The sequence below is a fragment of the Hymenobacter psoromatis genome (assembly GCA_001596155.1).
In the GTDB taxonomy this organism is placed as follows: Bacteria; Bacteroidota; Bacteroidia; order Cytophagales; family Hymenobacteraceae; genus Hymenobacter.
In genome coordinates, this window is sequence record CP014771.1 from 749,727 (window position 1) to 807,397 (window position 57,671).

44 protein-coding genes and 1 CRISPR repeat array (1 of these 45 only partly in view) are annotated in these 57,671 nt (G+C 60.4%); of the genes, 17 read left to right on the top strand and 27 right to left on the bottom strand.

Annotation, left to right across the window (positions count from 1 at the left end):
- Positions 1-26: 26 nt before the first annotated feature.
- Entirely contained in the window at positions 27-434 is a 408-nt protein-coding gene (locus tag A0257_03275; protein ID AMR26208.1) for a CoA-binding protein, read from the bottom strand.
- 26 nt (positions 435-460) lie between these two features.
- Positions 461-2,038, bottom strand: coding sequence for an FAD-binding protein (locus A0257_03280; GenBank protein ID AMR26209.1), 1,578 nt, complete (start codon positions 2,036-2,038; stop codon positions 461-463).
- 351 nt (positions 2,039-2,389) lie between these two features.
- On the opposite strand from A0257_03280, the gene A0257_03285 reads away from it, so the two are divergent.
- The 7 genes from A0257_03285 to A0257_03315 all read left to right on the top strand — a co-directional run bounded on the left by A0257_03285 (position 2,390) and on the right by A0257_03315 (position 13,884).
- A complete protein-coding gene (locus A0257_03285; protein ID AMR26210.1) occupies positions 2,390-3,835 on the top strand; it encodes a hypothetical protein in 1,446 nt (481 codons plus the stop codon).
- A gap of 2,071 nt (positions 3,836-5,906) precedes the next feature.
- The gene (locus tag A0257_03290; protein AMR26211.1) at positions 5,907-7,193 is read left to right on the top strand and encodes a hypothetical protein; all 1,287 of its coding nucleotides are present in this window, start codon (positions 5,907-5,909) and stop codon (positions 7,191-7,193) included.
- Between the two features lie 35 nt (positions 7,194-7,228).
- Positions 7,229-7,708, top strand: coding sequence for a GCN5 family acetyltransferase (locus tag A0257_03295; protein AMR26212.1), 480 nt, complete (start codon positions 7,229-7,231; stop codon positions 7,706-7,708).
- Positions 7,709-8,178: 470 nt separating this feature from the next.
- Complete coding sequence (locus tag A0257_03300; protein AMR29609.1) at positions 8,179-8,643, top strand: hypothetical protein; 465 nt, start codon at positions 8,179-8,181, stop codon at positions 8,641-8,643.
- 72 nt (positions 8,644-8,715) lie between these two features.
- Positions 8,716-9,438: a phosphoglyceromutase gene (gene gpmA, locus A0257_03305; protein ID AMR26213.1), complete on the top strand. Its 723-nt coding sequence runs from the start codon at positions 8,716-8,718 to the stop codon at positions 9,436-9,438.
- A 50-nt stretch (positions 9,439-9,488) separates the two neighbouring features.
- Entirely contained in the window at positions 9,489-13,127 is a 3,639-nt protein-coding gene (locus A0257_03310; GenBank protein ID AMR26214.1) for a hypothetical protein, read from the top strand.
- 235 nt (positions 13,128-13,362) lie between these two features.
- Positions 13,363-13,884: a hypothetical protein gene (locus A0257_03315; GenBank protein ID AMR26215.1), complete on the top strand. Its 522-nt coding sequence runs from the start codon at positions 13,363-13,365 to the stop codon at positions 13,882-13,884.
- Positions 13,885-13,904: 20 nt separating this feature from the next.
- Here A0257_03315 and A0257_03320 read toward each other — a convergent pair whose 3' ends face one another.
- Positions 13,905-14,516 carry a hypothetical protein gene (locus A0257_03320; protein ID AMR26216.1) on the bottom strand — a complete coding sequence of 204 codons (612 nt, stop codon included), beginning with the start codon at positions 14,514-14,516 and terminating at the stop codon, positions 13,905-13,907.
- Between the two features lie 175 nt (positions 14,517-14,691).
- Here A0257_03320 and A0257_03325 point away from each other — a divergent pair, with 175 nt between their 5' ends.
- The gene (locus A0257_03325; GenBank protein AMR26217.1) at positions 14,692-17,250 is read left to right on the top strand and encodes an excinuclease ABC subunit A; all 2,559 of its coding nucleotides are present in this window, start codon (positions 14,692-14,694) and stop codon (positions 17,248-17,250) included.
- A gap of 135 nt (positions 17,251-17,385) precedes the next feature.
- Here the strand turns inward: A0257_03325 and A0257_03330 are convergent, their stop codons facing one another.
- The 10 genes from A0257_03330 to A0257_03375 form a co-directional block, all read right to left on the bottom strand.
- Entirely contained in the window at positions 17,386-17,676 is a 291-nt protein-coding gene (locus tag A0257_03330) for a hypothetical protein (GenBank protein ID AMR26218.1), read from the bottom strand.
- Between the two features lie 165 nt (positions 17,677-17,841).
- Positions 17,842-18,237 (bottom strand): hypothetical protein, encoded by a 396-nt coding sequence (locus A0257_03335; GenBank protein ID AMR26219.1) that lies wholly within the window; start codon positions 18,235-18,237, stop codon positions 17,842-17,844.
- Between the two features lie 10 nt (positions 18,238-18,247).
- Positions 18,248-19,084 carry a hypothetical protein gene (locus tag A0257_03340; protein ID AMR26220.1) on the bottom strand — a complete coding sequence of 279 codons (837 nt, stop codon included), beginning with the start codon at positions 19,082-19,084 and terminating at the stop codon, positions 18,248-18,250.
- Positions 19,085-19,284: 200 nt separating this feature from the next.
- Entirely contained in the window at positions 19,285-20,076 is a 792-nt protein-coding gene (locus tag A0257_03345) for a hypothetical protein (GenBank protein AMR26221.1), read from the bottom strand.
- Positions 20,077-20,152: 76 nt separating this feature from the next.
- The gene (locus A0257_03350; protein ID AMR26222.1) at positions 20,153-20,893 is read right to left on the bottom strand and encodes a hypothetical protein; all 741 of its coding nucleotides are present in this window, start codon (positions 20,891-20,893) and stop codon (positions 20,153-20,155) included.
- 108 nt (positions 20,894-21,001) lie between these two features.
- Complete coding sequence (locus tag A0257_03355) at positions 21,002-22,012, bottom strand: hypothetical protein (GenBank protein ID AMR26223.1); 1,011 nt, start codon at positions 22,010-22,012, stop codon at positions 21,002-21,004.
- A 52-nt stretch (positions 22,013-22,064) separates the two neighbouring features.
- Positions 22,065-22,703, bottom strand: coding sequence for a hypothetical protein (locus A0257_03360; protein ID AMR26224.1), 639 nt, complete (start codon positions 22,701-22,703; stop codon positions 22,065-22,067).
- Positions 22,704-22,858: 155 nt separating this feature from the next.
- Positions 22,859-23,332 carry a hypothetical protein gene (locus A0257_03365; protein AMR26225.1) on the bottom strand — a complete coding sequence of 158 codons (474 nt, stop codon included), beginning with the start codon at positions 23,330-23,332 and terminating at the stop codon, positions 22,859-22,861.
- Positions 23,311-24,144: a hypothetical protein gene (locus tag A0257_03370; GenBank protein ID AMR26226.1), complete on the bottom strand. Its 834-nt coding sequence runs from the start codon at positions 24,142-24,144 to the stop codon at positions 23,311-23,313. Before A0257_03370 ends, A0257_03365 begins: the two co-directional genes overlap by 22 nt.
- A gap of 243 nt (positions 24,145-24,387) precedes the next feature.
- On the bottom strand, positions 24,388-26,697 hold the full coding sequence (locus A0257_03375; GenBank protein ID AMR26227.1) for a hypothetical protein: 2,310 nt from the start codon (positions 26,695-26,697) through the stop codon (positions 24,388-24,390).
- A 143-nt stretch (positions 26,698-26,840) separates the two neighbouring features.
- On the opposite strand from A0257_03375, the gene A0257_03380 reads away from it, so the two are divergent.
- On the top strand, positions 26,841-27,089 hold the full coding sequence (locus tag A0257_03380) for a hypothetical protein (GenBank protein ID AMR26228.1): 249 nt from the start codon (positions 26,841-26,843) through the stop codon (positions 27,087-27,089).
- 244 nt (positions 27,090-27,333) lie between these two features.
- On the opposite strand, the gene A0257_03385 is transcribed toward A0257_03380, so the two are convergent.
- Positions 27,334-27,666, bottom strand: a complete 333-nt coding sequence (locus A0257_03385; GenBank protein AMR26229.1) for a hypothetical protein — start codon at positions 27,664-27,666, stop codon at positions 27,334-27,336.
- A gap of 386 nt (positions 27,667-28,052) precedes the next feature.
- On the opposite strand from A0257_03385, the gene A0257_03390 reads away from it, so the two are divergent.
- The 3 genes from A0257_03390 to A0257_03400 all read left to right on the top strand — a co-directional run bounded on the left by A0257_03390 (position 28,053) and on the right by A0257_03400 (position 29,972).
- On the top strand, positions 28,053-28,505 hold the full coding sequence (locus A0257_03390; GenBank protein ID AMR26230.1) for a hypothetical protein: 453 nt from the start codon (positions 28,053-28,055) through the stop codon (positions 28,503-28,505).
- Between the two features lie 66 nt (positions 28,506-28,571).
- A complete protein-coding gene (locus A0257_03395) occupies positions 28,572-29,366 on the top strand; it encodes a thymidylate synthase (GenBank protein AMR26231.1) in 795 nt (264 codons plus the stop codon).
- A 111-nt stretch (positions 29,367-29,477) separates the two neighbouring features.
- Positions 29,478-29,972 (top strand): hypothetical protein, encoded by a 495-nt coding sequence (locus A0257_03400; protein ID AMR26232.1) that lies wholly within the window; start codon positions 29,478-29,480, stop codon positions 29,970-29,972.
- 554 nt (positions 29,973-30,526) lie between these two features.
- On the opposite strand, the gene A0257_03405 is transcribed toward A0257_03400, so the two are convergent.
- Together A0257_03405 and A0257_03410 are read right to left on the bottom strand one after the other, a co-directional pair.
- The gene (locus A0257_03405) at positions 30,527-30,718 is read right to left on the bottom strand and encodes a hypothetical protein (protein ID AMR26233.1); all 192 of its coding nucleotides are present in this window, start codon (positions 30,716-30,718) and stop codon (positions 30,527-30,529) included.
- A complete protein-coding gene (locus A0257_03410) occupies positions 30,691-31,494 on the bottom strand; it encodes a hypothetical protein (GenBank protein ID AMR26234.1) in 804 nt (267 codons plus the stop codon). The genes A0257_03405 and A0257_03410 overlap by 28 nt, the downstream gene beginning before the upstream one ends.
- A 353-nt stretch (positions 31,495-31,847) precedes the next feature.
- Between A0257_03410 and A0257_03415 the strand changes: the two genes are divergently transcribed.
- From A0257_03415 to A0257_03425, 3 genes are all read left to right on the top strand, one after another.
- Positions 31,848-32,396 (top strand): AraC family transcriptional regulator, encoded by a 549-nt coding sequence (locus A0257_03415; GenBank protein AMR26235.1) that lies wholly within the window; start codon positions 31,848-31,850, stop codon positions 32,394-32,396.
- A gap of 105 nt (positions 32,397-32,501) precedes the next feature.
- On the top strand, positions 32,502-35,114 hold the full coding sequence (locus A0257_03420; GenBank protein AMR26236.1) for a hypothetical protein: 2,613 nt from the start codon (positions 32,502-32,504) through the stop codon (positions 35,112-35,114).
- Between the two features lie 93 nt (positions 35,115-35,207).
- Positions 35,208-35,432, top strand: a complete 225-nt coding sequence (locus tag A0257_03425; GenBank protein ID AMR26237.1) for a hypothetical protein — start codon at positions 35,208-35,210, stop codon at positions 35,430-35,432.
- 128 nt (positions 35,433-35,560) lie between these two features.
- Here the strand turns inward: A0257_03425 and A0257_03430 are convergent, their stop codons facing one another.
- Positions 35,561-36,697, bottom strand: coding sequence for a DNA processing protein DprA (locus A0257_03430; GenBank protein ID AMR26238.1), 1,137 nt, complete (start codon positions 36,695-36,697; stop codon positions 35,561-35,563).
- Between the two features lie 143 nt (positions 36,698-36,840).
- The gene (locus A0257_03435; GenBank protein ID AMR26239.1) at positions 36,841-37,197 is read right to left on the bottom strand and encodes a MerR family transcriptional regulator; all 357 of its coding nucleotides are present in this window, start codon (positions 37,195-37,197) and stop codon (positions 36,841-36,843) included.
- A 206-nt stretch (positions 37,198-37,403) separates the two neighbouring features.
- On the opposite strand from A0257_03435, the gene A0257_03440 reads away from it, so the two are divergent.
- Complete coding sequence (locus A0257_03440; protein ID AMR26240.1) at positions 37,404-40,085, top strand: alanine--tRNA ligase; 2,682 nt, start codon at positions 37,404-37,406, stop codon at positions 40,083-40,085.
- 57 nt (positions 40,086-40,142) lie between these two features.
- Positions 40,143-48,845: direct repeats of the CRISPR family, unit length 29 nt; unit sequence ATTTCAATTCCACCTGGTCCGATTGAAGC.
- 202 nt (positions 48,846-49,047) lie between these two features.
- On the opposite strand, the gene A0257_03445 is transcribed toward A0257_03440, so the two are convergent.
- The 8 genes from A0257_03445 to A0257_03480 form a co-directional block, all read right to left on the bottom strand.
- Complete coding sequence (locus A0257_03445; protein AMR26241.1) at positions 49,048-49,311, bottom strand: CRISPR-associated endonuclease Cas2; 264 nt, start codon at positions 49,309-49,311, stop codon at positions 49,048-49,050.
- 26 nt (positions 49,312-49,337) lie between these two features.
- Entirely contained in the window at positions 49,338-50,348 is a 1,011-nt protein-coding gene (locus tag A0257_03450; GenBank protein AMR26242.1) for a subtype I-B CRISPR-associated endonuclease Cas1, read from the bottom strand.
- Between the two features lie 83 nt (positions 50,349-50,431).
- Positions 50,432-50,935, bottom strand: a complete 504-nt coding sequence (locus A0257_03455; GenBank protein ID AMR26243.1) for a CRISPR-associated protein Cas4 — start codon at positions 50,933-50,935, stop codon at positions 50,432-50,434.
- Positions 50,936-51,000: 65 nt separating this feature from the next.
- The gene (locus tag A0257_03460) at positions 51,001-52,086 is read right to left on the bottom strand and encodes a CRISPR-associated protein Cas7 (protein AMR26244.1); all 1,086 of its coding nucleotides are present in this window, start codon (positions 52,084-52,086) and stop codon (positions 51,001-51,003) included.
- 9 nt (positions 52,087-52,095) lie between these two features.
- Positions 52,096-53,481, bottom strand: coding sequence for a hypothetical protein (locus A0257_03465; protein AMR26245.1), 1,386 nt, complete (start codon positions 53,479-53,481; stop codon positions 52,096-52,098).
- 2 nt (positions 53,482-53,483) lie between these two features.
- The gene (locus A0257_03470; GenBank protein AMR26246.1) at positions 53,484-55,664 is read right to left on the bottom strand and encodes a hypothetical protein; all 2,181 of its coding nucleotides are present in this window, start codon (positions 55,662-55,664) and stop codon (positions 53,484-53,486) included.
- Positions 55,664-56,242: a hypothetical protein gene (locus tag A0257_03475; protein ID AMR29610.1), complete on the bottom strand. Its 579-nt coding sequence runs from the start codon at positions 56,240-56,242 to the stop codon at positions 55,664-55,666. Before A0257_03475 ends, A0257_03470 begins: the two co-directional genes overlap by 1 nt.
- A 60-nt stretch (positions 56,243-56,302) precedes the next feature.
- Positions 56,303-56,665: a hypothetical protein gene (locus tag A0257_03480; GenBank protein ID AMR26247.1), complete on the bottom strand. Its 363-nt coding sequence runs from the start codon at positions 56,663-56,665 to the stop codon at positions 56,303-56,305.
- A 187-nt stretch (positions 56,666-56,852) separates the two neighbouring features.
- Between A0257_03480 and A0257_03485 the strand changes: the two genes are divergently transcribed.
- Positions 56,853-57,035, top strand: coding sequence for a hypothetical protein (locus A0257_03485; GenBank protein AMR26248.1), 183 nt, complete (start codon positions 56,853-56,855; stop codon positions 57,033-57,035).
- A 50-nt stretch (positions 57,036-57,085) separates the two neighbouring features.
- Here the strand turns inward: A0257_03485 and A0257_03490 are convergent, their stop codons facing one another.
- Positions 57,086-57,671 carry the 3' portion of a hypothetical protein gene (locus A0257_03490; protein ID AMR26249.1) on the bottom strand. 83 nt of this gene lie beyond the right edge of the window, so only the last 586 of its 669 coding nucleotides appear in the window; its start codon lies beyond the right edge, outside the window — the gene reads right to left on this strand; the stop codon is at positions 57,086-57,088.

Below are 57,671 nucleotides of genomic sequence, written 5' to 3' on the forward strand. Positions count from 1 at the left end.
CCGGGTAGCACCACGGTTTTCACCGCCTACTTCTCATACTGCCCCACGCTCAGCATCACTAGCGTGCAGGCTTCCTCGGTCATAATGCCTTGGGCCTGGGCCTTTTGCTCCAGCTCGGGGTTTTCGGTACCGGGGTTGAAGATGATGCGGCGCGGCTTGAGGCTCAGGATATACTCGTACCAGTTGGGCTGGTTTTGCGGGCCTACGTAGAGCGTCACGGTGTCAATATCCGCTTCCTGGGGCCGGTCGGTGTGGATGGCCTGGCCGGCCACCCGGCCTTTGCGGATGCCCACGGGCACTACTTCGTGGCCGTGGTTTTTGAGCGAATGCACGGCTTTGTAAGCGTAGCGGTCGGGGTTGTCGGTGGCTCCTAGAACGAGGGTTTTCATGAGGAATGAGTTTAAAAGAACGTCATGCTGAGCTTGTTGAAGCATGACAACGATTTTAAGCTAAATGAAGTTTAGCGCCCCACGGACACGGCCAACGCTTCCGCCACGCGCTCGCCGTCCATCGCCGCGCTCACGATGCCGCCCGCGTAGCCCGCGCCCTCGCCGCACGGAAACAGGCCCGCCACTACCGGGTGGCGCAGGGTATCGCTGTCGCGCGGGATGCGCACCGGGGAAGAGGTGCGGCTTTCCACACCCACGATTTGGGCAGCGTTGGTGGCAAAATCGGGGATTTTGCGGCCGAAGGCGCGGAAGCCCTGCCGCAGCCGCTCGCTGAGGGCGGGGCCGAGCACGGCGTCCATCTCCACGCTCACCAGGCCGGGCTGATAGCTGGTTTCGAGGAGGGTAGAGGACGATTTCTTTTGGAGAAAATCGCCCAGAAGCTGGGCCGGGGCCGCCTGCGTGCCGCCCGCCAGCCGGCAGGCCGCCTGCTCTATTTCCTGCTGAAAATGCAGGCCGGCGAGCGCGCCGTAGCGGGCCACGTCCAAGTCGGCCAGCTCCACGGCGGCCACGATGCCCGAGTTGGCGAAGCGCGAGTCGCGGCGGCTGGGGCTCATGCCGTTTACCACCACCTCGCCGGGCGCGGTGGCCGCCGGCACAATGAAGCCGCCGGGGCACATGCAAAACGAAAACACGCCGCGCTGGGCGTCGCGCACCTTGGTTTGCTCCACCAGCGCGTAGCTGGCGGCGGGCAGCAGGCCGCGCTCGGGCCGGCCATACTGCGCCGCGTCGATGAGCGCCTGCGGGTGCTCGACGCGCACGCCCAGCGCGAAGGGCTTGGCCTCAATCCCTACCCCCCTCTTATGGAGCAGCTCGTAGATGTCACGTGCCGAGTGGCCGGTGGCCAGCACGGTGGCCTCGGCCTCCAGGGCCTCGCCGGTGTGCGTAACCACGCCGCGCAAGTGGTTGTTATCCAGAATAAAATCTTCGACCCGCGTCTCAAACCGCACCTCGCCGCCGGCCTCGATAATGGCATCGCGCAGGCTCTGCACCACGGCGGGCAGCTTGTTGGTGCCGATGTGGGGGTGGGCATCAACCAGAATATCGGGGGTAGCGCCGTGCTGCACCAGCCGCCGCAGGATGCGGCCCACGTCGCCGCGCTTGGTGGCGCGGGTGTAGAGCTTGCCATCGGAGTAGGTGCCCGCGCCGCCCTCGCCAAAGCAGTAGTTGGAGTCGGGGTTCACCACGTGCTCCTTAGTAAGGGCGGCCAGGTCGCGGCGGCGGGTGCGCACGTCCTTGCCGCGCTCCAGCACAATCGGTTTGATGCCCAGCTCGATGCAGCGCAGCGCCGCAAACAGCCCCGCCGGCCCCGCGCCCACAATCAGCACCCGCCGCCGCGCCTGGCGCACATCAGGGTACTCAAACCACGGCCCCAGCAGCTCGCGGGCCGGGGCAGGCGTGGCGCGGTCATACACGTCGGCCCGCAGCCGAATGAGCGGCCGGTGGCCCCGCGCATCGAGCGAGCGCTTGCGGATGTGCACGAAGTCGGCTTCGCCGGGACGCAGGCCGGCGGCGGCCAGAATGGCCGCGTAGCGGGCCAGCTCGTCGTAGGCCACCTCGGGGGGTAGGGCCAGGTCTAGTTCTTGTTTCATAAGGCAGGCGAACGGGAGTTAGCCGTTAAGCCCGGCAAAATTACGATGGGGGGCGGGATGGGTGGGTTTTGAGTGGCGTTGGGCAGTTGTAGCTTATACTTGTGAGTATCATGCTAACGGTAGCATGATTGGCGGTATCACTAGCTTAATTAATATTTATTATTTAGGCAATAACATTCCGCTTAGCCTTAGAAAGCGTCCCTTTCATGGCATAATCTCAAGCATCGATTCCCGTTGCTCTTCGCGATGAATATACATGCGTTTAGTCTAGCTGCGTGGCTGGCCTGCTGGCGCGGCGGGCGGTTATATTTGAAGCTGGAGGCACCCTGGCTTTTGCTCTAACTACCTGCTATGCTGACAAAACAACCCCACGCACCTATTACCGCGCGGGCTTGGCGGCAGCGGGCCGCTCTGCTGGCGGCCGGGCTGAGCCTGGGGCCAGCCGCTTTTAGCCAAGCGCCCGCGTTTGCGCCGGTAGTGAACTATGATGCCGGCACAAACAGCGCGCCTAGCAGTATTGTGGTGGCCGATGTAAATGGCGATGGCAAGCCGGACTTTCTCACGGCCAACTATTATAGCAGCACCGTGTGCGTGCAGCTCGGCACGGGCACGGGCAGCTTCAGCAGCATGGCCGTTTACAGTACGGGGGCGGGTAGCTTCCCCTGCAGTGTGGCGGTGGCCGATGTGAATGGCGATGGCAAACCTGATGTGCTTACGGCCAATTCGGAGACTAATACGGTGGCGGTGCTGCTGGGCACGGGTACGGGTAGCTTCGGAAACCGGATTACCTATAGTACCGGGGCAAACAGCTCGCCTAACAGTATTGTGGCGGCCGATGTGAACGGTGACGGCCAGCCCGACCTGCTTACGGCCAATCTTTACAGTAGCACGGTGGGGGTGCTGTTGAGCACGGGAGCCGGGAGCTTTGGCGCGGTGACTACTTACAGTACCGGGGCGCTCAGTTATCCGCTTAGTATCGCGGTGGCTGATGTGAATGGGGATGGCCAGCTTGACCTGCTCACCGCCAACACCTTGCTTAATGCAGTGGGGGTATTATTGGGTACTGGCACGGGTAGTTTTGGCGCAGTAGCCGCTTATGACGCTGGCCCAAATAGCGGGCCATTCAGCATCGTGGTGGCCGATGTGAACGGCGATGGCCGGCCGGACCTACTCACGGCCAATCATGCCAGCGATACGGTGGGGGTACTATTGGGCACGGGTACGGGTAGTTTCGGGGCGGTAACTACCTACAGTACGGGCGCAAATACCCAGCCCTACAGCATTGCGGTGGCTGACGTGAACGGTGATGGCAAGCTCGACGTGCTCATGGCTAGCGGGGGCAACCCTACGGCCGGGGTACTGCTGGGCACGGGCACAGGCAGCTTTGGGGCTGCCCTTGCTTACAGTGCAGGGCCGGCCAGCTACCCGCATGGCATTGCGGTGGCCGATGTGAATGGCGATGGCAAGCCCGATATATTCACGGCCAACTCGGGCAGCAACACGGTTGGTGTGCTGCTCAGTGCCACCATGCTGGCCACCCGTGCCGCGCTGCCCGGCACCAGCGCCAGCCTCTACCCCAATCCCGCCCGCACCCGCGCCACCCTCAGCGCCGCCGGCCTGCCCCTTAACACGCACCTGCTCGAAGCTACCCTATACAACGCTCTGGGCCAACCCGTGCGGCATCTGGCGCTCCTGCTGCCAGCGGCGCAACGCGGGCCGAGGTGCCCACAGACGGCCTGCCCACCGGGGTATATCTACTGCGCCTCGGTGCCCTCGATGCCCAGGGCACAGCACTAGGGCCGCTGCCCACTCAGCGCCTGTGCGTAGAATAAGAAAAAGCAAAAGTTTCGGGGTACTGTATTCATCCGGTTTGACCCGCCTGCAAAAAGGGGGTAGTGTTTTGGGCTGAATTACTACCCTCCACTTTTGCAGACCGATGCTTTTACCCGGCTTGGCCTGCCTGCAAAAGTGGGGTGCTAACTGCGCCCGGCGAAGGGTCGGCACGAGTTACGTTGCGCTAAGCTTGCGCCAGGTTCGGCAGAGAAACGCCTACCAGAACGTCAGGCTGACGAAGGAAGCATCCTGGCCGCTTCGTTGAGGAGTTCAACCAAGCAGCTAATCTTTGCGGTGGACTTTCTTTTGGGAAGAAACTGCCGCAGGATTACGCCCAAACCCCCGCTACTTTTGGCGCATGCCCGCCTCCCCCCTGCGCTCCATCATTTCCGGCTCCATTGGCAACCTCGTGGAGTGATACGACTGGTACGCTTATTCCACGTTTGCACTGTATTTCGCGCCGGTATTTTTCCCCAAAGCCAGCCCCACGGCGCAGCTGCTGAACACGGCCGCTATCTTCGCGGTGGGCTTTTTGATGCGGCCCCGTTGCTAATTAGTTTGCTATAAAGCACGTCATTCTCATCTGGCGTCCGCTTGTCGAAGCATCTCTACCACGAGAGTAATCTCAACGCTTAGTGTTAGTTACGCAGTAGAGATGATTCGATAAGCGGACGCCAGATGAGCATGACCGTCTGTTTTAACCTAAATAGGACTTACGCAAAATGGTTAACAGCTAGCCCCGCTGGGGCTGAAAAAACAACTCTTTACGTAAGTCCTACTAAATTATTTATTAACGGGTACTTATCACGCCAAAATCAACTGCTGACAATTAAAATCAAACGATAATGAGGAAATTAAAATTGCAAATGCAAGTGTCCTTAGACGGCTACGTGGCAGGGCCAAATGGCGAGCTGGACTTCATGACCTGGAATCCAGATGACAAACTCTTAGAGTTTATGAATTCTCTTATTGATTCGTCAGACACTCTTTTACTTTTCAAGTACGCTAGTTAAAGCTATGTCCTTTAGGGCAAGACTTTAGTTGCTACTCACTTTTGCCGGTCTTGTTCAGGCAAGGCTGTTTAATTTTTGATTGTCAGTTAGTTATTGCTATTTGCTCAATGACCGACGCCAGCGTTTAGCCAGCAGAATTTTATTCTAAAGCGACCCACTTTCAGTGGCTTCTTTCAGTCGGCTTTAGCCGAAACCGCCGAATTCCATTCGCTTTCAAACCTATGGACTTACAGTCCATAGTCGTTTAGTTGGCAGAAAAATGGCGGATGGCTTTGTAAAGCATTGGGAGGCCGCAGCTAATAACAATCCTAACGCTCCGTTTGCGAAAAAAATAGTGGCTATTCCAAAAATTGTTTTTACTAAGACACTTGACAAATCACCTTGGGATAACACCACGTTGGCAAAAGGAAATCTCGTAGAAGAAATTGTCAGCTTAAAACGACAAAACGGCAAAGATATTCTCGTTTTTGGCGGTGCAGATTTTGTTTCATCCTTAATAAAAGAAAATCTTATCGACGAATATCATCTTATTATAAATCCGACAGCAATCGGTAATGGTATGACTATTTTTAAATCACTTGGCAGAATGCAGAAATTTTCTCCTATAGAATCAAAACTTTATGCTGGTGGCAAAACTGTGTTGAGTTATAAGCTGAATAATGACTGACAGAACAACACACCAATCGATAGCACTTCGGGCGAATAGAAAGACTGCCGCTAACAGTGGGTTTTGCGCTAGTGAGGCCTGATGTGGCAAGCTTAAGCAATTACTAAAGCAACCGATTCGCAGAGCCAGCGCGAGTTTAGCGGCAGCGTAACTCGTGCCAATGGAGCAGATGAGGCACAGCCTCATCTGCCGCAACGCGGCAAGCAACGGCTGCTGGTTTTTGAGTTGGCGGCCCCGCTTCAAGTGCCGCCAAGGCGGCAGGGGAGGCTTGGCCTCCACGGGAGGGGTAGGCGCGAGTTACGCTGCGCCGCCCTCGCGCCCGGTTCGGCGGCCACCCGTCAGCTACTTTTGGCACATGCCCGCTGCTCCTGCTTCTCCGCTAAAATCCATTATTTCCGGCTCCATTGGCAACCTCGTGGAGTGGTATGACTGGTACGCTTATTCCGCCTTTGCGCTCTACTTCGCCCCCGTTTTCTTCCCCAAGGCCAGCCCCACGGCGCAGCTGCTGAACACGGCCGCCATCTTCGCGGTGGGCTTTTTGATGCGGCCCATTGGTGCTTGGTTTTTAGGGATTTACGCCGATAAGCGCGGGCGGCGGGCGGCGCTGCTGCTCTCGGTGCGCCTAATGGCAGGCGGCTCACTGCTCATTGCCGGCGCGCCGGGCTACGCCACTATTGGGTTGGGCGCGCCGGCTTTGCTGCTGCTGGCGCGGCTGCTGCAAGGCATCAGCGTGGGCGGCGAGTACGGCACCTCGGCCACGTACCTGAGCGAGATGGCGGGCGAGGGGCACCGGGGCTTCTGGTCAAGCTTTCAGTACCTTACGCTCATGGGCGGGCAGCTGCTGGCGCTAGTGGTGCAGCTCACGTTGCAGCAGCTGATGACCCCGGCCGAGCTCACGGCCTGGGGCTGGCGCATCCCGTTCGTCATTGGGGCCGGGGCGGCGCTGGGGGCCTTGTTTCTGCGCACCCACATGAGCGAAACGGCCGCCTTTGAGCACGAGAAAGCTGCCGAAGCCAGCAGCGGCCGGCCGGCCCGGCTCTCGGCCATTCAGCAACTGCGCGCCTACCCCCGCGAAACGCTCACGGTAGTGGGCCTCACGCTGGGCGGCACGCTGGCTTTCTACACCTTCACCACCTACGCCCAGAAATTTCTGGTGAATACCAGCGGCTTCACCAAGGAGCAGGCTACGCTGATTTCGTTTGGCGCAATGGCCGTGGCGCTGCTGTTTCAGCCGCTGCTGGGGGCCGTGTCCGACGTGGTGGGGCGGCGGCCGGTGCTGCTGTTTTTCGGCATTGGGGCCACGCTGGGCACGGTGCCGCTGCTGCGCGCCTTGGCCCACACCAGCAGCGAGTGGGGCGCGTTTGGGCTGCTGGTGGCGGCGCTGTTCGTGGTGAGCGGTTACACCAGCATTTCGGCCATCGTGAAGGCCGAGCTGTTTCCGACCCACATCCGGGCGCTGGGGGTAGGGCTGCCGTTTGCGCTCACGGCGGCCATTTTTGGCGGCACGGCCGAATACCTGGCGCTCCTGGCCAAAGAGCAGGGGGTAGCCGAATGGTTCTACTGGTACGTGTCGGGCTGCGCGTTTATCTCGCTGCTCGTGTACTGGCGCATGGGCGAAACCAAGGCGCGCGGAAATATGTGAGCCAGAATCTCTTGCTTTAATTCTTATCCAATGCAATGCAGAACAGCCAACTAAAACTCAGGCGAACCGAAAAAGCCGACCTGACTAGTTTCTTTCAATTCCAGCTGGATAAGGAAGCAAATTATTTAGCTGCCTTCACCCCAAAAGGCCCTCTCAACCAGGAGGCTTACGTCGAAAAATTCACGCGGTTTTTACGAGACCCGACCATAACTATGCAAACTATTCTGGTCGGTGAAATTATCGTGGGGAGCATTGCCAAATTCGAAATGGAAGGAGACGCTGAAATTACCTATTGGCTGGACAGAAGTTTTTGGAACCGGGGAATTGCGACAACTGCCCTCAAAAGCTTTCTGATTATGGAAAAAACTAGGCCGGTTTTTGGGCGCGTTGCCTTTGATAATGTAGGGTCGCAGAAGGTATTGGAAAAGTGTGGCTTTGTAAAAATTGGTACGGACAAGGGCTTTGCCAATGCCCGGCAGGCAGAAATAACGGAGTTTATTTATAAATTGACTTAATAAATACTAAACGACTATGGACTGTAAGTCCATAGGTTTGAAAGCGAATGGAATTCGGCGGTTTCGGCTAAAGCCGACTGAAAGAAGCCACTGAAAGTGGGTCGCTTTAGAATGAAATTCTGCTGGCTAAACGCTGGCGTCGGTCATTGAGCAAATAGCAGTAACTAACTGACAATCAAAAATTAAACAGCCTTGCCTGAACAAGACCGGCAAAAGTGAGTAGCAACTAAAGTCTTGCCCTAAAGGGCATAGCTTTAACTAGCGTACCTGAAAAGTAAAATACCAGATTGTTGGGCGACTCTGGCCGGCCGTTATGCACCGAGCTGGTTGCCGGGCTGAACTTATTGCCTGCCTAGCGGCTTACCCACGCACACCTAAAACTCTTCTCTCCCATGCGTTTCCTACCCCTCGCCGCGCTCGCCGGCGCTGCCCTGCTCACCTACGCCGCCCCGGCTCAGGCCCAGGACAAAATGCCCGAAGACAAATCGAAGCGCCCCAGCCCGCCGGCCGTGGCAAAAGCCGACGTGCGCGGCACCGAGGTCACTATTGACTACAGCCAGCCCTCGCTGAAGGGCCGCGCGGCGTTTGGCGAAAAGTCGCCGCTGGCCCCCAATGGCGAGGTGTGGCGCACCGGGGCCAACGAGGCCACCACCTTCACGGTGAGTAAGGCCGTGAAAATCAACGGCCAGCCGCTGGCGGCCGGCACCTACGCGCTGTTCACCATTCCCGGTCCCAACGAGTGGACGGTTATCTTCAACAAGACGGCCAAGCAGTGGGGCGCGTTCAAGTACCAGGACAAGGAGGATGCGCTGCGCGTGAAAGTGAAGTCCAAAACCGTGGCCGCGCCCGTCGAGCAGTTCACCATCACGGCCGATAAGAGCGGCAAGGTGGCCATGCTGTGGGGCAAGACGGAAGCCGATTTCCTGGTGAAGTAAGTGCTGGTAGCATCCGCTTGAGCGTGTGCGTCTTAACATTAACCCGGACACGCTAAAGCGGATGCTACTTCCATGTTAAAACTTGTGCTTTTACGCCACGGCCAGAGCGTGTGGAACCTCGAAAATCGCTTCACCGGCTGGACCGACGTGGACCTCACCGACGAGGGCAGGCAGCAGGCGGCCCACGCCGGCCAGCTCCTGCGGCAGCATGGCTACACGTTTGACATGGGCTTTACGTCGGTGCTCAAGCGGGCCATTAAAACGCTGGATATCACCCTTGAAAATATGGATGAGCTGTGGATTCCGGTGCAAAAGTCGTGGCGGTTGAACGAGCGTTTCTACGGGGCCTTGCAGGGCCTCAACAAGGCCGAAACCGCCGCCAAGTACGGTGAGGAGCAGGTGCAGCAGTGGCGCCGTTCGCCCCATGCCCACCCGCCCGCCGTGCAGCCCGAAGACCCGCGCTTTCCGGGCCACGACCCGCGCTACCGGCACCTAACCTACCGCGAGCTGCCCCAGACCGAAAACCTGAGCGAGACGCTGACGCGGGTACTGCCCTTCTGGACCGAGAAAATAATGCCCGCCCTGCGCCGCCAGCAGCAGGTGATAATTGCCGCCCACGGCAACAGCCTGCGCGCCCTGGTGCAGTACATCGACCACTTATCGGACGAGGAGGTGACTCAGCTGGACATCCCGACCGGCGTGCCGCTGGTGTATGAGCTGGACGAAAATTTCAACCGCATCCGGCATTATTATTTGCAGGACGATGGGACCACGCCCGGCCCCGCTGCCAAATAGCTATTTTTGTGGGGTAGGCTTACCTTTAAGTATAGTCCCTACCCCCCGTCTTGTCTGATTCGCCCCACGCCCGCCTCGCCGCTTTAGCCGACCCCACCGCCGCGCCCGCCGACGGGCTGCCGCGCCTGCGCAAGCTGCTCGAAAGCCTGCTGCGGGCCGACTACAAGCGCCGCAAAGCGCCGTTTGGCAACCTGTTTCAGGCCATCGGCGGCGCTTGCTACGCCCTGGAGCTGGACTCCGGCCTGCGCGCCCGCCTGCAGGACCTGCGCGTGGCGGCCAACCTGGTGCTGCACGAAAGCTACCCTGGCACCGCCGCCGAGGTAGCCGCCGGCTTCGCGGCCGTGGCCGAATTGTTGGAGGCCCTCACCGGCGAGCCCTACGCCGGCCCTACCCCCCCCGCCGCGCCCGAAGCGGCCCGCCTTGCCGGCCCTACCCCCCCCGTCCGGCCCGATGCTGCCGAGGGATTTGCCGCCGACCCGCGCGCCGTGTGGCGGGTGCAGGTAGTGCACGCCGACCTGGCCAGCGGCGCGATTACCGTCGAAATGAGCACGCCCGCCGACGGCCGGCCGGCCGGGCCATTTCAGCTGGTGCTGCCCGAAGCCTACGAAACCCTGCTGCTGCCGGCCGCCGCGCTGCACCCGGCCCTCAACCTCATCGGTCCGGCGCGGCTGCCCGATGGCCGCGTGCGCCCGCGCCGCGTGGTGCTGGAGCCCGACTATCTCATCAGCGTAACCACGCTGGCCGAGTGCGCGCAGCGCGACGGCACCTTTGGCGAGCTGGCCCTGCTGAAATCGTTTTTGCCCGATGAAACCTCGCGCTCGCTGGTGGTCGGCAACCTGGTCAACCGCCTGCTCGATGAGGAAGTGAGCCACGCGGCCAACCAGGTTCCTGGTTCCTTGTTTCCAGTGCCTGGTTTGAATGACGGCCAGGAACCAGGGACCAGGGACCAGGAACCAGGGACTAAAGAAGCACCAAGCACCAAGCACCAAGTACCAAGCACTGACTTCGACCTGGAGCACTTTCTCACCAAAAAGCTTTTTCGGGCCGAGCCGCTGACGCTGAGCACGTTGCCCGAGTTTCAGACCCGCACCGGCGTGCCTGAGCTGCTGAACGACCTGCGCCGGCACCACCGCACGCTGCGGCAGGCGCAGCGGCAGGGCTTCGTGGCGGGTTCGCGCAGCGGCTACCAGCAGCAGCCCCTGCGCCTGGCCGATTGCTTTCTCGAACCCACTTTTCTGTCGGCCACCTACGGCCTGCAAGGTCGCCTCGACCTGCTGCACGAAAGCCCCACCGGCTACGACCTGGTGGAGCTGAAAAGCTCGGTGAAAGTGCCCGTGGCCGAGCCCTGGACCAATCACGCCGCCCAGGCCCAGCTCTACCGTTTATTGTTGGAATCGGTGTTCGGGGCCGATGGCGAAACGGCCGGCCGAGGCCGCACGAGCATTTTATATTCTAATGCGGCTGAGGACCAACCGGCCGTGCGCCCGGTGCTGCAAAACCTGGCCCTCGTGGACCAGTTGTTGGCCGCCCGCAACCAGCTTGTGGGCCTCGAATTGCAATTGGCCCGCGCCACCGGCCCCGGCCAGACGGCTGCCCTGCTGGCCCCCGTGCTGCGCCCCAACCTGGCCGCCGTGCCAAGTTTCAACCGCGAAAAAGCCGAAAAAACCGCCAACGTGTGGAGCGCCGCTGACCGCACCGAGCGCGCCTATTGCCTGGAGCTGACCCGCTTCGCGGCCCGCGAAATGCGCCTGGCTTTGCTCGGCGAAGAGGGCCGACCCGGCGACGCCGGCGGCCAGGCCGGCCTTTGGCTATTGCCGCAGGCCCGCAAGCACCAGAATTTCAGCCTGCTCGATGAGCTGGAATTAATCGAAGACCACAGCAACGCCCCCGACGATGCCCGCGCCGGCCTGGGTCCGCACCTCATCTTCCAGCGCCCGGTGGGGGGTAGGGAAGTGAATTTTCGGGCCGGCGACACGCTCATTCTGTATCCGAGGCGGGTAGGGGCGGGGCTTGCCCCCGCCCAGGCGTCAGAACCAGCGGGGCCGGACGACCCCCACGCAGCAACAACGACGGGCGGGGACAAGCCCCGCCCCTACAGCTTATCCGTCCTCGATGCGCAGGTCGTCAAGGTGACCCTCGCCGAGGACCTGGCCGCCGACGGGCGGGTAGTGCTGGCCGTGCGCAACCGCCGGCTGGCCCCGCGCTACTTGCTCGGCCACTCGCACTGGGCCCTGGAGCCCGACACGTATGACACCTTTCGGCGCGAGTGGGCGGGGCTGACCAGCTTCCTGAGCCTGCCGCCGGCGCGCCGCCGCCAATTGCTGGCCCGCACTGCGCCGCGCCCGCCCGAGGGCTGGGACGCCGCCCGCCCTACCCCCGCCACGGCGGCCGAAGCGGTGGTGGCCCGCGCCCTGGCCGCGCCCGACTGGTTCGTGCTCTGCGGCCCGCCCGGCACCGGCAAAACCCGCTCGGTGCTGCGCGAGCTGGCTATTCGGCTTGTGGCGGAGGATAAAAACACGCTGCTGGCTGCCTATACCAACCGCGCGGTGGACGAAATCTGCGAGCAATTAATAGATGCCGGCTTGCCGTTTATTCGCATCGGCTCGCGGCTGGGCACCTCGCCGGCTTACCGGCCGTATTTGCTGGATAACATGATTCGCGACCTGCCCACCCGCCAGATGGTGCGGGCGCGGCTTACCAATACGCCGCTCTACGTGGGCACCATCAGCAGCCTGCTGGGCCGGCCCGAGCTATTTCAATTGAAGAATTTTGACGTAGCCGTGGTGGACGAGGCCAGCCAGGTGCTCGAAGGCCCGATGCTGGCTTTATTGGCCAAGGCCAAGAAATTTATCCTCATCGGCGACCACCGCCAGCTGCCGGCCGTGGTGACCCAGGAGGCCGAAACCAGCGCCGTGGCGCCCGCCGTGGCCGAGCTGCTGCGCGAGCAATTGGGCCTCACCAACCTGCGCAACTCGTATTTCGAGCGCCTGTTTCGGCGCGCCGAGGCGCAGTGGCCCTATGCCCACGGCACGCTCGCCAACCAGTACCGCGCCCACGCCGAGCTGGCCGCGCTCGTCAACGATGACTTCTACGGCGGCCAATTGCGCAGCCCCATGCCCTGGCAGCACGCTAGCCTCAACCCCAACGCCTGGGCCCCGGCCGTTGATGCCTTTGGGGAAGCGCTGCGCCGCCAGCGGCTCGTGTTCGTGCCCACCCGCCGCCAGCCCGACGATTTTTCGCAAAAGGAATCGAGCCAGGAAGCCGAGCTGGCCGCCCGCGCCGCGCTGCAAGTGGCGCAGGGCTACGGCGCTGCTTTCGACCCGGATATGACGCTGGGCATCATTGCCAGCTACCGCAACCAGGCGGCCCGCATCCGCGCTAGACTGGCCCAGCTGGCCCAGGAACACGATTTGCCGCAACTGGCCCAGGTTAGCGTCGATACCGTGGAGCGCTACCAGGGCTCGCAGCGCGAGGTGATTATCGTGAGCTTCTGCTGCCACCACGAGCACCAGTTGGAGCTGATGGTATCGCCCGACGAAACCGGCCAGGTGGACCGCAAGCTCAACGTGGCCGTGACGCGGGCGCGGCAGCAGCTGATTTTGCTAGGCAATGAGTTGGTGTTGCAGCGGGCCCCGCACCACGCGGCGCTGCTGGAGCGCGTGCGCGCGGGCGGCGGCTGGGTAGCGTAGTGAGCCGCCGCGCCTGTTCAGTAACTGCTGTTACGCCCCGTTGCGTAACAGCAGTTCAGTAATTGAAGCTGTTTAGAAAGGGCAGCCCGCCGCGAACGCCTACTCCCTAAACAGCTTCATTATCTTGCTGCCCGGTGCTCGCGGCGGTGAGGCAATTAAATTGCGTTCTGTCGCCCGCTTGGCTTTGGCTTTGGCCGCTGGCCTTATCCGTCCCTACCCCCTCATTTTCTTCCGCATGACGACCCTTTTTTCCTGGCTGGCTACGGGCCTGCTGCTGGCCACCTGCGCCACCGCGCACGCGCAAACCGCGCCCGCATTGCCCGCCGCCGGCCCCGCGCCGGCCCTACCCGCCCCCGACGCGGCAGTAGCCGCCAAAGCCGCGCAATTTGTAGGCGCGCCGGCCACCAAGAAGCACTACCGGGCCGTGTATCAGCTTGATAGCGACGACCCCAAGCTCATCAACAAAACGCTGCACAACATGCAGAACGCCCTCAACGACCCGCGCCTCCAGGGCAAGCTGGAGCTGGAATTGGTCGTGTTCAGCGGCGGCACGATGGCCTTTAAAAAGGACCAGCCTTACGAAGCCGACGTGCTGGCCCTGCAACGGGCGGGCGTGGTCTTGGCCCAGTGCCAGAACTCGCTGAATGCCTACAAGCTCACCAAGGCCGACATGCTGCCCTACATCTCGGTGGTGCCCACCGGCAACGGCGAGCTGATAATCCGGCAGGCCGATGGCTGGGTGCTGGTGCATCCGTAGCGGCGGCGGGGGGTAGGGGGTTACTCAAACCGCAGGGCGTGAAACGCCGCCTCGTCCGGCGTAGCGGCCCGCATCAGGTCATTGATAGCCTCGCGCTTATTGAACAGGTAAAAGCAGTATGCATCGGCCACGTCGCGCTTGTGCAGCGCTACTACCATGCAGTATTTATAGCCGGGCGCAAACTGCCGGGCGGGCGCAACCAGCGTCGTGCCGCCCCAGTCGGCCCGAAACTCCCGCCGCATGGCTTCCACCGGAAAGTCATCGACTTTCGGAAACTGCCCGCCCGCGATATTGGCCACCACCGTTAGCAGCAGCGTGGGATATAACTCGTTGGGGTCCACCATGTCGCTGTTCTTCTGTTTCTTAGCGCGGTGATACTCAGCCAGCAGCGGGCCGAGCGGCTGGATGGCGTAGCGCACTTCCAGGCCCTTGCCGGCGAAGCGCACGGCGTAGGCGTAGCTCATTTGGGCGTTGGCCACTACCGGCACCGGCACCGCGCCGGCCGGCCGCCGAAACCGCAAGTGGCTGGCGGTGAGCTGGCGTTGGAAAGCGGCTGGCAGCGGGGGCGCGGCTGGGGGCGATTGACTGGCCAGCGCGGCGGCGAACAGGCTGATGACTAGCGAAGAAAGCATAAGGCAGCGAAGGCGAAGGTCCGCGAAGCTACGCGTCGAAAGGCGGAAGCGCTGGCCCTGGGCCAAATCCGGCGCGCCGTAATTTCCACCCCAAACTTCGGATGCCGCCGCGCCGGCTGCGTATGCGGAACGACCGGCGACCCAGCCGCGCATTTCTCCCTCGCTCCTCCCTATTATGGCAAAACTGCCTTTCCCAACGCCTGAATTCAACCCAACCGGCTTCGTGCGCGTGCGCGGTGCCCGCGAGCATAATCTGCAAAACATCGATGTCGCTATTCCGCGTGATGCCTTAGTCGTTTTCACCGGCGTGTCGGGCTCGGGCAAGTCCAGCCTGGCGTTCGGCACGCTCTACGCCGAGGCGCAGCGGCGCTACTTGGAGTCAGTGTCGCCCTACGCGCGGCGGCTGTTTCACCAATTATCAGTGCCCGAGGTGGACAGCATTGACGGGCTGCCGCCGGCCGTGGCTTTGCAACAGCAGCGCGGCGCGCCCACTACGCGCTCATCGGTGGGCTCGGTCACCACGCTGTCCAACCTCGTGCGAATGCTCTACTCGCGGGCCGGTGACTATCCTGAAGGCCAGGGTATTATCTACGCCGAAGCCTTCTCGGCCAACACGCCCGAGGGTGCCTGCCCACGCTGCCACGGCCTGGGCCGGGTGTACGAAGTAACGGAAGCCTCGATGGTGCCCGACCCCGCGCTCACCATCCGGGAGCGGGCCATCGCGGCCTGGCCCCAGGCCTGGGGCGGCCAGAACCAGCGCGATATTCTGGTGACGCTGGGCTACGACGTGGACCTGCCCTGGCGCGACTTGCCCCAACAGGACCGCGACTGGATTCTCTTCACCGATGAGCAGCCGGTGGTGCCGGTCTATCCCGGCTACTCGCCCGCCGAAACGCAGCGGGCTCTGAAAAGCAAAGAGCAGCCTAATTACATGGGCACGTTTTCAAGCGCCCGGCGGCACGTCCTATATACATTTGGAAACACCCAGAGCGCGCTCATGAAAAAGCGCGTGTTGCAGTACATGCTGAGCCAGGAGTGCCCGCTGTGCCACGGCAAGCGCCTGCGGCCCGAGTCGCTCAGCGTCACTTTCGCCGGCCTCGACATTGCCGATATGGCTCGCCTACCCCTCCAGCAAGTGGCGGCCCGGCTGCGGCCCTTTGCCGAGGGCACGGCCGGCGCGCAAAAGCACGACAAAGCCCACCCCGAGCAGGCCGAAGTGACGCGTCGCATCACCCAAGACCTGTGCGCCCGCCTGGCGGTGCTACTCGACCTGGGCCTCGGCTACCTGGCCCTGGAGCGCAGCACGCCCACGCTCTCGCCCGGCGAGCTGCAACGCCTGCGGCTGGCTACCCAGCTCTATTCCAACCTATTTGGCGTAGTGTACGTGCTCGATGAGCCCTCGGCCGGCCTGCACCCCGCCGATACTCAGGCGCTGTTGAAAGCGCTCGCCAGCCTCAAACGAGCCGGCAACTCGCTCTTCGTAGTGGAGCATAACCTCGACGTGGTGCGCTGCGCCGACTGGCTCGTGGATGTCGGTCCCGCCGCCGGCGAGCAGGGCGGCCAGGTGCTTTACAGCGGCCCGCCCGCCGGCCTGGCCGCCGTCGAAAACTCGCAGACGCGCCAGTATCTGTTTGATACTGAAAAGATTGATTTTCCTACCCCCCGCCCGCCCGTGGGCCGTCTGGAGCTGACTGGGGCCACCCGCCACAACCTGCACAATCTTGATGTGGCCTTTCCGCTGGGGGTGTTTACCACGGTTACGGGCGTGTCGGGCTCGGGTAAGTCCACGCTCGTGAGCCAGTTATTGGTAGAATTGATAAGCGAAGCCCTCGGAATGAAAGCCGACGAAGCCGAAGCCAGCGTGGGTGAAGCCGCCGAAGAAATCCTGGACCTGGCCGACCAGGGCGCAGCGGCCGAAGGCAAAATCACGGCCGGATTAGACCTCGTTAAGCGCCTCGTGCGCGTGGACCAGCAGCCCATCGGCCGCACGCCGCGCTCCAATATGGCTACTTACACGGGCCTGTTCGACCACGTGCGTAAGCTCTTTGCGGCCACGCCCGAAGCCAAAAAGAGGCGCTACGATGCCGGCCGCTTCTCCTTCAACGTGGCCAAGGGCCGCTGCGAAACCTGCCAAGGCGAGGGCTTTGTGATGGTCGAATTGCTGTTTTTGCCCAGCGTGTATTCGCCCTGCCCCGCCTGCCACGGCGCGCGCTACAACGCCAAAACCCTCGAAATCAAGTGCCAGGATAAAAATATCGCCGAAGTGCTGCGCCTGACCGTGGATGAAGCCTGGGCTTTTTTCGCGGAGGAAGCCAGCGTGCGCCGCGCCCTCACGGTGTTGCGCGACGTGGGCCTGGGCTACCTGCGCCTCGGCCAGCCGGCCACCGAGCTGAGCGGCGGCGAGGCCCAGCGCATCAAGCTGGCCACCGAGTTGCAGCGCCAGGCCCGCGCCCACACCCTCTACGTGCTCGACGAGCCCACCACCGGCCTGCACCCCGCCGACGTCGAAAAGCTCCTCCTCCAGCTCAACGGCTTGGTCGAAGCCGGCCATTCCGTGCTGGTGGTGGAGCACGATATGCGCGTGGTCGCCGGCTCCGACTGGGTTATTGACATCGGCCCCGGCGCGGGTGAAGAAGGGGGTAGGGTGGTGGCCGCCGGCCCGCCCGCCGCAGTAGCCCAAAACGCGGCCAGCCGCACCGCCCCCTACCTGGCCCGCTTCCTGGCCGGGGGGTAGGGAGTGCCCGTGGCCAAAAGAGAACGTTCTTCCGAGCTTGCCGAGGAATCTCGCCCGCATCGTTTGAATATCGTCTAACGATGCGGGCGAGATTCCTCGGCAAGCTCAGAAGGACGTTCTCTTTTGCTTATCTACTCAACTTGCTTTTTGAAGCAGGCTACCCGTCAGCTTCTTCAATGCGGCCGTTTGGCTCCATTCGCGCAAGCGGTCCTGCACGGCCGGCGGCACGAACCGCGCGGCCACCACTTTGGCTAACGTGCTTAGCCCACGCGCTGCCAGCCACGAATCGCGCAATTGCCCCCGGAAGAAGCAGGCCGCGCCGCCGGCCGGCGCGTCTTCGGCGCAGGCGGCTAGCTGCAAGGAATTACCCGCAGTGGTGGCCGTCAGGGCCGAGGGCTGGGCGTAAGCGTAGGTTATTTCCGACATAGCTCAGAAAGGAGGGAGGGTAGGAATAGGGGAGTAAGCAGTTTTCGTTGAGCAAAGATGAGAAACTAAATCGATTTTTACTAAAAAAATTGGCAAATAATTTTAGCAAATATTTCTCCTCCTTCCGCAACCCCGCTCGGTAGCAGCATTTCCCCTTGGTAAGCCTCACGGCCTACCCACCGCCCGCGTCATGGAGCGTCCGCGCGCATACTCCAACCCCAGCACCACGGCGGCCCCCAGCGTGTAGGCCAGCAGGTCGCCCCACTCAAACTGACTGCCCAGCACCAGCCGCGCCACCGGCGAATGCTGCCAACCCAGCCAGCGCAGCAGGTGCGCCAGCTGCGCCACTTCGATGGCGTAAGAAACCAGCAGCGCCACCGCCGCTACCCGGCCCGCCGGGGCGGACCACCCGCTTTTCAGCAGGCAGTACAGCAGGATAGTAGCCAGAAAATCACCCCCGTAAGGCCGCACGAAGCGGTCGTGGGCGAAGCTAGCGATGCCGATTTCCACGGCCAGCAGCCCGGCCGCGAGCAGGAAATAGCGGGAGTGAAAGTGGGGCATGGGTAAGAAGCTACGACGCTTCAGGCGCGGGCGGGGGGTAGGCGACCAGCGCCTCGGCGACCGGGGTCGTAGGCCGCGCGTATTCGGCCGGCACCTCATCCAAGGCCCGGATGCGGGCCGCGTATTCAGTGGGTAACATCAGGTTTTTCAGCCATTGGCTCAGGGCGAAGCGCTTGGTGGCCCGATAGAAAAGCACTGCCGGCCGCAGCCACGCGCCCCGGCCCAGCCCCAGCTGCCGGCGCACGGTGGCCGGCACCACCAGGCCCTGCACTCCGCGCAGCAGCGCGTAGCGCCCGTCGCCCAGGTGCTTCCGGTACTGTTTGTAAAGGTCAATAGTGCAGTCACTTACTGCCAGGTCGGCGGCCAGGTGGCGGGCACGGTCGGCCTGCCAGGCGGGATAGGAAGTGGGCAAATCGGGGATGCCCAGGCCCCGCCCCACGCGCCCGAATACTGCTACTATTTCTTCGCATTCGGCTGGCGTGAGCGGCCGCTCCAGCAGCTCGAAGGCCTGAATGGAGTACGCGATGAGCAGGTACAGCACATCGCGGTAAGCCCAGTCGGGGATGCGCTGCCCGCGGCTCGCCTCCACCGCGCCGTGGATGGCGGCGATGCTGGCAATGGCCCGCCCGGCCCCGGCCTGGTCCGAAAACAGGATGCGCCGGGAGTAATCTACCGTCGAAAACAGCCGGCCCAGCGGGTCGGCCGGCAGCCGCCCGGTGAAGTAGAGCCAGTCCACGGCCTTGTTGAGCGCGAACTCGGCCGCCGCCCCGGCAAAGATGAACAACACAATATCAGAAGTGCCCCAGATGCGGCGCACGACGGAGTTTTGGGCAACGAAGGGTTCCATAATGTGGAGTTAACAACCGCCCGGCGCGCTTGGTGCCGGTGGGGGGTAGGGGTAGCTTTGAGATTTATTTAACTTTGAAACGCAAAGTTATTAATGAAAAAATAATTTTACCCGAAGTAGGGTGCGGGGCTTGCCCCCGCCCGGCGTTGAACGATTCCCAGACGAGACGTTCAACGCCGGGCGGGGGCAAGCCCCGCGCCCTACCCCCCTTCCAGCCAGCGGCGGAAGGAGGCGGTCTGGGCGGTACTGCTGGTGAGCGTCGCCCCGTGCTTTAGCCTGACCAGCAGGCGGTTATTAAAATATGGCTCGGCCTTGGCTACGGCGCTGAGCTGCACCAGCTCGCTGCGGTTGAGCCGAAAAAAGTGGGCGGGGTCGAGCTGCTGCTCCCACTCGGTGAGGGTGCCGGTGAGCGGGTGGCGCGCCCCGCGCTGGTCAACGGCGAAGACCACGCCCTCATCGGCTTGCAGAAAGGCGATGTCATCGGCGGGCAGCAGGTAGAAGCCGTTGTTGGGCTGGCGCACCGTCAGGCGCTGGCGGTAGCTGGGGGCCGGTTGGTGCAGGGCGGCGCGCAGCTGCTCGACCAGCGCCACGGAGAGGCCGGCGGGGGGTAGGGCCAGCGGGGCAGGTGTGAGGCTGGCGCGCAAACCGTCGTACTTGGCCAGGGCGGCGGCAAACTGTTCGTAGCTAAAAGGTTTGAGCAGGTAGCCGATGCCATTGGCCTGAAAAGCAGGCAGTAAAAACTGGTCGTAGGCGGTGAGGAAGATGATGGGGCAGGTGACCCGCACCTGTTCGTAAAGGCTGAACACGTTGCCGTCGAGCAGCTCAATATCGGAGAAGATGAGCGCTGGCATTTCATTAGCCGCGAACCAGGCCAGGCCCTTTTTGACGCTACGCACCTCGTGCACGTCATCGGCAGGCAGGCCGTAGCGGGCCGCGAAGCCGCGAATCTGGGCGGCCGTGGGGGCTTCATCTTCAATAATAAGCAGGTGCATAAGCAAGTAAATACTAAGCAAAGAAATTGGGTAAGCAGTCTCATTCTTATCGGGCCGGTGGCAGCAGGTGCCCGGCTCACTGGCTTGCCCGCACGCTGGCCAACCCACTGGCACTCAACGCCCTGGTGGCCGGCCGACCCCGGTAGCGGATGGTTCCGATACCGGCTACGGTAGCCGTTAAGGCCTGGGTAGCAGTCACTTCCTCGGTGCCGGTACCCGCTAGGCTGGCCGTGGTGGCCGCGCTCCGCAGGCCGAAGCCGTGGTAGGTGCCCACGCCCCGGATGCTCACTTGCTGCGTGGTGGTGGTGCCGCGCATGGTTGCGGTGCCGGCCCCGCTGATGGCCACGCTGGTGCGGGTGTTGGCCACCAGCAGCGTCAGGTTGCCCACGCCGGCCAGCTCTACAGCCAGGGCGGGGGCAGTGAAGCGCGTCAGCCCGGTCAGGGAAGTGGTGCCGGCCAGGCGTAGCTGCGTTAGCTTGGGCAAGGTGATGGTGAGTTGGAGCCGCTCGGTGGGCCGCCAGGGCTGCCACCAAGCGGCCTCGTCGTCGGGCGCGTGAAAGTGGAGAACGCCCGCCTGCGTACTGGCCGTGAGCTGGTTGAGCTGGCGCAGCGACCCCGCCACCACGATGCGCTGGGGGCTGCCTTCGGCCACCGTAACGTCGGCTGCCCCCTCGACGATGAGGCCCTCGGCGGTGGGCAAGGTGAGCAACCGGGTTTGGGGGCGCTCTTCGGCCAGGGCTACTTTTGGTGCTAGCTGGCCGGCCCCGGCTGCGCCCAGGCCAGCCGCCAGGAGGGAGAGGAAAATGAGGTTTTTCATGGGTTTATAAATGGCTAAAAAACAAAATGTTATTTTGATGAGTAAGTAGGCTCGCGCTGCGCGGTTCCGCCTGCGCGCTTTGCTCGCGCATGAACTGGAAAGTTCGCGCTACTGGTGCAGCAGCGGCACCGTGACGGCAAACTCCGTTGCCGAATTGTCAATCTGCACGGGCTGGCCGGCCAGCAGGCGGTAGCGTTCTTGCAGGTTGCGCAGGCCGGTGCCGCCGGGTTCGGGACGGGTGTGCTTGGGGCGCTGGGGGTTGTGAACCCGTAAGCTTTGTAAGCTCACCATCAGGGAAATGGGTAATGGGTCGTCGTCGTCGCCGCTGTTGTGCTTGAGGGCGTTTTCGATTAAAATCTGGAGCGTGCCCGGCACGGTGTGCAGCCGGGCGGGGTCGAGGCCGGGGGCGAGGGTCGTCTCAAACACATAGGCCGCGCCGAAGCGGTGGCGCAGCAGGTACACGTAGTCGTCCAGAAATTGCAGCTCCTCGGCCAGGGTCACGAAGTCGGCGTCGCGGTGCCGGATGAGGTAGCGGTAGAGGTTGGCGAAGCAGCCCAGGTAGTGGCCCGCCACGGCGGTATCCTGCCCGATGAGCGTGTGCAGGACGTTCAGGTTATTGAACAGAAAATGCGGGTCGAGCTGGGCCTTGAGGGCGCGCAGCTCACTTTCGGCTTGCGCTTTTTGCAGCAGCAGCACCCGGTGCTGGGCCTCGAAGTAGTGCTTGCCGGTGAGCAGCACCGCCAGCAGGCCGTAGCTCTGGGCGTGCCGCACGGCCGATAGTAAGACGTTCTCAGCGGAGAAAGCGGGGCCGCGGCCGACCAGGTAGCCGTACATATAGAAGTAAGCCAAGCCGCTCAGCCCCGCAAACACCGGGAACAGCGCCAGGCCCAGCCAGCGGCGGCGGCCCAGCACCAGGGGCAGCAGCCCGCCTACCAGCAGGGCCACGGTGGCGGTGTCGAGCGCCACTGTGCCCACCACTTCAGGCAGCACCCGCCCGGCGCTGGTGTGGTTGTCGGCCCGGTATTGCAGCAGTAGTATCGGGGCGACTACCAGCCAGTAGGCGGCCACCAACACCAGGTCGGAGCGCGAAGGCCGCTGGGTGTCGAAGGGAGAATCCATGCTGAAAGAAGGCGCAAGATGCGGGCGAAGCGGGCTAAGGGACCACGCAGCGCTAGCCTTTGACCAGCGCAATGAGTTGCGCCAGCTCGTTCATTCCACTATGCACGGCAATGGGCAGTAGTAAATTGCCACTGCGAGCCCGGCACCACGCCAGCACGAAGCCGCCGACCGTAGGAATCGCCATTGGCAAGAGATTTAGCGTGGGGTGAAAGGCCGCATCCACCCGCAGGCCGTGGACCAGCCCAAAAATCAGGGAGCTGACCACAGTTCCCCAGCCCAATTCGGCCCCGAGCACCCGTACCCGCCGCGGGAAAGCCCGGTTCAGCAGGGCCAGGAAAATTCCGCGAAAAGTAAGCTCCTCGGTTATTCCCACGCTCAGATTTACCAGCTGGTAGTTTACCGTGGGGTGCCCGCCCGGCAGTAGCAGCCACAGAAGCCCGGTTTCCAGCACCAGTAGCGGCATCAGCCAGCGCCAAACGTCGCGGCCGGTACCGGCATTAGTGCGGAGCTGTAAGCCGAATTCAGCGCGTTGCCAGTTGCCTACCCGAAGCAGCAGGCCCAGGGCTATCAGGCTGACCAATAGGGTCAGGAAGATGTTCGGCCAGTAGCTATCGTGCGCGGCCAGGAGCGGCCTTAGTAGTGCTGGTGGCAGCGTGGCCAGGCCGACCCACATATCAATGCCTACCAGCAATATCCCCGCAAGCAAATAGCGCCGAGAAGCGGTTTGCCGCAGGGCTGGCAGGCTAGGTAACAGGCCCGATAGGCCCAGGGAAAGCCCGGTATATAATGCGTTCATATTTCGTTGAGGTCTGATTATCAGTAAAGTAAAGCCGCGTCGGGCCGTGGCTACCGGCTGCTCGTGGTTTCCGCGCCCGCAACTGGTGCTAGCGGCCGCGTGGCTCCCCCATCGCGCACCAGCAGCAGGCACTGCACGTAGTCCGTGGCAGGGCGGGCGGGGTCAAACTGCATTTGCTGGCTGGCGGGCAAGCCGGGCGCGTAGGTGATTTGCACGGGCGGGCGGCGGGCGGCCGTGCCGGGCGCATCAAGCCGTACGAGGGTCGTGCTACCGGGCCGGGTGCGCGCCTTGAGGGTCTCTATCCCTTGCAGCTTGACCAGCGGTCCGTCGTGGTTGAACTTATCGACTTCGGTGAAAAGCTGGCCCGGCGTGCGCCAGGGCGCAGGCAGCCCGGCCGAAGCCGTCATCATGCGGCAGCCCGAGTAGGTGCTGAGGATGGACACGATTTTCGCGTGGTCCGGTAGCGCGCTATTGCGGATATAAGCGGCCAGACTGGTAAAATTCAAGCCCTTTTGCTGCGGCACGTGGCCCAGGCCCCACAGGCCGTAGAGTTTCTCGTGCGCCAGGTGCCAGAGGGGTAGGGCGGCCTGGTAGTTGGCAAACAGCTGCTGCTCGCGGCCCGGCAGCGTGCGAGCGTAGCCGAGGTTAGTGAGCGCGTACCGCACTTCGGCGCAGGCTTGGCGACCGAGGGCGCGGCGGGCGGCGGGCGCAGCTTCAGCCAGCGCCCGCCCGGTGCGCAGGGCCAGGTCGGCGGCCAGGTCGGGGGTAGCGCGCAGGGCGGTTTGCACCGAATCGAGGGCCGCGGCCAGCCGGGGGGTAGGGGCCGGCCGGCGGCGCGCAGGTCGTGCAGGTAATCGGCCAGCAGCGCGTAGTCCTGCACCCCGTCGATGCCCACAAATTGAATGCGCCGGGCGGGCGGGAGCGTCTGGTTCAGGCCCCGGATGCGGCGGATTTTAGCCATGAAACCGGCGTTGCCCCACTGCGCCTGCTCGCGCACCCAACTGGCAAATACCCGCGCCAGGGTGGTTTCGTTGCCGGTGTGCAGGTAGTCATTCAGGTAATAGGCTTTGGCACAGTCTACTTCGGCCAGGTAGTGGCGCACGTCGGCCCGCTGGTTGAGGTGGCGCAGCAGGGCAAAGTCCACGTCTTGCAGCCGCTGCACGCCGTGCGATTCACCCAGCAGAAACACCTTATTCCGGTAAAAATCCTTATCAAATAGCCGGAATTGGGGGCAGCCGACCAGGTCCAGCGTTTCGCGGGGTGCGTCGGCAAAGACAGAATCGGGTTGTTGGGCGCGGGCAGCGGGTCCGGCCGGCAGGAAGCTAGCGCCTAGCAAGGCAGCCCGGAAAAAGACTAGGAGTTTCATACGCGGGAGAGTGAGCGGTGATAACTGGCGCAAACCACGCTGCTAACCCCGCCCGCTGCCAGCGGCCCGTAATGAATCGGGAGAAAAAGCTGTTGAAGTCCGTGAAAAATCCCGTGAGTTAGTGAGTGGTAGGGTGCGGGGCTGGCCCCCGCCCGGCGTTGAACGATGGGCGCAGGATTCGTTCAAACGCCGGGCGGGGGCCAGCCCCGTACCCTACCCCACCACCACCGGTACTACCCCCACCTTTTTGCGCCGCCGCCCATACACGCCCAGAATCAGCAGCGGCAGCAGCGTCAGCTCAGCCACAACGCCAAATAGCAGCGTGAGCCCAATGAGCAGGCCCACGTAAAACGTGCCGTCAAACGACGAAAACAGCAGCGTGCCGAAGCCGCCCACCAGAATGAGCGAGGTGACGATAACCGCCTGCCCGGCCAGGATGTAGGTGCGCCGCACGGCTTTGAATAAGTCCGGCTCGTGGCCCATCGTGAGGCGCAACTTACTGATAAAGTGAATAGTATCATCCACCGCAATGCCGAAGGCGATGGTGAAGATGATGCTCGTGCTCACCTTCATGCTCACGCCGGCCAGCCCCATCACGCCCGCCACCACCAGAATGGGTAGCAGGTTGGGAATGAGTACCACCAGCGTCATGCGCAACGACCGAAACAGCAGCAGCACGATAGCCGTGACCATCGCCACGTCGATGGCCATGCCCTGTATCATGTTGAGGGTCAGGTTCTCATTGTTTTTATCAATGAGGTTGGATGAGCCCGTGAGGCGGGTGCGCAGCACCGTCGTGTCAATGCTGGTGCGCAGAAAGTGGCGGAGCGCGCCGTTGAGCGCGTCGGCCCGGATGCTACCCACGTCCACCATGCGGCCGGTGAGGCGGCCGGCCGTGCCGTCGGGCAGGGCCAGCGCCCGAAACTCGGGGTGCTTGCGAAACTGCCGCAGCGGCCCGCGCAGCCGCGCCAGCCCGGCCGAATCGGGGGGTAGGCGGTATTCGGCCAGCCCGCCGCCGTGCAGCGCCTGGTACACGGTGCGCACCAGCGTGGCCGGCGAGGCGGCGAACTTCAGTCCGTAAGTAGTGGCCAGGTAGCGCTCGATTTTCTCGGTTTGGGCCAGCACGGCGGGGTCAAAAATATCGCGCCCGCCGGCCGGCTTCAGCTCCAATTCAAAGGGCCGCACCCCGGCGAAGTGGTCGTTGAAAAACGCGAAATCCCGCCGCACGGGGTCATTCTTAGACAAGTCATCGAGCAACGACGAGTTAATCCGCACCCGCGAAGCCAGCCCGATGCTGGCCACCAGAATGAGCCCGCTGAGCATATAAATGAGCCGCCGCCGCCGCAGCACGCCCACAAACAGCCGGCTCAACACCCCGTCCCAGTCGTGGCCGTGCTGGCGGGGCTCGCGCAAAGCGGGCTTATTGAGCAGCACCAGCATGGCCGGTAACAGCGTGAAGCTCAGTAGGAAAGCCAGAATAACGGCAATGCCCGTAAACAGCCCGAAGTTGTGGATAGGCTTTATAGTGCTCGTCATCAGGGTAAAAAAGCCGATGCTCGTCGTGAGCGCCGACAATCCCGAGCCGAAGCCCGACTCCTTCATCGTCGTGCGCAGCGCGTGTTTTTTGCCCGCACCGTAGCCTAATTCGCTCACGTAGCGGCTGATAATGTGGATGGTATCCGACATGCCCACTACAAACAACATCAGCGGCAGCAGGGCCGTCATCAAATCAATGCTGATGCCGCAGGCCCCCATCACGCCCAGGCCCCAGATAATGGCCCCCACTACCACCACCAGCGGCAGCACTACCCCCCACCAGGTGCGAAACGTGAGCCACAACAGCCCCATTACCAGCACGAAAGACAGCGACATGAAAATTATCATCTCGCGCTGCAGGCGGTCCACGAACACCGACTGCGCCACCACTTTGCCCGCAAAGTGCACCCGCGCCGCGGGCAGCCCCGCCCGCGCCAGCCCGGCGCGCAGCTCCGTCAGCAGTGAGTCGCCGGGCGGCTTCTTAAGGTCGGGCGTGGTTTGGATGACCAGGGCCACGGCCCGCGCGTCGGGGCTGAGGAGGTTGCCCACGAAGCCCGGCGTTTGGTAAATGAGCGTCGAGTCGGCGGCGCGGCGGCCGGGGTCGGCGCGGTATTCGGCCGGGTGCAGGTAGGGGAGGGTGTAGGCCCCGAGGCCCTCCACCACGGTCTGGCTGAGTGTGGTGGGCGACACCACGTGCAGCACATCGCGCTGCCGCCGCGCCACCCGCGTCAGGCTATCCACCTGCGTCAGGAAGGCCGGCGAAAAAGCCGTTTGGCCCGGCCCGGCCTCCAGGGCCAGCAGCAGGTAGTCGTTGTCGTTGCCGTAGCGCCGGGTGTAGCCCTGGTAGTAATCCAGGTCGGGGTCGCCGGCGGGGTAGAAGTCGTTGAAATTATAATTGAAGCGGAGCTGGGCAGCAAAGTAGCCGGCCAGCCCCGTGAGCAGGGCCAGCACCAGCAGCGTGAGGTGCGCGATTCGGCGAAGCGACATAAAACAAGTAGCGCGGACTTTGTAGTTCGCGGGGGTAGCGGGGCCGGCGCACACGCGCTTCGGCATATCCGAAACCCGTTGTACTTTAGAAGCCGCAACAACCCCTAACCCTCTGGTTTTACCAATTGTTTCTCCCAAGTCTGATGAAAAAATCCCTGCTCGCCCTCGCACTGCTGGCTTCGGCCGCCACCGCCTTCGCCCACGACGGCGATAAGCCCGCCAAAGGCAAGAAAGCTGACCACTGCACCGCCGCGGCCGCCGCCAAGTGCGAGCAAGGCATGGCCGGCACCAGCATGGCTGGAATGCCCGCCTGCTGCCGCGCCAAAATGGCCGCCGCCAAAGCCGCCGCGCCGGCTAAGGTGGAAAAGGTGGCGATGGTGAAGTCGCTGTAAAGGCAGGGCAACACTTTTTTTACCAAACGCCCTACCCCCTTATTTTCAAGAAGCCATGACTGCTTACGACGCTGGGTATTTCACCGGAAAATTCATTCATGACCTCGGAATGTCTGCCATCGTTGTTCGTTTTTTTTCCTATGTTCGCGGCTATGTTAAGCTGTGAGGATTGAGAAGCAGATAATAGAAAACGCCACCCAAACAGGTGGCGTTTTTAGTTGCAATACTCAGTCGCTGCCATTCGCTACGTCCGCTCTCGAACTAATTGGCGGGCGGCGGTGAGCGCGGCCGGCACCAGTTTGTTAGCCGCAATAAGCTGGTTAAGCTCTACAGTTGATTTAGGAGAAAAGCGCTCTTTGAATTGAGCTACTTCTTCCTGTTGCGCACGGGCTATACGGGTTGGCGAGGGCGCAATCAACTTGAAAAAATAAGCGTTTGCTTTCTGAAAACTCAATAAATAAGCTAGCAAGCTTATCAGTAACAAAACGGGATTGAGGCCGATGGATAATTCTCCAAATCCAATGCCGATGTTCGTCTGTAAAACGTTGAAATAAAGTAAATTAAATAAGCCAAGCAAGATACTTGCTCCTAAGCAAAATACATAATAGCGTCGAAAAAAGAAGAAAGCAACAAGGGTGATGATAGTAGCTGCGAAGGCCCCATAGTGTCGAGCAGATAAGGTAAAGTTATAGGTAGTGCCAGCTAATACAATCGTTCCATTGAGTGCAGCCAGGCAGGTGCTGATGCAACAGGCTGCTAAAGTCAGCGCCGGAATTAAAGGCCGGTAGCGCTGATAGACTACTCTAAGCATAGGGTCAGTGAGGGCTTTTAAGCCTTTGAAGCCCCAAGTATAAGAGACGTAAGGTCAGCGGTCATTTTTATCACGTTCCCACGCATTTACAGACCTGCCGCGTAACTGCCTTCCGGCGTACCTTCGCGGCAGCTTTGTCCTATCCCCTTAAAATGAAAAAAGCTATTCTCTTCCTTGCTACGCTTGTTTGTTTTGCCTTCGCTACCCACGCCCAAACGCCGAGTAAAGAGCTGACCACGGCCGTGATGAAAAACAACGCCGCCGCCGCCGAAACGCTGCTGGCCGCCGGGGCCAACCCCAACGCCGCCGTGGAGATAGTGCCCGGCTTCCCCACGACTTACCTCATCACGGCTGCCACCAACGGCAGCCTCGACCTGGTGAAGCTGCTGCTCAAGTACAAGGCGCAGGTGAATCAGCCCGACGGCTTCAAGGCCACCGCCCTCATGGCCGCGGCCGGCAAAGGGAATAAGGCCATCGTGGCGCTGCTGCTGGCCAGCGGGGCCGATGCCCAAGCCAAGGACGACGAAGGCAAGGATGCCCTGGCCCTGGCCAAAGAAGCGGGTAGCCCCGAAACGGCGGCCCTGCTGGCGCAAAAGCTGAAGTAGCCGGCTTCGAATGGGTAATGCCGGGCGCTTTACTTTTGCCTTTTGTCCCGCCACCTGCCTACCCCCATGCGCCAGTACCAAGCCCTTCTTCGCGAAATCCTCGACCACGGCACGCTCAAAACCGACCGCACCGGCACCGGCACGCGCTCCATTTTCGGGCCGCAAATGCGCTTTAATCTGGCTGAGGGCTTCCCGCTGGTCACCACCAAAAAGGTGCATTTGAAAAGTATTATTCACGAGCTGCTGTGGTTTTTGCAAGGCGATACCAACATCGCTTATCTAAAAGCGCACGGCGTAAAAATTTGGGATGAGTGGGCCGACGAGCACGGCAACCTCGGCCCCGTGTACGGCTACCAGTGGCGCAGCTGGCCCGATGGCCACGGCGGCCACATTGACCAGATTGCGCAGATTATCAATCAGTTAAAAACCCAGCCCGACTCGCGCCGCATGGTAGTAAGCGCCTGGAACGTGGCCGACCTGCCGGCCATGAAGCTGCCGGCCTGCCACGCGCTCTTCCAGTTCTACGTGGCCGATGGCCGCCTCTCGTGCCAGCTCTACCAGCGCTCGGCCGATGTCTTTTTGGGCGTGCCCTTCAACATCGCTTCCTACGCTCTGCTCACGCTCATGGTGGCGCAGGTAACGGGCCTGCAACCCGGCGAATTTATCTGGACCGGCGGTGATACCCACCTCTACAGCAACCATTTGGAACAGGCGCGCCAGCAGCTGGAGCGTGCCCCGCGCCCGCTGCCCACCATGCGCCTCAACCCGGCCGTAACGGACATCTTCGGCTTTCAATACGCAGATTTTCAGCTCGAAAACTACGACCCCTGGCCCGCCATTAAGGCCCCCGTCGCGGTTTGAAGTTCCTGATTTTTCCAAGTTCCCAATTCCTAGTTGACGTTCAAACCAGGAACCAGAAACCAGTAACTTGAAACTTAATAAAAGAAGTAACTTAGGCGGATGAGAATCAGATTGGCGCTGCTGGGCGCGCTGCTGCTGGCGGCCGGGGCTGCCCAGGCCCAGTACGCGGCTCCCGGCTTCCCGATGCTGCCGCACCGCCGGCCCCTACCCCCCACCGACGCGCCGGTGCTGCGTTCGCCGGTGTTGCCGCGCTTCTGGCACGAAACTGACCCCAAGCGGCAAGCAACCGGGCGCGACCAGTTTTTTGAGTTCGTGTCGGCCCAGGCCCAATACCCTGAGGCGGCCCGCCCGGCCGCCGACCAGCCCAACGTGCTCATGCCCACGGGCCGCATTTTCGTGAGCATTCAGGTGCGGCCCAATGGCTCGGTGCGCCAGCCGCCGCGCATCACGCGCCGCGAACTCACGGAGCCCGACGCCGCCTACCCCCCCGCCGCCATCCGGGCCCTCGATGCCGAGGCCCAGCGGGTGTTGGGTGCCCTGCGTTTCGCCCGCTCGCCCGCCACCCAGGATTCGCTGGTGGTGCCCATGCGCTTTATCGCGAAGTAAGTATTCAGATTCCTTAGAGCCTGGTGTTGAGTATGTTATATCCCTCACGAAGTGGATTGCGAGAGCCAGGTAGGGTGCGGGGCTTGCCCCCGCCCGTCGTTGTCCGATTCTGGCGCGGGCTGTTCAACGACGGGCGGGGGCAAGCCCCGCACCCTACTTCGCGATAGAGATAGCGGAAGTGCGGGAGGAAATGGTGGTTTCCGTAGCCGCGCGCTAACCTTGGCTGCGCGCGATTGAGTTAGCGGAATCTTGGGCGAAGAGCAGTATTCTGTTTTCCTATATTGCTCGGACGGAAGCGGTAGATTGAAGCTTTAAATTTAACTTTTCTACTAATTATTTGACTTGTCTAAGCGAGCGCTTTGGCCAGTGATTCATCTTGTTTATCGAAAAAAACTCATTCAGGCTATTTTAAGCGATATTTTTGGGTAAGTTTAATTTAGATAAGTTTGGCATCTAAATTGTACTTCCGCCCACCTACCTTCAGCTAATCTGCCGTGCATATCTCCCCGCTCTCGACCCTGCATCGCTCGCTGATTGCCTTTAGCGCCCTGCACTTAGGCTACGGCCCACGGGCAATCGTCCTGGCTACCCATCAGGTGACGGAGGCTGACCTGCATCACCACCAAGTCGATTGGCAGCGCCTGCAGGCTCTGCGCAATGCGGAGCGGGTCAACAACGAATTGACCTACAGACCCCCGGCTGCGGGTAATAGCAGAGCTTAGTACCGACTCAGCCGCGCCAGCCATTCCGCGCCGGGCGCGGCAAACTGGTGGTTGCCTACCCCCCGCACCGGCCGTAGCGCGGCCACGTTGGCCGTAAAAACGGCATCAGCCGCCAGCAGGGCTCCCCGTTGATACAGGCCTTCCTGACAGGCCTGGCCCGCTGCCAGAGCCGCCCGCAGCACGGCCGCCCGGCGCACGCCCGCCACGCAGCCGCTAGCCAGCGCGGGAGTATATAAAACGCTGTCTTTCAGCCAGAAAACAGCCGACGCACCGGCCTCCGCCACATGCCCGGCCGCGTCGCAGAGAATAATCTCCTCCAGCCCGCGCTGCCGCCGCTCGTGGGCGGCGCGCACGTAGAGCCAGGCCTGCGGCCCCTTGCAAAAGCTCAGCGGCGATGGTAACGCAGTGGTTTCGTGGGCAAAATCAACTTGGTGCAGCGCGGACTCGTCGGCCACGAATGGCTCGGCAGTGGCCAGCCACTCGGCGGCATTGGTAAGCGGCGCATAGCGGCCACCGCCGGCGCGCCATAGTTGCAGGCGCAGGCGGGCGGCGGGCAGCTCGTTGGCCGCGGCCAACCGGGCCAGCGTAGTTTCCAACGCCTCGGCGGTGGCCAGGGCGGCGGGCAAATCCAGGTATAGAGCGGCGGCGGCCTGCTGCATGCGGGCCAGATGGCCGGCGGCCAGGCGCAGGCGCCCCCCCGTGAAAATCAGGGTTTCAAAAAAGCCATCGCCGAAGGCCAGCCCGCGATTGGGCAGGGGTAGGGTGGCGGTGGGCAGCAGGTCGTTGTTGAAAAGCATCATTGGCCGAAACTACTGCGAAGGGGTCCAGAGCCGGCTCCGGGCGTTACTAGACCCAGGTGGGCTGCGACCAGCGGCCCGGCCCTGGGGTGGCCCGCTGGCCCCGCCAAGCTGGCGCTAGTAAGGCCGTAACTTGCACCATAATTCATCCTAACTCCTGAGTGAGCCTGAAAATGCGTTGAACTGAAGAGATAAAAAGAGCGCAAATTAATTCGGTAGCCGAGAGACAGCGGGCGGGTGGCGGGGTGTAGCGCGGCTGAGAGCGAGAGTAGTGCTAGCTGTTTTTTCTTTCTCTGAGGCTAGAAAACAAGAGGTAGCAGCTAGGATGAGTAAATTGCACTTTGTTAATAATAAAGATGAAATTGTACATAAAATATATGGTCAGTGTCCGTTGCAAAATGGCCGTGCAAGACAAGCTCGATAAGCTCGGCCTGCACTACGGCACGGTCGACTTGGGGGAAATAATCTTCAAGCAAAACATTACGCCGCAGCAGCACGCCCGACTCCAGGAAGAACTCCAGGAACTGGACGTCGAACTGCTCGACCAGCACCAAGGGAAAATAATAGGGCAGATAAAGGCAGTCATCATGAAAATGGTGCATCATGCTGATAGTCTGCCTAAAATGAAGAACTCGGAGTATCTCAGCCAGCAATTAAAGCGCGATTATACCTACCTGGCCAACCTGTTTTCAGAGGCTACCGGCGTCACTATTGAGCAGTCAATTATCAACCACAAAATTGAGCGCGTCAAGGAATTGCTGCTCTACGATGAGTTGAATCTAACGGAAATCGCTCACAAGCTTAACTACTGCAGCGTGGCCCATCTGTCGGGACAGTTTAAAAAAACAACGGGTTTGACGCCCACTTTTTTCAAGCAGTTGAAGCATAAAATGCGGCACTTGTAGTGGGTAGGAATAATGCAAATTTTAGGAAAAATAACGTAAGCTAACCGGGTGGTAGGAAGCGGAGATTTGCAGCGTAAATTTTATTCTGTTATTCATCCCTACTCCATGAAAGTTTTTTTACTCTTTATCTCAACCGCTGCGGTGCTACTGCACGCTCCGCAGGCTGCCTGGGGGCAGGCTGCGCCGCCGCTGGGCGCGGCGGCCAGCTTCGCCTTATTTACGGCGGTGGGCGAAATCAAAAACGCCGGCCCAACCATTGTCAACGGCAATATTGGCACTAATGCGGGGGCCTTCACCGGGTTTCCGCCGGGCGTGGTCAACAACGGCAGTATTTACGTAGCCACTACCTATTCGACGCAAGCGGCCACTGATGTGCAAACGGCTTACCAGTACTTTTCGGACCATATTCCGTGCGCTACGCCGCTGGCTATCTACGGGGGCACGCCAGCCGTGACGCTGATTCCTGGCTCTTATTGCGTGAGCGGGGCTACTACCCTGGCCGGCACGCTGATTCTGGACGCGGGCGGCGTGGCGAACGCGAAATTTTACCTGCGGGTTATTGGTGGGGCCCTGACTACGGCCGCCAACTCCACGGTCGTGCTGGCCGGTGGGGCTACCGCCGACAACGTGTACTGGCAGATATCGGGCGGGGCAGTCAACCTGGGGCAAAACTCGACGATGCAGGGCACCCTGCTCGTGGATGGTGCCATCAGCATGGATGAAGGAACTACACTCGTGGGCCGCGGGCTGTCGCGGGCGGGGGCTATTTTGCCGACCTCGACCCCGACTTTCATTAGTACGTTCAGCCTGCCCGTGCCTACCTCAACTTCGTGGCTGGGCACCGCCCTTGGGGGCCTGAACACAGACTGGTACACGGCCGCGAACTGGTCGAACGGCGTGCCGACGAGCGTTTTAGAAGCCATTGTGCCCACCGGCACTACGCCCTACCCGGTGATTGCCAGTGGCAGCGCGGCGGCTAAAAGCCTGACTATCGGCAGCACCGCCAGCCTGACGCAGGCCGGCGGTGCGCTCGACGTGAAAAATGCCATCGACAACAGCGGTACCATTAGTGCTACGGGCGGCACTGTGACCTTGACGGGGGCCACGGCGCAGGCTATCGGCGGCAGTGGCCGCACCCAACTTTGGAGCCTGACCATCGCTAATGGGGTAGGGGCTACCCAGACCGGCACCCTGAGCATCCACGGAGTGCTGGCCCTGACTAGCGGCGGCCTCAACACCAATGGCCAGCCGCTAACGCTGCTCTCGGATGCGGCCGGCACGGCCCTGGTAGTGAACACCAACGGCTCGGTAACGGGCCCCGCTACTATGCAACGCGCCATCGACCCCACCTTCAACGCCGGGGTAGGCTACCACCACTACAGCTCGCCGATGGTGAGCACCACGCTGGGCGACCTGACGACCACGCCGGGCTTCTCGCCGATTTTCAACACGGCCTACAATACCGCCGCCATGCCGAAGGCCACGACGCCCTTCCCCAACGTGTTTGCCTATGACCAGGCCCGCGTGACGACCAGCGGCAACCCCGGCTCGCAGGACTTCGACCTGGGCTTCTTCGTGCCGGCTGATGCCAACACGACCATGACGCCGCTGGTGGGCTACGACCTGAACATCGCGGCCAGCTCGACGGTGGACCTGATGGGCACGCTCAACAACGGCCCGGTAGCCATCAGCAACCTGAACCGGGGCACCCAGACGCAGAGCGGCTGGCAGCTGCTGGGCAACCCCTACCCCTCGCCGATTGACTTCAGCCAGACGGTGGGTATTGCCAGCACCAACATGGACAACGCCGTGTACGTGTACCAGAGCACCGGCCAGTACGTGGGCCAGTACCGCAGCTACGTGAACGGCATGGGCGGCAGCCCGCAAGTGGCCGCCATGCAGGGCTTCTTCATGCGGGCCACTACCCCCAACCAGATGGCCAGCCTGGCCCTGACCAACGATTCGCGCGTGACCACGTTCGCCACCACGCCGAGCTTCAACCGCACCGCCGCCGACACCCGGCCCCAGGTGCGCCTGCGCCTGCAAGGCAGCACGCCGCTCATCGACGAGGCGTATGTGTACTTTGAGAAGGGGGCCACGGCCGACTTCGACTCGCGCTTCGATGCCTACAAGCTGCCGAACTCTTCGGGCCTGAGCGTGGGTAGTCTTATTACCAGCAACGAGCTGTCGGTGAATGGCTTGCCACCGATTACGGGCAGCACCACCGTGTCGCTGAACGTGCAGGTGCCCGCCGTTGGCACTTACGCCCTGAACGCGCTGGACCTGCTCAACTTCGACGCCAGCACCCAGGTGTATTTGCTTGACAACCAGACCGGGGCGCGCATCGACCTGAGCAAGCAGCCGCTGTATAGCTTCACGGCCAGCGCCACGGCGCTGCCGGGCCGCTTCGTGCTGCTGTTTGGGCCCAACACGCCGCTGGCGGCTACCCCCTCGGCCCTGGCCCAGCAGGTGCAGCTGTTCCCGAACCCGGCCCACGGCAGCTTCACGCTGGTAGTGCCCGCCGAGCTGGGCCACGGCTCGGTGAGCGCCACGCTCTACAACCATCTTGGCCAGGTGGTGACCAAGCAGACGCTGCCCCTGACCGCCGCCGGTGCCACGGCCCAGTTTGACGTGTCGTACCTCACGGCGGGCGTCTATACGCTCCAGCTGAAGACGGGCGAAAACCAGGTGGTGAAACGCGTGGTAGTTACCAATTAATAAACCGACCGGCAACGCACCCCAGGCCTACTTTGTAGCGCCTGGGGTGTAGCCCGACCGCTTTATCCCTCTCACTCTCAAGTCTCTTCTCCGATGAAAAAATATACCATTGCCAGCGCCGTCGCCACCGTGGCGGTGTGCCTGCTGGGGGCCGCTACCCCCGCCCTGGCCCAGGCCGGCGCCCCCGGCTCGGGTGGCCCTACCCCCACTGGCCCCAGCCCTACGCAGGTGCCCATTGATGGCGGCGCTTCGCTGCTGCTGGCCAGCGGCGTGGCCTTTGGCCTTAAAAAGCTGCGCGACCGCCGCCGCGCGCGGTAGCCCTGGGTAGCGCAGCTACCAGGCCATCTTCTTTCTGCGCCAGCTCTTCCTGTCAAAGGGAGGGGCTGGCGTTTAAGTTTTGAACCCTTCCCATAGGCTGGGCGGCCCCGCGCCGTAAGCCGCCGCGCTTATACTAACCCGAATTTCTTGCCCGGCAGCGCCCGCACTACCCCCCCAAACTCCAGCGTCAGCAGCAGCGCGGCCACGGTATGGATGGGCTGCTGCGCCCGCCAGGCCAGCTCGTCGATGTGCAGCTCCCGGCCGGGCGCGGCGGCCAGCACGCCCACCAGGGCAAATTCTTCGGCTGTGAAATCGTCGGGCGAGTAGGAGGGGGTAGGCTGGAATTTCCCGCTCTGGAACAGGGCGGCGTCCCAATTCAGGAGCTGCTCCAGGTCGGCGGGCTGGGAGTAGAGCGCGGCCTTGTTGGCTTTAATCAAATTATTGCAGCCCGCCGACGCGGCCGACGACACGTTGCCGGGCACGGCCAGCACGTCGCGGTCGTAGCTCAGGGCCAGCTCGGCGGTGATGAGCGCGCCGCCTTTTTCGGCGGCTTCCACCACCACCGTGCCGTCGGCCAGGCCCGCGATGACGCGGTTGCGCTGCGGAAAGTTGTAGCGGTCGGGTTGGGTGCCGAAGGCAAACTCGGTGAGCAGGCCGCCCGTTTCGCGCATTTTCTCGGCCGTTTTGCGGTGCGCGGCGGGGTAAATGACGTCGAGGCCGGTGGCCATCACGCCCACCGTGGCCAGGCCTTCCTGCAAGGCGGCGCGGTGGGCCAGGATATCAATGCCATAAGCCAGGCCGCTGATGACCAGCGGGTTGTGCGGCACCAGCCCGCGCACCAGGGCCTCGGTTTGCTCGCGGCCATATTCAGTGGCCTGGCGCGTGCCCACGATAGCCACCGTCTTGGGCGCGTTCAGGTCGGCCGGACCTTGGTAGTAGAGCAGCACCGGCGCGTCGGGGATGAGCTTGAGGCGGGCCGGAAACTGCTTGCTGGTGTAGAATAAAATCGCTACCCCCTCCTTTTCGGCCTTGCGCAGGCTGGCTTCGGCCTGGGTCAGCGCCTGGCCACGCGCGGGGCCGGTCAGGATTTTGAGGGTGGCCTCGCCTACCCCCGGAATGCGCCGCAGCCGGCCGGGCGGCAGCGAAAATACGTTTTTAGCCGAGCTGCCGTAGCTCATCAGCTGCCGCGTTAGCTGCGGGCCGATGCCGGGCAGCAGCGTCAGGGCCAGCTCGTGGTAGAGGTCGTCGGTGGTAGAAGAGGGCATTCTGGGAATGAGCGGCTGTCATGCTGACGACAGGAAGCATCTCGCTCGCGCCGTTGGCGGCCGGGGCAACGGCGCGAGCGAGATGCTTCCTGTCGTCAGCATGACGTTCTGGTATTACGTATTCGAATTTATTTGGATAGCCGCTACTCGCCTTTCTGTGCGGCGTCGATTTCCTTCTTCAGATTCACCAGAAAGCCGCGCACTTTTTCCAGGCTCTGAATCACGTCAATCTTGTCTTTGAGCTGGCCGCCCTTCTGCTTGAGCATTTCGCGGGCCCCGGCAATGGTGTAGCCGCGCTCCTTAACCAGGTGGTAGATAGTGCGAAAGATATCGACGTCGGCCTGCGTGAAGAGGCGGTTGCCCTTCTTGCTCTTGCGCGGGGCCAATTCGTCAAATTCCGTTTCCCAGAAGCGGATGAGCGAGGTGGCTACGCCGAACTGCTCGGCCACCTCGCCGATGGTGAAATACTGCTTGGTAATGTCGCGCTCTTTATAAGGCATAGGGGGTGGGAATAATTATGAATTATGAATTGTAACTTATGAATTAAAAAAACGAGAAATAATAAATTAGCAGACCGTCACCAAAATTCATAATTCATAATTTACAATTCATAATTAATCCACCCTGGTAAGCTAAAGCTTACCCTACTTCTTACCTTTGTCTTTGCAAAGCAACGCCAAAAATACTGGTATTTGCCCCTCGTTCTATGTCGCTCCCCACCGCCGCGCACGTGCGCCAGCAATTTCTCGATTTTTTCGCTTCCAAAGGCCACCACATTGTGCCCTCGGCCCCGCTCGTGGTCAAGGATGACCCCACGCTGCTGTTCATCAACAGCGGCATGGCGCCGTTTAAGGACTACTTCCTGGGCAACAAGGCCGCGCCCTACAAGCGCATCGCTGACACGCAGAAGTGCCTGCGCGTGAGCGGCAAGCACAACGATTTGGAGGAGGTGGGCTACGATACCTACCACCACACGATGTTCGAGATGCTGGGCAACTGGAGCTTTGGCGACTATTTCAAGAAGGACGCCATCAACTGGGCCTGGGAACTGCTCACGGACGTGTTTAAGCTCGAAAAGGACCGCCTCTACGTGACGTATTTTGCCGGTGATGCCGCCGACGGCACCGGCCCCGATACCGAAACGCAGGCCCTGTGGCGGCAGTACACCACCGACGACCGCATCCTGCCCGGCAACAAAAAGGACAACTTCTGGGAGATGGGCGACACCGGCCCCTGTGGCCCCTGCACCGAAATTCACATCGACCTGCGCTCGGATGAGGAGCGCGCCGCCAAATCGGGCCGCGAGCTGGTGAACGCTGACCACCCGCAGGTAGTGGAAGTGTGGAACAACGTGTTCATGGAATTCCAGCGCCTGGCCGACAAGTCGCTCATTCCGCTTCCCGCCCAGAGCGTGGATACCGGCATGGGTTTCGAGCGCCTGATGATGGCCGTGTCGGGCGTAAAATCCAACTACGATACCGATGTATTTCAGCCGCTTATCCAGTTTATTGCCCAGGAAGCAGGGGTAGTGTATCACGGCACTTCGCCGGCTACGGTCACGGACCTGCCGGCCACCGAGGAAGAGAAAATCGACATCGCCATTCGGGTCCTGGCCGACCACATCCGGGCCATCGCCTTCACCATCGCCGATGGGCAGCTGCCGAGCAACGTGAAGGCCGGCTACGTGATTCGGCGCATTCTGCGCCGGGCAGTGCGCTACGCTTTCTCGTCGCTAAACCAGAAGCAGCCCTTCCTGTATAAGCTCGTGCCGGTGCTGGCCGACCAAATGGCCGGCATTTTCCCCGAGCTGAAAGCCCAGCAGGCGTTTGTGACGCGGGTGATTGAGGAAGAAGAAATTGCATTCCTCAAAACGCTCGAAACCGGCCTGCGCCGCCTCGACGCGCTCGAAGAAAGCGCCCGCGCCAATGGCAACGTTATTGACGGCCGCACCGCGTTTGAGCTGAGCGACACCTTCGGCTTTCCGCTCGACCTCACCGCGCTCATCGCCCGCGAAAAGGGCCTGACCGTGGACGAGGAAGGCTTCCAAGCTGCCCTGGCCGAGCAGAAAAACCGCAGCCGCAACGCCCAGGAAACCGAGCAATCGGACTGGGTAACCGTGACCGAGCACGACGCGCCCAACGAGTTTGTGGGCTACGACCACGACGAGGCCACCGCGCGCCTGCTGCGCTACCGCAAAATCGACAAAAAGGGCAAAACCGAGTACCAGCTCGTGCTCGACCAAACGCCCTTCTACGCCGAGAGCGGCGGCCAGATTGGCGACACCGGCTACCTCGAAAGCGACTTCGACAAGCTGCGCGTTATCGACACGAAGAAGGAAAACGACCTCATCATCCATACCACGCTGAGCCTGCCGCTGGAGCTGACCGCCGCGCTGCGCGCCCGGCCCGACGTGGCGCGGCGCACGCTCATTCGCAACAACCACACGGCCACGCACTTGCTGCAAGCCGCCCTGCGCCAGGTGCTGGGCAGCCACGTGCAGCAAAAAGGCTCGCTGGTGAACGAGAAATTGCTGCGCTTCGACTTCTCGCACTTCACCAAAGTGACCGAGGCGCAGCTGCGCGAAATCGAGGGGGTAGTAAACGCGCGCATCCGCCAACAGATTCCGCTGGTCGAGCGCCGCAACGTGCCCATCGCGGAGGCCAAAAAACTGGGCGCGATGGCCCTATTTGGCGAGAAATACGGCGAGTTCGTGCGCGTCATCACCTTCGACAAAGAGTACTCGGTGGAGCTGTGCGGCGGCCTGCACGTGGCCAACACGGGCAGCATCGGCTACTTCAAAATCACGACCGAGAGCGCCGTGGGCGCGGGCGTGCGCCGCATCGAGGCCGTGACGGCCGGCGCTGCCGAAGCCTTCGTGGACCAGCAGCTCGACCTGCTCGGCCAGGTGCGCGAGGCCCTCGGCAACCCCCAGCACCTGCTGACCTCCTTGGAAAAGCAGACCGACGAAATCGCCGCCCTGCGCAAGCAAATCGAGCAGTTTGGGCAGCAGCAAATCAACCAACAAAAGGCCCAGCTCGTGGGCCAGGTGAAAGACCTGGGGAGCGTGAAATTCCTGGCTGCCCAGGTGCAGGCCAGCAGCGCCGACGACCTCAAGAAGCTGGCCTACGAGCTGCGCCAGGCCGTGTCCAGCCTCGTGCTGGTGCTCGGTGCCGACCTCGACGGCAAGCCCCAGCTGGCCGTAATGCTCGATGACAACATCGCCAAAGCCGGCAAGCTCAACGCTACTACCCTGGTGCGCGACCTGGCTAAGGATATTCAAGGGGGCGGCGGCGGCCAGCCCTTCTTCGCTACGGCCGGCGGCAAAAACGCGGCCGGCCTGGCGACGGCCCTGGGCCGCGCCGAGGCGCTGGTGGCCGCCGGCGTATAAAACGGGGGTATGAATGTTTTCTTCTGAAAAAGCGCGCTGGCGATAAGCCGGCGCGCTTTTTCTACTTCACAAGGTCTGATTGAAGCTGGCTTAGTTTACTCTCAGCTACCTGGGAAGAAGACAAATTTCAATTCCACCTGGTCCGATTGAAGCTAAGTCTTCAAAGGTTACCCGCGCCCGGCATAGCTTATTTCAATTCCACCTGGTCCGATTGAAGCTGGCACACCGCGCCCGACGCCCTACCCGCGCCCACGTATTTCAATTCCACCTGGTCCGATTGAAGCTTGCGCTAAGAGTGAGGGGATAGCCGAATGCCTTCAATTTCAATTCCACCTGGTCCGATTGAAGCCGTGCGGTAGGGCGCGGTGCTGCGCCTGGCTTAGGTATTTCAATTCCACCTGGTCCGATTGAAGCGCTGGACCTGGTACTTCACCAACCCGCACCCCCCCAATTTCAATTCCACCTGGTCCGATTGAAGCCACCGTGACAAGCACGCAGGCACTACGCATTAGCAAATTTCAATTCCACCTGGTCCGATTGAAGCTACAGCAGCAAATCGGGCCGAATCTTCACCGTCAGGCATTTCAATTCCACCTGGTCCGATTGAAGCGCGGCGGCAGCCTCAGCGGCCCTAAAGCGGGCCGCAAATTTCAATTCCACCTGGTCCGATTGAAGCAAGTTCAGATGGCCATTGAGTGGTGCCGCGTGAACATTTCAATTCCACCTGGTCCGATTGAAGCGCTGAAATCAACCAGCGTTACGAATGCAACCGCAATATTTCAATTCCACCTGGTCCGATTGAAGCGGACCGCCGAAGGCCAGGCGGCGCGTCGCCTCGGACATTTCAATTCCACCTGGTCCGATTGAAGCACGAAAGCCCTGCACGCCGAAATCAGCGAGTTGAACATTTCAATTCCACCTGGTCCGATTGAAGCTACTGAGCAGCTTTGCCCTGCTGCTGGGCCTGCTGGCATTTCAATTCCACCTGGTCCGATTGAAGCCCTGCTCCTGCGCGTACTTGGCCTGCGTCGTAGCAGATTTCAATTCCACCTGGTCCGATTGAAGCTTCTTCGCTGACTTTAACAGCAGCTCAACTTCCTCAATTTCAATTCCACCTGGTCCGATTGAAGCGTGGCCGCCGCGGGCCTGGTGCTGGTGGTCTGGGAATTTCAATTCCACCTGGTCCGATTGAAGCCCCTGGGTGGGTTAGTCTGCTTGGCTGTAGAAGTCGCATTTCAATTCCACCTGGTCCGATTGAAGCTAGGTGGGCCAGGCAGCGCCCACCGGCAGGCGGAACACATTTCAATTCCACCTGGTCCGATTGAAGCGTGGCCAGGCGCGCCGAAGGGACCCCTCTGGGGCAAATTTCAATTCCACCTGGTCCGATTGAAGCCTGGCCGCCGCCGTGCGCCGCCGCCGCTACTGCATTTCAATTCCACCTGGTCCGATTGAAGCGCGGAACCAGGGGGGTAGGGTTTCAGGCGGCGCGAAATTTCAATTCCACCTGGTCCGATTGAAGCGGTGGCCAGGCGCGCCGAAGGGACCCCTCTGGGGCAAATTTCAATTCCACCTGGTCCGATTGAAGCCAGCCGCACACGAGGGCGCAGGCTTTCCAGTAGCCGATTTCAATTCCACCTGGTCCGATTGAAGCGGGGTTGCCGGGCAACACACATCTGGCCCTGGTGAAATTTCAATTCCACCTGGTCCGATTGAAGCCCAGGCCCTAGCCAAACAGGCCGCCGAAATTTTCAAATTTCAATTCCACCTGGTCCGATTGAAGCCACTACTAGTGCCGCCAACCGCGTTAGTTACCGAAAATTTCAATTCCACCTGGTCCGATTGAAGCGGCGGGGGCGGCGAGTTGCTTCGTGGCGCGCTGCTCATTTCAATTCCACCTGGTCCGATTGAAGCTGCTTTTTGCTGGACTTGTCGGGTGCCATTTTACCGATTTCAATTCCACCTGGTCCGATTGAAGCTCTGGCCCAGCCTTCCCGGTAGGCGGCGCGCGTGGTATTTCAATTCCACCTGGTCCGATTGAAGCTCCGGCTCCCGCAGTACCGACAGGGGAGCCCGCGTTATTTCAATTCCACCTGGTCCGATTGAAGCGGGTTGCCAGGCAAGACGCACCGCGCGCGGGTGAATATTTCAATTCCACCTGGTCCGATTGAAGCATTGCTCCACCACCAGCACCGTTACCCGCAGATTCTATTTCAATTCCACCTGGTCCGATTGAAGCTAATTCCCGCAGATATCGGCCACGTCCTCATTGGTCAATTTCAATTCCACCTGGTCCGATTGAAGCTGCGGTGCTTGGCCACGTCGAAGAGCACCGTGTCGCATTTCAATTCCACCTGGTCCGATTGAAGCGGTTTCCATATCGTGGCAACGCCGGTGAAGGTGGTGATTTCAATTCCACCTGGTCCGATTGAAGCTCCCCGTCCCCGTGGCCGTCAGCAAGTAACTCGCCATTTCAATTCCACCTGGTCCGATTGAAGCCCGCACCGCCTACCTGTTTCCCAGCAAGACCAAGCCGATTTCAATTCCACCTGGTCCGATTGAAGCGAGGCCAGCGGGTGAGCGGCTATGCCGGTCGGTCGTCATTTCAATTCCACCTGGTCCGATTGAAGCCGAGCCACTTGGCGATGGGGTAGAAGAGCTTGCCGACATTTCAATTCCACCTGGTCCGATTGAAGCCAGATGCACCTCCCCGGCGGCCCGGACCACGACTTATTTCAATTCCACCTGGTCCGATTGAAGCGATTTCGGCCCAGGTGTAGGGCGGCGCGGTAGGATAATTTCAATTCCACCTGGTCCGATTGAAGCGCGGCTTTCGCGGTAAAAAGGATACACGAAGGTATCATTTCAATTCCACCTGGTCCGATTGAAGCCGTGCCCTTCCTGCTGAGCGGCCACGGCGCAAAACAATTTCAATTCCACCTGGTCCGATTGAAGCATTTTACGGAGCGGTGGACACCAAGAATATAGCCCCAATTTCAATTCCACCTGGTCCGATTGAAGCCCTGCTGGCCTGTGTACAGATACGCGGTGAAGTAAGCCATTTCAATTCCACCTGGTCCGATTGAAGCGAGCTAATTGAAAAAAAGGTCAGTGTGTTAATCACCATTTCAATTCCACCTGGTCCGATTGAAGCACCAGCTCGTGGGCCAGGTCGTTGTACACTTCGACCATTTCAATTCCACCTGGTCCGATTGAAGCGAGGTCCGTAGGCGGCCCGTGTGCTTGAACTTGCGCATTTCAATTCCACCTGGTCCGATTGAAGCGACTGCCGACCGGGCCGAGTACGTGGATATTCAGAAATTTCAATTCCACCTGGTCCGATTGAAGCTACCGCAAGCACGAGCTGGCCCCCTTGGACTTCTACCATTTCAATTCCACCTGGTCCGATTGAAGCGATATTCTCTACACGAATAACGATATCATCACCTGTATTTCAATTCCACCTGGTCCGATTGAAGCCAGCGGGTGGGCCTGCTGGCCCCCGGCGTGTACCGATTTCAATTCCACCTGGTCCGATTGAAGCCCCGCCAGCAGTTCGCCCAGGATTTCGACTTGTACCATTTCAATTCCACCTGGTCCGATTGAAGCTCCGGGCGAAATCCTGGAGGTGCGGCTCCTCTACCAATTTCAATTCCACCTGGTCCGATTGAAGCTAAATCGCCGCCGCGAGCGAAATACGTTAGTAGGAAATTTCAATTCCACCTGGTCCGATTGAAGCTGCTGTACCAGGTCCAGCCCAAGGCCTTCATTACGCATTTCAATTCCACCTGGTCCGATTGAAGCCGTTTTGCATGGCCTTCAGGGCTGCCGCGGCCTGCTATTTCAATTCCACCTGGTCCGATTGAAGCGGTAGCTGGCGCGGTAGTGGGGTCGGTGGCAGTGGTATTTCAATTCCACCTGGTCCGATTGAAGCGCCGTCGTCCGCGAAATAATAGGCGGGCTTGCCGAAATTTCAATTCCACCTGGTCCGATTGAAGCTTTGGCCAACAACCCAATCGGCCCAGTCGGCTCCGATTTCAATTCCACCTGGTCCGATTGAAGCCCTGGTGCGCGCAGTCGCGCAGTAGGTACTGCTGCTCATTTCAATTCCACCTGGTCCGATTGAAGCGCGGCCACGTCTTGGCTGCTAATCCAGGTGCGCAGGTATTTCAATTCCACCTGGTCCGATTGAAGCGGCCAACGGCGGCTTTAAGGCGGCGGCCGACCAGCTATTTCAATTCCACCTGGTCCGATTGAAGCCGGGTCGCTGCTGTGAAAGAGGTAGAGCCGGAAGTCATTTCAATTCCACCTGGTCCGATTGAAGCCCTCCTGCCCCACCGCGGGTATCGGTTCGGCCTAAAGATTTCAATTCCACCTGGTCCGATTGAAGCGCGATGGCGGTGGAGCACCGGCGCGGCGTTGGGGTCATTTCAATTCCACCTGGTCCGATTGAAGCTTCTCTACTCCAGCCCTGGGCCACGCTCGTGATGCTATTTCAATTCCACCTGGTCCGATTGAAGCCGCGTACCACTTGGTCCACGGTGGTGGCCAGCAGCTTATTTCAATTCCACCTGGTCCGATTGAAGCCACGAGCAGGGGCAACAGATTGGTGGCGGCAGTTTCATTTCAATTCCACCTGGTCCGATTGAAGCCCGGGCGAAATCCTGGAGGTGCGGCTCCTCTACCAATTTCAATTCCACCTGGTCCGATTGAAGCTCGTGGCCGGCGTCGGCGGCTATATCTGCGTGCAGGATTTCAATTCCACCTGGTCCGATTGAAGCTGAGAATCTTTTCGCTCAGGCCACTCTTGATTTTCCATTTCAATTCCACCTGGTCCGATTGAAGCTCTGGAGCTGATTAACTCCTGGGGGCCCTCGTTTTCATTTCAATTCCACCTGGTCCGATTGAAGCTAGGAGCAACTGCTTATCCTGAACCCGGATGATTTTCATTTCAATTCCACCTGGTCCGATTGAAGCGGTTGGTTTGGGGGTTGCCATAAGTGGGCGGTGGTTATTTCAATTCCACCTGGTCCGATTGAAGCCGGTAGCTGCTTTGCTGGCCACGTAGGCGCTGAAATATTTCAATTCCACCTGGTCCGATTGAAGCTACGACGAGCTGAAGCGCCACAAAATCACGCTCGACCATTTCAATTCCACCTGGTCCGATTGAAGCCAAATTACGAGCGGCACCTTTACGATGGACCCGACCATTTCAATTCCACCTGGTCCGATTGAAGCGCCATTACGACCAGCGTAGCCGGCGGTACCGTCCTGGTATTTCAATTCCACCTGGTCCGATTGAAGCGAGACGTCCGGAGCGGTTAGCTGCTGGCCCTTCGCTATTTCAATTCCACCTGGTCCGATTGAAGCCCGTGAGCCGGGTGATGATGATGTTGGAGCCCAGCAGATTTCAATTCCACCTGGTCCGATTGAAGCCGGTCGAACCCCGCCTGGACCCCGGCCCAGGCCCACCATTTCAATTCCACCTGGTCCGATTGAAGCCCAGCGTGGCCGCGCCGTAGAAGATGACTTCCACCAATTTCAATTCCACCTGGTCCGATTGAAGCAGTCCTGCACGATGGTCACCGGGCCGCGCTGCACGAATTTCAATTCCACCTGGTCCGATTGAAGCCATAGTGCTTGGCGGCCAGCGCGGCTACTTGTGCGTAATTTCAATTCCACCTGGTCCGATTGAAGCGCCATTGTTGTCTTGGTCCATAGAGGAATCGTCTGAATTTCAATTCCACCTGGTCCGATTGAAGCAAAATATACCTGTCCTGCCTGTTCTGCTAATGTCTGATTTCAATTCCACCTGGTCCGATTGAAGCAAAATCTCCCTACGGCGAATCTGTGCCGTGCCTAGTATTTCAATTCCACCTGGTCCGATTGAAGCAGGGATGAGTACGAGGCTCGGTTTATTTACTTGTCTATTTCAATTCCACCTGGTCCGATTGAAGCGCTTCAATGGCCCTTAGGCGGGTGGCATAGAGCTTAATTTCAATTCCACCTGGTCCGATTGAAGCGCAACAAAACCAAGTCGGTGATTGAGGATGCTACGGCATTTCAATTCCACCTGGTCCGATTGAAGCGGCCACCGTGAGACTGGTAACGGCCCCTTGCTCCTGATTTCAATTCCACCTGGTCCGATTGAAGCTCTGTGGCTGGAGGCAATGGGTCTGCTCAATGATGCTATTTCAATTCCACCTGGTCCGATTGAAGCAACCCAGTGGCGTAGCGAGGTGAGGGTAGGTAGCTAATTTCAATTCCACCTGGTCCGATTGAAGCGGCAAGAATGAGCGCGGCCACAACACCGTCGAAAAATTTCAATTCCACCTGGTCCGATTGAAGCGCTCGGCGGATTGCGGGGATTGGGGTAGGGGATACATATTTCAATTCCACCTGGTCCGATTGAAGCGGGGTCGCCCGTGCCGTTGCCGGTTATCTCAATGGTATTTCAATTCCACCTGGTCCGATTGAAGCGAATTACAAAAGTCTCGCGGCGCAACCTACAATATTATTTCAATTCCACCTGGTCCGATTGAAGCGGCGAGGCCAGCAACGTTTTCACCAACAATCCAACGATTTCAATTCCACCTGGTCCGATTGAAGCCGTGAAACGCTCCTCTTCGTCCATTGCGCTCCAACCAATTTCAATTCCACCTGGTCCGATTGAAGCAAAAAATGCTTATTACTGTATTTCAGCAACTTAGAAATTTCAATTCCACCTGGTCCGATTGAAGCTTAAGACGCCAAGGACGCGAGGAAGTGTTCACGCGACATTTCAATTCCACCTGGTCCGATTGAAGCGGGGTCGTCTCAATTGCGCAACTGGTTGGCCTGCGCTATTTCAATTCCACCTGGTCCGATTGAAGCTAGTCGTGTGTCGGGTTGCCCCCCGTCCAGTAATACGATTTCAATTCCACCTGGTCCGATTGAAGCCCTACGTTGCGCACGTGCGCTGTGGTTACCTCGTCGTATTTCAATTCCACCTGGTCCGATTGAAGCGGCGGTGCTGGTTCCATTTTACGAGAAGGTAACCCTATTTCAATTCCACCTGGTCCGATTGAAGCAACAACATGGCAAATTTCTCGAATTATGGCCCTTCGATTTCAATTCCACCTGGTCCGATTGAAGCCAAGACCAGTAATTTCTACGACCCCACGCAGCCCGAAATTTCAATTCCACCTGGTCCGATTGAAGCGCAATTGCAACAGGTGGAAGCCTTTCAAGCCCTGTATTTCAATTCCACCTGGTCCGATTGAAGCAGCATAGCTGCGCCCAAAAGTCGGCCAGCGTCAACTATTTCAATTCCACCTGGTCCGATTGAAGCGCCGGGTTGCCAGTATAGCAGTAGGGGCCAACACTATTTCAATTCCACCTGGTCCGATTGAAGCGCCATCAGCAACAGCGTTGCAAGAAGCATACTGAGCGGATTTCAATTCCACCTGGTCCGATTGAAGCAACAAGCTGCGCCTCACCGACATGCTGGCCTTCGTGATTTCAATTCCACCTGGTCCGATTGAAGCCGCCGCCCCTCGGCGCTACTGATTCGACCACTACGCTATTTCAATTCCACCTGGTCCGATTGAAGCCGGCGGCGTGGGCTTCGGGGTTGAGAGGTTCCATATATTTCAATTCCACCTGGTCCGATTGAAGCGCGTTGGAGTGACTCCTGTGCAACATTTTTTAGCCTATTTCAATTCCACCTGGTCCGATTGAAGCGACGCCGACCCTGGCCAGCGCGGTGATGCCTTTGATATTTCAATTCCACCTGGTCCGATTGAAGCTCTGGAGGCGGTGCAGATTGTCCACCCAGCGCTCCAATTTCAATTCCACCTGGTCCGATTGAAGCCTCCAGCACCGTGCGCAGGTAGAGCATCGGCACCACATTTCAATTCCACCTGGTCCGATTGAAGCGCGCGAAACGGGCACCATCGCCGGGCTGGCGTAGTCATTTCAATTCCACCTGGTCCGATTGAAGCCTGGCACCGTAATAATCCACTGCTTCGGCGCTGGCCAATTTCAATTCCACCTGGTCCGATTGAAGCCAAGTATTCCCTTGGTGCCGACCGCTTTGCCACGATATTTCAATTCCACCTGGTCCGATTGAAGCCGTAGCCCGTTAGCACCGCTTCGCGCAGCGCCTGCGAATTTCAATTCCACCTGGTCCGATTGAAGCCGCGTGGGCGCCAGGCTCACGAGGGGGCTGAATGCCATTTCAATTCCACCTGGTCCGATTGAAGCTCGTTGAGGCCCGTAAAGAGTCGCGCTAGCACGGTGATTTCAATTCCACCTGGTCCGATTGAAGCCGGCAATGGTACCCTGCTTGGCCTTCTCCGCTTCCTATTTCAATTCCACCTGGTCCGATTGAAGCCAGGCTCTTGGCCTGCGCCAAGGTATCGAGTGTCATATTTCAATTCCACCTGGTCCGATTGAAGCAGCGCCTGCTGGCTGGCCTGGTCCGTGCGGTTCTTATTTCAATTCCACCTGGTCCGATTGAAGCGGGGTAGGACTCATGGGCGACGAACGGGTTTGCGCTATTTCAATTCCACCTGGTCCGATTGAAGCACCGCGTCGTCGATGGTCTGGGTATCGAGGTGCAGCATTTCAATTCCACCTGGTCCGATTGAAGCTTGCCGAACTCGATGGCCTTGAAAATTAGCTCCAGCATTTCAATTCCACCTGGTCCGATTGAAGCGTAAGCCTGCTCGTGGTGGCTACCATGATATGCCGTATTTCAATTCCACCTGGTCCGATTGAAGCCCGCCAAATTCAGCGCAATTATACGCGCTAGCGCTTGGGAAACGCTTGTTTTAGGTCCTCAAAAAACTTCGTAAGTCGTCGGTGGCAGATAGTAAGATTTACCCTGGTGATAGACGACCTTGTGAATCAGCTGGTTAAGTTCCTGTGTGGCTGTTGGGGACGGTAAAGGCCGCGTTAGTTAACCGGCCGACGACAAGCGGACCTACAGAATGGTATCCAGCGGGCTGCGCTCGCGGCCTACCACCTGCTTTTCCAGCCACTGCTGCGTGCGGCTTTTGAAGAGGATAACGCTGTCTTCATCCTCCTTGAGAATGGTGCGCGCTTTGGCCAGCAGCTCCGCCAGCTTCACCTCGCTGATTTCGCCTTCAAAAACTGAGTTTTGAATCCAGTGCAGGTAGCGGCGACAGAGTTTGAGCATCCGGCCCACGCGCTGCTGCTTCATATCGTAAACGAGAATAACGTACATGGTGAGGAGGGGGGTAGGAGCCGGGCCTACCACCAGGCTTTAAAGGGTTGATATTCTTCCATTGCCAGCAGGTGCTTGGTCAGCTTGTAGCATTCCAGCTTGATGAGGTGCTGGTAGCTGACGGTGCGGTTGAGGCGGCGGTGCTGAATGGTTTCCTTCAGGCGCTCCTCAAACACGCGCACAAAAGTTTTGCGGCCGGTTTCCTTGAGCAGGCAGCCATCCAGCTCGCGCACGAAGTCGCGGGGCTGAATCTCCTTTTTATTGAGCAGCCGGAAAATGGTGCGGTCCACGAGCAGGGGCTTGAAAATCTCGGCCAGGTCCAGCGCCAGCGAGAAGCGGCGGCTGCCCGGCTCGTGCAAAAACGAGATAGTCGGGTTGAGCTGGGTGTGGTAAATCTGCGAGAGGCAGGCCGCGTAGCAGAGCATATTGCCGAAGCTGAGCAGCGCGTTCAGCTCGTTCTGGGGCGGCTGGGTGCTGCGCTTATCAAACGTGAAGCCCGGCACGCGCACCAGCTGCTCGAAGCAGCGGTAGTACGTCTGCCGGATGTTGCCCTCGTAGCCCATTATTTCGGTGATGGTCGTGGTGTGGGGTAGGGCGGCCACGTACAGCTCGATTTGCGCGATTTCCTCGGCCACTACCCGGCCCCGGCTCTGGTAGTAGCGCAGGTTTTTGAGCAGGTTAAACGCCGCCCCCTCCACCAGCTTGCGGGCTAGCACTAGGCGCTTCGGCAGACTGACGTAGTGGCCCGTCTGGGCCACTTGCAGGCGACCGGCCAGCAGGTATTCCTTGGCCATAAACGAGCCCGTGTAGTGCTCGTAATAGTCAAAGAAATGCACCGATACACCGTGCTTGCCCAGGAAATTGTACAGTGCTGAGTTGGCATCGAGCGAGCCGAATACGTAGAGGTCGGCCACGTCCTCGATGGGTAGGAAACGGGTCTGGCCCTCGGCCCCGGCCTCGTCGTAGGCCGTGTATTTAAGGGTGTTGTCCTGGCGCGAGAGCCGGCCGGGATTAAAGAGGTAGTAAGTTTTCTTCACCGCGGATTGAAAATGATTTAACGGATTTAGCTTCGCCGGCCTTCGGTTCGCCGCTGCGCGAACTGGCTGGGGAGCGGAGGGAATTACTCGCCCGAGTAGCAAAAGTCGTAGTAGCTGCAATTCTTGCAGAAGGGCTTATTGATGACGGGTGGGCACGTCTCCTGCGCCACCAACTGCTCAATGGCTACTTCCCACTCGGCGATGGCCGCCCGGTCGGCGTCCGTCAGCCCCACTTTCTCCACGCGCCTGATTTTGGGGTATTCCAGCAGCCCGGTGGGCTCCACCACGCCGTGGCGCTCCAGCGTCAGCAGGTAGAACTGGAGCTGGGCCACGCTGGCGGCTTCCAGCTTGTTGCTACGTTTTATCTCGTGGACCACCCGCGCCACGGGGTCGTAAAAATCAATCTTGATGCCTTCAATCTGGATTTCGCGGTAGCGCTGCGCCCGCTGCGGGTAGGCCGTTTGGTGCAACAGGGTGCCGTCGGCCACGTTCTCGTGGGTCTGCTGAAAGCTGATGCCGTGGTGAAACAGCCACAGTTTGCGGTGGCAGATGTGGTAGTAGTTGACGTGCTTGCCGGTGATGCGCATGAGATTAGTCAGAAATGACGTAACAGCAAAAGCGGGCTGCCTTTGGAGAGGCAGCCCGCTTGTTATCAGGCCGGTACCTGCTGGTTTTCATAATCGAAAGCTCGCAGGCGCTCAATAAGGTCTTGCTCGGCTTGTTCCAGCGCATTCACGCTACCGTATTCGCCCGGCACATAGCCAGCGGCGGTAACGGCCACGTACAGATTAGCCCCCGCACTTTTGTCCAGAATTGGCTTGGCGGCCGGCCGCTCGGTTTCTTCCTTCAGCTGCCCCCGAATAGCCCCGGCCAAGTGGTTGGCATTGTCGCTGATGGCCACGGCCAGCGTCTCCATCAAGCTGAAGGTGCGGGCCTGGTTGCTGGTTATGCGCCAATTTAGCAGAGCGTGGGCCAGGGCTGGAATGTACCGCTCGCGCTGTGCGCGGGGAGCCAGCAGGCAGGGGCCGAATACGTTGCTGGTTTCCAGCCAGCCCTGTTCCCGAAGGCTGATAATTTTGCTGGGGTGAAGTTCGGGCTCCTGCGTATTGGTGGACACGCAAAACAGCGTCCGCAAATCCACGCACACGTCGTACACGAACAGCCCCGAAGCGCGGGTCTGGCCCGGAATCCACTTCCGGTTGGGCAGGGTGCGGTTGGTTTTGGTGAGCAGGTCGCTCAGTTCTTCGGCCGATAGTTCTACCCCCTTCTCATCGCGCACCCGCACCGGGTGGTGCGCCGGGTGCGAGGTGCGGTCAAACGACAGGTTTTCTTCCTGCCGCTCCAGGCCACCCAGCAACGGGTGCAACGGCCGCATGGCCGAGATGGACAGCGGACTACGCCGCTTTATAGTAATCTCGCCGGTTTCGGCCCGCATGTAGCCGCCCACCAGTTGGTCCACGTGCGCCGGGTCGCAGGGGGACCACGGTTCCTTCTGCTCAAATTGCACGTCTTCGGGCTTCTTACCCTTTTTTACTTGCCAGTTGAAGGTAATGGGAGCCGGCAGCACGTTCAGCTCAGTCGTCAGCGCGTCCAGCACGCTGCGCTTCACCTGTTGGCCGCTCGAGTACGCCTGGTCGGTGCCAAACTGCGGGTCGCGGTAGTATTTCTGGCCGTCCTGCACCGAGAAAACGGTGTGCTCGGCGTGGCGCAGGCCACGCAAATAGATGTAGGGTTTCATGCGAAAAAATTAAGCGGGTGAGATTTCAGAAGAAGTCGTTGCTTCCGCGCCACTTTGCCGGGCCACGTAGCGAAAGCGGGTCAGAATGATGAACAGGGGAAAATTATCCACCGGCATGAGCAAGGCCCGCCGCACCACGTCATCGAAAACTGAGCGGTAGGGTTCTTGCGCTTTTACCTCTTTCAGCAGCTCGGTGAGCTTCTCGAAGAAGGCGGGCCGGTGCTTGACAAAAACCTGCTCCAACTGCTGGCTGGTGGTGGTTTTGCCCCGCTTGCCGTCGCGGGATTCCTCCCGCTGGCGGTCAGTAAATGCGTGCAGGGTAGCCGCCAGTTGGTCGGCTGCGTCGTAGAGTTCTTGGTTGTTGAGCATGGCAATTATCCAGATTTGGTAAAAGGCAAATTGAATGGCGGACTCTTCGGTCTTGGCAGTCAGGGCTTTAGGCTTGCCCTGCGGGCCGGTCAGGTACTCGCGTAGCTTGGCCGGTTCAATGGCCGCCAAGCCAATGGCCCCCTGCTGGCAGGCCCGGCCGAAACTGAATTGCGTGGTGTAGAGCCGGAGCAGTTGGTCTTCCCCCGCACTCTGCAAGTTTGTTGGAAATAGAAACAGCTTGTCGTGCAGGTCACGCACTTTGTTGATGGCTCCCAGCCGCAACGGCACGAAACCGATGGTGCGGTTGGTTTGCGCCAGGCTATACACGTAAGCCATTAGGGTTTGCGCAGGGTACTGCCGGGCCAGCGCAAACAGCACCTGCACCCATTCCCGCGTTGGCATCGACAGCGTGCCGGCCGTATCGGTTAGCTTGATGTCCAACTCATCCAGCGGATAATCCGGGTCGAACTGCTCCCCGAACGCATGGGCCAGCCACTGCCCGTTCCAGGTATCAATCTGGTTGCCTTTCAGGGTTGGCCGCTCGTTCAGAAACTGTCGGTAGTGCGCCCAGCCTTCGTAGAGCGTCCAGAGTACGTCGTCCTGGTCGAGCAGCAGCGAGAGGCCGCCGCTCACGCCCACGCCCAGCGCCCCGCCAATCCACGAGCAGTAAATTTCGTCGCCGCTCACTACCGGCCCCACGTTCGATACTTGCCCCGACGTAGTGCCCTCGACCCCGGCCGCCGGGAAGCCAATCACGAAGCTGGCATCGGGGGCTACCGTTTCAATGTTGCGGTGCAGCTTGGCGAGCCGGATTTCGGCCGCGCTGGGTCCGCCGGGCACTAAGTCGCCCTTCGCCACGGCTTGCGCAAACGGCGAATTGGGCACCCATTGCAGGTACTTGGACGGCTCGAAAAACAGCGGGTACAACTGCTGCTCAAAAAACTGCCGGGCCGTGAGTTGGCTGTCAGTAGGCTGGCGCTGGTTATAGAGGGCCAGCAGGCGCTGGCCAATGTAGCTCGTGTACATGACTAATTCTCCAGAAAAATATCGTACTCGTCAAACAGCAGCCCCAGCTCCTGGTAGTCTTTGTTACCGGGTATCACGAAGGGCAATGCGCCGATTTCCAGCCGCTCGTATTTGCCTAGGTGCGGGCGCATACTGCGCCAGCTCACCGGAATCTCTAGCTGCACCCGCTCTTGCCAGGGCGTTTCCTTCGCTAGGTATTTTTCGCGGTCGGCGGTCAGGATGCAGGCCGACGACTCAATTTCCAGCGCGTCCACCAGCACCGAGCGGGTGTTGTTGCACAGTTCGCGCAGCTTGCACCGCGCCCCGTCCCAGATAACATGCGTGCTGATGCTGGAAATTTGCAGCTCCGGGTACACTACGTCGATTTTCTGCTGCAATTCCTGCTCGTGCAGCACCGCGCCGTGGTCGGGCAATTGGGCAAAGCTGGCCTTGATAATTTCCGCCTTGTAGGGCAAATAGCTGGGGCCGGGAGCTAACACGTGCACCGGCTTAAACTTGCCGATGGTGTCCTTTGTCCGCCGCCGGTTCACGCGCCCGAAGCGCTGCACCAGCGCGTCAAGCGGGGCCGCTTCCGTAATCATGCGGTCGAAGCTGATATCCAGGCTTACTTCCACCACCTGCGTTGATACCACCAGGCAGGGGCCGGGCACGTCAGAGTTGTTGAACTCGTTTTCCAGGCGGTGTTCCCGGCCGGCCCGGTCGCCGCGCTTGAAGCGGCTGTGCAACAGTAGGCGATTCACCACTTTCGGGAACAACTCGCGCAGCCGCTGGTACTGCTGCTGCGCCCCGAACACCGTGTTGCAGATAACCAGCACTTTTTCGCCATTCGCAAACGCCTGGGTTAGAATAGCATCTGGCGCGCTGGGCCAGCCGGCTGGGTTGTCCGCTTCGCGCTCAATTTTATACACTTGGTGGCGGTCGAAACTGGCCACCACGGCCGGCGCTAGTTGCACTTCCGCTACTTCAGGGGGGCCACCGAGGCGGCGCAACAGCTCCGCGTAAAGCGTGGTTGGCATCGTCGCCGTGCCGATGTGCAGCCGGCAATCGAGGCGGCGCAACGCATCCACGATTTCCAGTACCATTGCCTGGGCCTGTGCCGAGTAGGTATGCACTTCATCCAGGATAATATCGGCCCCGCGCACGTCCAGCATCACGGCCTCGTAGCCGGGTGTGCCAAATACGATGGCCGCCAACTGGTGCGGGGTCAGCACCTTGACCGAAGCGCCCACCAGCGGCTGCAACAATTCTTCCACCTTGCCTGGGCTTTCCACCAGTTGCGAAGTGGCGTGCAGCAGCCGCACCGAGCCGCCAAACGGTGCTTCCTGGTCAGCTTTGCGCAGCCGCTGAAACATGGCATTTATGGAAGCCTGAAACGGCAGGGTATAAAATACCCGCCCCCGGCAGCGGCGCAGCAGATAATCCGTTTTGCCCGCGCCCGTCGAAGCCACGACCAGCGTATGCCGTTGCGGCTGGTCGGCGGCCAATAAAGAGAGTGGATATAAGTCGTTTTTGCGGTTGCCGAAGTAGCTCAGATTCGGAGCCTTAAACAGGTCTTTCAACTCTGCGGCCGCGTCGTGTTGCAGGGCCGAGGCAAAATGGTCGGCGGCCATCAGCAGGCCGCGTTCAGCCGACCAGCCTTTGCGCTTCGCCGCGCAGTGCACCACGGCAAATTGCAGGGCTTCGGCGGCTTCGCCGCGGTCAATGGGGCGGGTAGTAATCCCCAATTCCTCCAACACCGCCAACGCCAGGGGCGACCACGTTTCCCAGTCCGCCAGGTGGTCGGCTGCCCACGTCCGGCTGCGCCCCTCCAGGTCCAGGATGCCTTTGCCAAACATATCGGCGGGCTGCTGCATCGGCTTGTGGTGTGCCACCACCATATCCACCACGGCCGGCCAGTCGGCACGGGGTAGCAGGGGCAAAAACCCGAGCGACGATAGCTCGTGCCGATGCAGAATCTGGTTCGGGTCAGGGGGAGGCTTTTTTCCCATTGTCAGCTTCTTTTGGAAAGCCGGGTGCGCTTTGCCGAGGTCGTGCATAGCAGCTCCTAACACTGCCAGCCGCTCATCGCCCTGGGTCGCGTTCGCAATGGCTGCTACCACTTCCATCACGTGCCAGGTATGGTCGCGCAAGCTGAGCGCCCCGCCGTGGCTGGCACTCTTGGCCCAAATGATTGGAGCGCTCATCATTGCAGACCCAGCGGGCGAATCGGGTTGCCGGTGATTTCCAGGCGGCCATACATCGGAGCACCAGGCTGGGGCTTCGAGAAGCGGTTGTAGCCCACCAAAAAAGTTTCTACTCCCGGCTCCTCGACAAAGCGCAGTTCGAAGCCCGGCAGCGTGTCAAATTCCGCCTCGCTCAGTACCTGCGGCTCACCAGGCAATACGATGTCCTCGTTGCGGCACAGGCACAGGTGCTGCGTGGCCGCCGCCCGCGCCTCCGCTTCGGTGGCAAAAGTCAGGTGCAGCGTTGGACTCAGCAGCACGCCGCGCACCAGAATGGCGCGGGGCCGGGTCAGCTGCTGCTTTTTCTTCTCGTGAATCCAGCCGCGCGGGTGCGTCTGCTCCTGCTGCATACTCAGCCCGGTGTAGCTGAGCTTATGCCGCAGAATAGCCGACACGCCCAGCTTCTGCCGCATCCCTTCCATGACGGAAGGCGTGAGAAACTGCTGCGAGTAAGTTTCCCCGTCGCGCACGGCGGTCCAGGGCTTGAGGTAGCCGAAAGGGCCGGTGTAGGTTACTGTGTTCATTATCAAGACTTTTATCAATGAGGTAGGAGCGTAAATTTCATTGTGCTAGTCACAAATCTACAACTCTGAACCATTTTATCCCCATGTAATAACAATTGGGGTATAAGAGGGGAAATTTGTCAGAATCAATTTTCCTTCTACCTTTGCTGTCGCAGCGCGGTCAACCTGGCAACGCTGGATTGTAATATGTACTGCCATTTGGGCTTTTTTCTCAATCGGACCGCACGGAATCAGTTCATCGGCCGCCGAAGTGGCAAGACTTAAACCAACCTTTTCACTTTTTACCAACGAACTGCCATGTCTCAAGTCCCACGTTTCGTCTACGCCCATCACCTCAACGCTGCCCGTTTGCAGGAAGAACAGGGCATTCTTCCCCGCGAATTGATGTCGTGCGTGAAGCAAATTCAAGCTGTTTTTGACTCGGTACACGGGCATCATGGGCGTTTCATTTGTTGTTCCTGCAAGCATCGTCGCGTTTCTATCTCGTTCGTGCGGGTCGGCACTCTGGTTACTATTACAAACGCTGAGCTTATTTTACCGACCGGCCCACGCCTTCCCCAATTATTGCTTCCAACCTGGATTACTCCATTTTCCTATAAAAGAGCCGCTTGATTCTTTGCTACTCATGTCTGACAAACTGCGAATTCCGTTTGCCCTTCCCACCTACACCAATTCTAACTTCCCCAACCCCTTCCAAGGCCCCGGCGCGGAGGACGCCTGGCGGCGCTTGCGGGCTAGTCGGGGTAATGTTGTCACCCGCGAGGAGATGATGCGCCGCGTTCAGGAGCAGGCAGCTAAAAAGAAATAAGACAACTAAGATTTTCTAAAAGCCGCCCTCATCAGGCGGCTTTTTTTAGTTCATACCAGTGCCCCGCACCCAATGCCCGTGGAGTGCCCTACCCCCACTTCCCAGGCAAACCCAATCTGCTCGGCTGACCCCGCCACCAGCACTGGGCACACGCTGGCGCGGCACTGCACCTGCTGGTACTTAAAGAGCTTGGTTTTGGCGGCCGCGATGAAAGTCGGGTCGAAGCGCACGGCGGCCCCCGCGTCGTCCAGGCCGGCCTGGCGCAGCTTGTGGCGCAGGGTAGCGGTCAGCAGCTCGTCGGCTCGCGGGTGGCCGGGTAGGAGGTGGTCGGCTGGTTTGCCGCGCTCCGTTTCGTGCTTGATGAACACCGGGCTGGCCACCCGGAAAGGCTGCTCACCGGCCGCGAACTCGGGGGCGCGTTGCAGCCGCACGTCGGCCACGCGCAGGCCCAGGCCCAGGTCGGGGGCGCGCACCACGCCCGCCACCAGCGCGTGAATCAGGGTTTCGTCGGGGGCCGAGATAAACCAGCTGGCCCCTTCGGCGAAGCGGATGCCGCCGCGCCCGGCCCGGCCGCCGCGCAGCCAGGCGTAGGAGTAGAGCGAAAGGCCGTCGTGCAGGCCCTCATCGTGGCCCGCC

What these genes read in the sequence shown, in the direction of transcription:
- A0257_03440 (AMR26240.1), top strand. Translation starts at nt 37,404, where the DNA reads ATGTCGCTCCCCACCGCCGCGCACGTGCGCCAGCAATTTCTCGATTTT.
- A0257_03460 (AMR26244.1), bottom strand. Translation starts at nt 52,086, where the DNA reads ATGAAACCCTACATCTATTTGCGTGGCCTGCGCCACGCCGAGCACACC.
- A0257_03355 (AMR26223.1), bottom strand. Translation starts at nt 22,012, where the DNA reads ATGGATTCTCCCTTCGACACCCAGCGGCCTTCGCGCTCCGACCTGGTG.
- A0257_03375 (AMR26227.1), bottom strand. Translation starts at nt 26,697, where the DNA reads ATGTCGCTTCGCCGAATCGCGCACCTCACGCTGCTGGTGCTGGCCCTG.
- A0257_03390 (AMR26230.1), top strand. Translation starts at nt 28,053, where the DNA reads ATGAAAAAAGCTATTCTCTTCCTTGCTACGCTTGTTTGTTTTGCCTTC.
- A0257_03275 (AMR26208.1), bottom strand. Translation starts at nt 434, where the DNA reads ATGCTTCAACAAGCTCAGCATGACGTTCTTTTAAACTCATTCCTCATG.
- A0257_03415 (AMR26235.1), top strand. Translation starts at nt 31,848, where the DNA reads ATGAAATTGTACATAAAATATATGGTCAGTGTCCGTTGCAAAATGGCC.
- A0257_03300 (AMR29609.1), top strand. Translation starts at nt 8,179, where the DNA reads ATGCCCGAAGACAAATCGAAGCGCCCCAGCCCGCCGGCCGTGGCAAAA.
- A0257_03280 (AMR26209.1), bottom strand. Translation starts at nt 2,038, where the DNA reads ATGAAACAAGAACTAGACCTGGCCCTACCCCCCGAGGTGGCCTACGAC.
- A0257_03395 (AMR26231.1), top strand. Translation starts at nt 28,572, where the DNA reads ATGCGCCAGTACCAAGCCCTTCTTCGCGAAATCCTCGACCACGGCACG.
- A0257_03480 (AMR26247.1), bottom strand. Translation starts at nt 56,665, where the DNA reads ATGATGCCCGTGTACCGAGTCAAAAACAGCTTGAATTTGCTTCACGCA.
- A0257_03445 (AMR26241.1), bottom strand. Translation starts at nt 49,311, where the DNA reads ATGTACGTTATTCTCGTTTACGATATGAAGCAGCAGCGCGTGGGCCGG.
- A0257_03425 (AMR26237.1), top strand. Translation starts at nt 35,208, where the DNA reads ATGAAAAAATATACCATTGCCAGCGCCGTCGCCACCGTGGCGGTGTGC.
- A0257_03345 (AMR26221.1), bottom strand. Translation starts at nt 20,076, where the DNA reads ATGCACCTGCTTATTATTGAAGATGAAGCCCCCACGGCCGCCCAGATT.
- A0257_03485 (AMR26248.1), top strand. Translation starts at nt 56,853, where the DNA reads ATGTCTGACAAACTGCGAATTCCGTTTGCCCTTCCCACCTACACCAAT.
- A0257_03435 (AMR26239.1), bottom strand. Translation starts at nt 37,197, where the DNA reads ATGCCTTATAAAGAGCGCGACATTACCAAGCAGTATTTCACCATCGGC.
- A0257_03405 (AMR26233.1), bottom strand. Translation starts at nt 30,718, where the DNA reads ATGGCTGGCGCGGCTGAGTCGGTACTAAGCTCTGCTATTACCCGCAGC.
- A0257_03410 (AMR26234.1), bottom strand. Translation starts at nt 31,494, where the DNA reads ATGATGCTTTTCAACAACGACCTGCTGCCCACCGCCACCCTACCCCTG.
- A0257_03290 (AMR26211.1), top strand. Translation starts at nt 5,907, where the DNA reads ATGCCCGCTGCTCCTGCTTCTCCGCTAAAATCCATTATTTCCGGCTCC.
- A0257_03285 (AMR26210.1), top strand. Translation starts at nt 2,390, where the DNA reads ATGCTGACAAAACAACCCCACGCACCTATTACCGCGCGGGCTTGGCGG.
- A0257_03335 (AMR26219.1), bottom strand. Translation starts at nt 18,237, where the DNA reads ATGCCCCACTTTCACTCCCGCTATTTCCTGCTCGCGGCCGGGCTGCTG.
- A0257_03380 (AMR26228.1), top strand. Translation starts at nt 26,841, where the DNA reads ATGAAAAAATCCCTGCTCGCCCTCGCACTGCTGGCTTCGGCCGCCACC.
- A0257_03330 (AMR26218.1), bottom strand. Translation starts at nt 17,676, where the DNA reads ATGTCGGAAATAACCTACGCTTACGCCCAGCCCTCGGCCCTGACGGCC.
- A0257_03320 (AMR26216.1), bottom strand. Translation starts at nt 14,516, where the DNA reads ATGCTTTCTTCGCTAGTCATCAGCCTGTTCGCCGCCGCGCTGGCCAGT.
- A0257_03325 (AMR26217.1), top strand. Translation starts at nt 14,692, where the DNA reads ATGGCAAAACTGCCTTTCCCAACGCCTGAATTCAACCCAACCGGCTTC.
- A0257_03430 (AMR26238.1), bottom strand. Translation starts at nt 36,697, where the DNA reads ATGCCCTCTTCTACCACCGACGACCTCTACCACGAGCTGGCCCTGACG.
- A0257_03315 (AMR26215.1), top strand. Translation starts at nt 13,363, where the DNA reads ATGACGACCCTTTTTTCCTGGCTGGCTACGGGCCTGCTGCTGGCCACC.
- gpmA (AMR26213.1), top strand. Translation starts at nt 8,716, where the DNA reads ATGTTAAAACTTGTGCTTTTACGCCACGGCCAGAGCGTGTGGAACCTC.
- A0257_03340 (AMR26220.1), bottom strand. Translation starts at nt 19,084, where the DNA reads ATGGAACCCTTCGTTGCCCAAAACTCCGTCGTGCGCCGCATCTGGGGC.
- A0257_03470 (AMR26246.1), bottom strand. Translation starts at nt 55,664, where the DNA reads ATGAGCGCTCCAATCATTTGGGCCAAGAGTGCCAGCCACGGCGGGGCG.
- A0257_03455 (AMR26243.1), bottom strand. Translation starts at nt 50,935, where the DNA reads ATGCGCATCACCGGCAAGCACGTCAACTACTACCACATCTGCCACCGC.
- A0257_03295 (AMR26212.1), top strand. Translation starts at nt 7,229, where the DNA reads ATGCAGAACAGCCAACTAAAACTCAGGCGAACCGAAAAAGCCGACCTG.
- A0257_03420 (AMR26236.1), top strand. Translation starts at nt 32,502, where the DNA reads ATGAAAGTTTTTTTACTCTTTATCTCAACCGCTGCGGTGCTACTGCAC.
- A0257_03350 (AMR26222.1), bottom strand. Translation starts at nt 20,893, where the DNA reads ATGAAAAACCTCATTTTCCTCTCCCTCCTGGCGGCTGGCCTGGGCGCA.
- A0257_03465 (AMR26245.1), bottom strand. Translation starts at nt 53,481, where the DNA reads ATGTACACGAGCTACATTGGCCAGCGCCTGCTGGCCCTCTATAACCAG.